The sequence below is a fragment of the Streptomyces omiyaensis genome, assembly GCF_014650895.1.
GTDB lineage: Bacteria > Actinomycetota > Actinomycetes > Streptomycetales > Streptomycetaceae > Streptomyces > Streptomyces omiyaensis.
In genome coordinates this window covers 1-55945 of record NZ_BMVV01000032.1, presented here as the reverse complement: position 1 = coordinate 55945, position 55945 = coordinate 1, and the positions used below count along the sequence as shown (strand labels likewise).

At 75.3% G+C, this 55945-nt stretch carries 55 protein-coding genes and 1 pseudogene (1 of these 56 cut by a window edge); 36 read left to right on the top strand and 20 right to left on the bottom strand.

Annotated elements, in window-relative coordinates; genetic code table 11:
• From IE287_RS33515 to IE287_RS33500, 4 genes are all read left to right on the top strand, one after another.
• A protein-coding gene (locus IE287_RS33515) for a HAMP domain-containing hybrid sensor histidine kinase/response regulator (RefSeq protein WP_189853033.1) crosses the window boundary here: on the top strand, window positions 1-452 show its 3' end. Its footprint begins 3571 nt before the window's first position; only the last 452 of its 4023 coding nucleotides appear in the window; its start codon lies off the left edge, out of view; it ends in the stop codon at window positions 450-452.
• Between the two features lie 111 nt (window positions 453-563).
• Window positions 564-3020: a SpoIIE family protein phosphatase gene (locus IE287_RS33510; protein WP_189853032.1), complete on the top strand. Its 2457-nt coding sequence runs from the start codon at window positions 564-566 to the stop codon at window positions 3018-3020.
• Window positions 3021-3070: 50 nt separating this feature from the next.
• Complete coding sequence (locus IE287_RS33505; RefSeq protein ID WP_189853031.1) at window positions 3071-3439, top strand: STAS domain-containing protein; 369 nt, start codon at window positions 3071-3073, stop codon at window positions 3437-3439.
• A gap of 55 nt (window positions 3440-3494) precedes the next feature.
• On the top strand, window positions 3495-4670 hold the full coding sequence (locus tag IE287_RS33500; protein WP_189853030.1) for a PP2C family protein-serine/threonine phosphatase: 1176 nt from the start codon (window positions 3495-3497) through the stop codon (window positions 4668-4670).
• A 139-nt stretch (window positions 4671-4809) separates the two neighbouring features.
• Here the strand turns inward: IE287_RS33500 and IE287_RS33495 are convergent, their stop codons facing one another.
• A complete protein-coding gene (locus IE287_RS33495; RefSeq protein ID WP_189853029.1) occupies window positions 4810-5319 on the bottom strand; it encodes a MarR family winged helix-turn-helix transcriptional regulator in 510 nt (169 codons plus the stop codon).
• A 107-nt stretch (window positions 5320-5426) separates the two neighbouring features.
• On the opposite strand from IE287_RS33495, the gene IE287_RS33490 reads away from it, so the two are divergent.
• Together IE287_RS33490 and IE287_RS33485 are read left to right on the top strand one after the other, a co-directional pair.
• Window positions 5427-6635, top strand: a complete 1209-nt coding sequence (locus IE287_RS33490; RefSeq protein ID WP_229883902.1) for a PP2C family protein-serine/threonine phosphatase — start codon at window positions 5427-5429, stop codon at window positions 6633-6635.
• A gap of 119 nt (window positions 6636-6754) precedes the next feature.
• Window positions 6755-7201 (top strand): ATP-binding protein, encoded by a 447-nt coding sequence (locus tag IE287_RS33485; RefSeq protein ID WP_189853027.1) that lies wholly within the window; start codon window positions 6755-6757, stop codon window positions 7199-7201.
• A 196-nt stretch (window positions 7202-7397) separates the two neighbouring features.
• On the opposite strand, the gene IE287_RS33480 is transcribed toward IE287_RS33485, so the two are convergent.
• Window positions 7398-7655, bottom strand: a complete 258-nt coding sequence (locus IE287_RS33480; protein WP_189853026.1) for a WhiB family transcriptional regulator — start codon at window positions 7653-7655, stop codon at window positions 7398-7400.
• A 485-nt stretch (window positions 7656-8140) separates the two neighbouring features.
• Here IE287_RS33480 and IE287_RS33475 point away from each other — a divergent pair, with 485 nt between their 5' ends.
• The 4 genes from IE287_RS33475 to IE287_RS33460 all read left to right on the top strand — a co-directional run bounded on the left by IE287_RS33475 (window position 8141) and on the right by IE287_RS33460 (window position 11908).
• The gene (locus IE287_RS33475) at window positions 8141-9829 is read left to right on the top strand and encodes a PP2C family protein-serine/threonine phosphatase (protein ID WP_189853025.1); all 1689 of its coding nucleotides are present in this window, start codon (window positions 8141-8143) and stop codon (window positions 9827-9829) included.
• Window positions 9826-10944 carry a cobalamin B12-binding domain-containing protein gene (locus tag IE287_RS33470; RefSeq protein WP_189853024.1) on the top strand — a complete coding sequence of 373 codons (1119 nt, stop codon included), beginning with the start codon at window positions 9826-9828 and terminating at the stop codon, window positions 10942-10944. Before IE287_RS33475 ends, IE287_RS33470 begins: the two co-directional genes overlap by 4 nt.
• The gene (locus IE287_RS33465) at window positions 10941-11354 is read left to right on the top strand and encodes an STAS domain-containing protein (protein WP_189853023.1); all 414 of its coding nucleotides are present in this window, start codon (window positions 10941-10943) and stop codon (window positions 11352-11354) included. The genes IE287_RS33470 and IE287_RS33465 overlap by 4 nt, the downstream gene beginning before the upstream one ends.
• Window positions 11355-11482: 128 nt before the next feature.
• The gene (locus IE287_RS33460; RefSeq protein WP_189853022.1) at window positions 11483-11908 is read left to right on the top strand and encodes an SsgA family sporulation/cell division regulator; all 426 of its coding nucleotides are present in this window, start codon (window positions 11483-11485) and stop codon (window positions 11906-11908) included.
• A gap of 23 nt (window positions 11909-11931) precedes the next feature.
• Here IE287_RS33460 and IE287_RS33455 read toward each other — a convergent pair whose 3' ends face one another.
• Window positions 11932-12354, bottom strand: a complete 423-nt coding sequence (locus IE287_RS33455) for an ATP-binding protein (protein ID WP_189853021.1) — start codon at window positions 12352-12354, stop codon at window positions 11932-11934.
• A gap of 284 nt (window positions 12355-12638) precedes the next feature.
• On the opposite strand from IE287_RS33455, the gene IE287_RS33450 reads away from it, so the two are divergent.
• A complete protein-coding gene (locus IE287_RS33450) occupies window positions 12639-13490 on the top strand; it encodes an RNA polymerase sigma factor SigF (protein ID WP_189853020.1) in 852 nt (283 codons plus the stop codon).
• A 45-nt stretch (window positions 13491-13535) separates the two neighbouring features.
• Here the strand turns inward: IE287_RS33450 and IE287_RS33445 are convergent, their stop codons facing one another.
• Entirely contained in the window at window positions 13536-14417 is an 882-nt protein-coding gene (locus tag IE287_RS33445; protein ID WP_189853019.1) for an oxygenase MpaB family protein, read from the bottom strand.
• Window positions 14418-14543: 126 nt separating this feature from the next.
• Between IE287_RS33445 and IE287_RS33440 the strand changes: the two genes are divergently transcribed.
• The gene (locus IE287_RS33440; protein WP_189853018.1) at window positions 14544-16667 is read left to right on the top strand and encodes a SpoIIE family protein phosphatase; all 2124 of its coding nucleotides are present in this window, start codon (window positions 14544-14546) and stop codon (window positions 16665-16667) included.
• A 75-nt stretch (window positions 16668-16742) separates the two neighbouring features.
• On the opposite strand, the gene IE287_RS33435 is transcribed toward IE287_RS33440, so the two are convergent.
• Window positions 16743-17312, bottom strand: coding sequence for a DUF4230 domain-containing protein (locus IE287_RS33435; protein WP_229883904.1), 570 nt, complete (start codon window positions 17310-17312; stop codon window positions 16743-16745).
• Window positions 17313-17604: 292 nt separating this feature from the next.
• Between IE287_RS33435 and IE287_RS33430 the strand changes: the two genes are divergently transcribed.
• From IE287_RS33430 to IE287_RS33400, 7 genes are all read left to right on the top strand, one after another.
• Window positions 17605-18387, top strand: coding sequence for a VanZ family protein (locus IE287_RS33430; RefSeq protein ID WP_229883901.1), 783 nt, complete (start codon window positions 17605-17607; stop codon window positions 18385-18387).
• Window positions 18388-18440: 53 nt separating this feature from the next.
• Window positions 18441-19538 carry a YihY/virulence factor BrkB family protein gene (locus IE287_RS33425; protein WP_189853016.1) on the top strand — a complete coding sequence of 366 codons (1098 nt, stop codon included), beginning with the start codon at window positions 18441-18443 and terminating at the stop codon, window positions 19536-19538.
• Between the two features lie 163 nt (window positions 19539-19701).
• Window positions 19702-20535 (top strand): class II glutamine amidotransferase, encoded by an 834-nt coding sequence (locus IE287_RS33420; RefSeq protein ID WP_189853015.1) that lies wholly within the window; start codon window positions 19702-19704, stop codon window positions 20533-20535.
• A gap of 129 nt (window positions 20536-20664) precedes the next feature.
• Entirely contained in the window at window positions 20665-20937 is a 273-nt protein-coding gene (locus IE287_RS33415; RefSeq protein WP_189853014.1) for a GlsB/YeaQ/YmgE family stress response membrane protein, read from the top strand.
• A gap of 356 nt (window positions 20938-21293) precedes the next feature.
• Window positions 21294-21578, top strand: a complete 285-nt coding sequence (locus IE287_RS33410) for a hypothetical protein (protein ID WP_189853013.1) — start codon at window positions 21294-21296, stop codon at window positions 21576-21578.
• On the top strand, window positions 21575-21877 hold the full coding sequence (locus IE287_RS33405) for a hypothetical protein (protein ID WP_189853012.1): 303 nt from the start codon (window positions 21575-21577) through the stop codon (window positions 21875-21877). The genes IE287_RS33410 and IE287_RS33405 overlap by 4 nt, the downstream gene beginning before the upstream one ends.
• A gap of 75 nt (window positions 21878-21952) precedes the next feature.
• Window positions 21953-23068 carry a glutamate--cysteine ligase gene (locus IE287_RS33400; RefSeq protein ID WP_189853011.1) on the top strand — a complete coding sequence of 372 codons (1116 nt, stop codon included), beginning with the start codon at window positions 21953-21955 and terminating at the stop codon, window positions 23066-23068.
• 12 nt (window positions 23069-23080) lie between these two features.
• On the opposite strand, the gene IE287_RS33395 is transcribed toward IE287_RS33400, so the two are convergent.
• Window positions 23081-24670: a phytoene desaturase family protein gene (locus tag IE287_RS33395; RefSeq protein ID WP_189853010.1), complete on the bottom strand. Its 1590-nt coding sequence runs from the start codon at window positions 24668-24670 to the stop codon at window positions 23081-23083.
• Window positions 24663-25115, bottom strand: coding sequence for an SRPBCC family protein (locus tag IE287_RS33390; RefSeq protein ID WP_189853009.1), 453 nt, complete (start codon window positions 25113-25115; stop codon window positions 24663-24665). The genes IE287_RS33395 and IE287_RS33390 overlap by 8 nt, the downstream gene beginning before the upstream one ends.
• Before the next feature lie 273 nt (window positions 25116-25388).
• Here IE287_RS33390 and IE287_RS33385 point away from each other — a divergent pair, with 273 nt between their 5' ends.
• The 3 genes from IE287_RS33385 (at window position 25389) to IE287_RS33375 (ending at window position 27603) form a co-directional block, all read left to right on the top strand.
• Window positions 25389-25784, top strand: coding sequence for a hypothetical protein (locus tag IE287_RS33385; RefSeq protein WP_189853008.1), 396 nt, complete (start codon window positions 25389-25391; stop codon window positions 25782-25784).
• A gap of 100 nt (window positions 25785-25884) precedes the next feature.
• Complete coding sequence (locus IE287_RS33380) at window positions 25885-26298, top strand: STAS domain-containing protein (protein ID WP_189853007.1); 414 nt, start codon at window positions 25885-25887, stop codon at window positions 26296-26298.
• A 399-nt stretch (window positions 26299-26697) separates the two neighbouring features.
• Complete coding sequence (locus IE287_RS33375) at window positions 26698-27603, top strand: SigB/SigF/SigG family RNA polymerase sigma factor (protein WP_189853006.1); 906 nt, start codon at window positions 26698-26700, stop codon at window positions 27601-27603.
• A gap of 67 nt (window positions 27604-27670) precedes the next feature.
• Here IE287_RS33375 and IE287_RS33370 read toward each other — a convergent pair whose 3' ends face one another.
• The 3 genes from IE287_RS33370 to IE287_RS33360 form a co-directional block, all read right to left on the bottom strand.
• Window positions 27671-28735: a sugar ABC transporter substrate-binding protein gene (locus tag IE287_RS33370; protein ID WP_189853005.1), complete on the bottom strand. Its 1065-nt coding sequence runs from the start codon at window positions 28733-28735 to the stop codon at window positions 27671-27673.
• Between the two features lie 221 nt (window positions 28736-28956).
• On the bottom strand, window positions 28957-29181 hold the full coding sequence (locus IE287_RS33365; protein ID WP_189853004.1) for a ferredoxin: 225 nt from the start codon (window positions 29179-29181) through the stop codon (window positions 28957-28959).
• Window positions 29178-30371 (bottom strand): cytochrome P450, encoded by a 1194-nt coding sequence (locus IE287_RS33360; RefSeq protein WP_189853003.1) that lies wholly within the window; start codon window positions 30369-30371, stop codon window positions 29178-29180. Before IE287_RS33360 ends, IE287_RS33365 begins: the two co-directional genes overlap by 4 nt.
• Before the next feature lie 381 nt (window positions 30372-30752).
• On the opposite strand from IE287_RS33360, the gene IE287_RS33355 reads away from it, so the two are divergent.
• Window positions 30753-31346, top strand: a complete 594-nt coding sequence (locus tag IE287_RS33355) for a dihydrofolate reductase family protein (protein WP_189853002.1) — start codon at window positions 30753-30755, stop codon at window positions 31344-31346.
• A gap of 26 nt (window positions 31347-31372) precedes the next feature.
• On the opposite strand, the gene IE287_RS33350 is transcribed toward IE287_RS33355, so the two are convergent.
• From IE287_RS33350 to IE287_RS33335, 4 genes are all read right to left on the bottom strand, one after another.
• Window positions 31373-31948 (bottom strand): hypothetical protein, encoded by a 576-nt coding sequence (locus IE287_RS33350; protein WP_189853001.1) that lies wholly within the window; start codon window positions 31946-31948, stop codon window positions 31373-31375.
• A gap of 228 nt (window positions 31949-32176) precedes the next feature.
• Window positions 32177-33091, bottom strand: coding sequence for a phosphatase domain-containing protein (locus tag IE287_RS33345; RefSeq protein WP_229883900.1), 915 nt, complete (start codon window positions 33089-33091; stop codon window positions 32177-32179).
• Between the two features lie 2 nt (window positions 33092-33093).
• Window positions 33094-34311, bottom strand: coding sequence for a T4 RnlA family RNA ligase (locus IE287_RS33340; RefSeq protein ID WP_189853000.1), 1218 nt, complete (start codon window positions 34309-34311; stop codon window positions 33094-33096).
• Between the two features lie 158 nt (window positions 34312-34469).
• Entirely contained in the window at window positions 34470-36206 is a 1737-nt protein-coding gene (locus tag IE287_RS33335) for an amidase (protein WP_189852999.1), read from the bottom strand.
• A 174-nt stretch (window positions 36207-36380) separates the two neighbouring features.
• Between IE287_RS33335 and IE287_RS33330 the strand changes: the two genes are divergently transcribed.
• Both IE287_RS33330 and IE287_RS33325 read left to right on the top strand, forming a co-directional pair.
• The gene (locus IE287_RS33330; protein WP_189852998.1) at window positions 36381-37100 is read left to right on the top strand and encodes a TetR/AcrR family transcriptional regulator; all 720 of its coding nucleotides are present in this window, start codon (window positions 36381-36383) and stop codon (window positions 37098-37100) included.
• A gap of 224 nt (window positions 37101-37324) precedes the next feature.
• Window positions 37325-38161 carry a TauD/TfdA family dioxygenase gene (locus IE287_RS33325; protein WP_189852997.1) on the top strand — a complete coding sequence of 279 codons (837 nt, stop codon included), beginning with the start codon at window positions 37325-37327 and terminating at the stop codon, window positions 38159-38161.
• Between the two features lie 29 nt (window positions 38162-38190).
• On the opposite strand, the gene IE287_RS38895 is transcribed toward IE287_RS33325, so the two are convergent.
• The 3 genes and pseudogenes from IE287_RS38895 to IE287_RS33315 form a co-directional block, all read right to left on the bottom strand.
• On the bottom strand, window positions 38191-38451 hold the full coding sequence (locus IE287_RS38895) for a hypothetical protein (RefSeq protein ID WP_229883905.1): 261 nt from the start codon (window positions 38449-38451) through the stop codon (window positions 38191-38193).
• A 119-nt stretch (window positions 38452-38570) separates the two neighbouring features.
• Window positions 38571-38732 (bottom strand): annotated as a pseudogene (locus tag IE287_RS38890) (YrhB domain-containing protein); the annotation flags it as partial.
• 191 nt (window positions 38733-38923) lie between these two features.
• Window positions 38924-39154, bottom strand: coding sequence for a hypothetical protein (locus tag IE287_RS33315; protein WP_189852996.1), 231 nt, complete (start codon window positions 39152-39154; stop codon window positions 38924-38926).
• A 248-nt stretch (window positions 39155-39402) separates the two neighbouring features.
• Between IE287_RS33315 and IE287_RS33310 the strand changes: the two genes are divergently transcribed.
• The 10 genes from IE287_RS33310 to IE287_RS33265 all read left to right on the top strand — a co-directional run bounded on the left by IE287_RS33310 (window position 39403) and on the right by IE287_RS33265 (window position 51625).
• A complete protein-coding gene (locus tag IE287_RS33310; RefSeq protein WP_229883899.1) occupies window positions 39403-40800 on the top strand; it encodes an alanine racemase in 1398 nt (465 codons plus the stop codon).
• Window positions 40801-40930: 130 nt separating this feature from the next.
• Complete coding sequence (locus tag IE287_RS33305) at window positions 40931-41911, top strand: ornithine cyclodeaminase (RefSeq protein WP_189852995.1); 981 nt, start codon at window positions 40931-40933, stop codon at window positions 41909-41911.
• Window positions 41908-43341, top strand: a complete 1434-nt coding sequence (locus IE287_RS33300; protein ID WP_229883898.1) for an MATE family efflux transporter — start codon at window positions 41908-41910, stop codon at window positions 43339-43341. The genes IE287_RS33305 and IE287_RS33300 overlap by 4 nt, the downstream gene beginning before the upstream one ends.
• A 17-nt stretch (window positions 43342-43358) precedes the next feature.
• A complete protein-coding gene (gene hisC, locus IE287_RS33295) occupies window positions 43359-44480 on the top strand; it encodes a histidinol-phosphate transaminase (RefSeq protein ID WP_229883897.1) in 1122 nt (373 codons plus the stop codon).
• Complete coding sequence (locus tag IE287_RS33290; RefSeq protein WP_189852993.1) at window positions 44477-45460, top strand: PLP-dependent cysteine synthase family protein; 984 nt, start codon at window positions 44477-44479, stop codon at window positions 45458-45460. The genes hisC and IE287_RS33290 overlap by 4 nt, the downstream gene beginning before the upstream one ends.
• Before the next feature lie 83 nt (window positions 45461-45543).
• Entirely contained in the window at window positions 45544-46548 is a 1005-nt protein-coding gene (locus IE287_RS33285; RefSeq protein WP_229883896.1) for an ABC transporter substrate-binding protein, read from the top strand.
• 13 nt (window positions 46549-46561) lie between these two features.
• Entirely contained in the window at window positions 46562-47656 is a 1095-nt protein-coding gene (locus IE287_RS33280; protein WP_373307955.1) for a FecCD family ABC transporter permease, read from the top strand.
• A complete protein-coding gene (locus IE287_RS33275; protein ID WP_189852990.1) occupies window positions 47656-48468 on the top strand; it encodes an ABC transporter ATP-binding protein in 813 nt (270 codons plus the stop codon). The genes IE287_RS33280 and IE287_RS33275 overlap by 1 nt, the downstream gene beginning before the upstream one ends.
• A 110-nt stretch (window positions 48469-48578) precedes the next feature.
• Entirely contained in the window at window positions 48579-49187 is a 609-nt protein-coding gene (locus tag IE287_RS33270; protein WP_189852989.1) for a DUF2165 domain-containing protein, read from the top strand.
• Window positions 49188-49228: 41 nt separating this feature from the next.
• Entirely contained in the window at window positions 49229-51625 is a 2397-nt protein-coding gene (locus tag IE287_RS33265) for a SpoIIE family protein phosphatase (RefSeq protein ID WP_189852988.1), read from the top strand.
• A gap of 25 nt (window positions 51626-51650) precedes the next feature.
• On the opposite strand, the gene IE287_RS33260 is transcribed toward IE287_RS33265, so the two are convergent.
• The 3 genes from IE287_RS33260 to IE287_RS33250 all read right to left on the bottom strand — a co-directional run bounded on the left by IE287_RS33260 (window position 51651) and on the right by IE287_RS33250 (window position 55005).
• Window positions 51651-52742, bottom strand: a complete 1092-nt coding sequence (locus IE287_RS33260) for a PP2C family protein-serine/threonine phosphatase (protein WP_189852987.1) — start codon at window positions 52740-52742, stop codon at window positions 51651-51653.
• A gap of 120 nt (window positions 52743-52862) precedes the next feature.
• The gene (locus tag IE287_RS33255; protein ID WP_189852986.1) at window positions 52863-53759 is read right to left on the bottom strand and encodes a sucrase ferredoxin; all 897 of its coding nucleotides are present in this window, start codon (window positions 53757-53759) and stop codon (window positions 52863-52865) included.
• Between the two features lie 10 nt (window positions 53760-53769).
• Window positions 53770-55005 carry a cupin domain-containing protein gene (locus IE287_RS33250; protein WP_189852985.1) on the bottom strand — a complete coding sequence of 412 codons (1236 nt, stop codon included), beginning with the start codon at window positions 55003-55005 and terminating at the stop codon, window positions 53770-53772.
• On the opposite strand from IE287_RS33250, the gene IE287_RS33245 reads away from it, so the two are divergent.
• Window positions 54984-55538, top strand: coding sequence for a hypothetical protein (locus tag IE287_RS33245; RefSeq protein ID WP_189852984.1), 555 nt, complete (start codon window positions 54984-54986; stop codon window positions 55536-55538). The genes IE287_RS33250 and IE287_RS33245 overlap by 22 nt on opposite strands.
• The last annotated feature ends 407 nt before the right edge of the window (window positions 55539-55945 follow it).

Sequence of the window (55945 nt, the reverse complement as noted above, 5' to 3'; positions counted from 1 at the left end):
AGCAGCCCGGCGACGTCGTGCCGCTGGTGCGCGGGGACCACCGGGCCCCGGCGCCCCAGGCCATCGACACCACGCTGCACGGCCGGACCGTGCTCGTCGTCGACGACGACGCCCGCAACCTCTACGCCCTCAGCGGCATCCTGGAGCTGCACGGCATCACGGTCCTGCACGCCGAGAACGGCCGGAAGGGGATCGAGACGCTCCTGGCGAACCGGTCCGTCGCCCTCGTCCTGATGGACGTGATGATGCCGGAGATGGACGGCTACACGGCGACGGCACGGATCAGGGAGCTGCCGCAGTACGCCGACCTGCCCGTCATCGCGGTCACCGCCAAGGCCATGCCCGGCGACCGCGAGAAGAGCCTCGCGTCGGGGGCCAGCGACTACGTGACCAAGCCCGTCGACGCCGACGAGCTCATCGCCTGCGTCGGGCGCTGGCTGAACGATGGCTAGCCCCGCGCGCGTCCACGCCGTCCCGCGCCGCGTCGCGGGGCGCCGGTCCGGCGCGTCCCGCCCCCGCCCGCACGGCGGCCCCCGGGCCGCCCTGACCGAGGAGTCGCCGACGTGAGTGGCCCCCGCCACCAGGACGGAGCTCCGTCCACCGGCCTCCCCGGCCGGGCCGCCCCGTCCCCCGGAACACCCGACGCGACGGCCCCGCCCACCGCCGGCGGCGGGCCGGCCCCGGCCGTCGACGAGCTCGTCGACGGCCGGCTGGCCGCCACGGTCGAGCGGCTGCGCGGCGAGGTGCGCGCCGCGCACGCCGCGTCCGAGGGGCGCGCCCTGGTCGAACTCGCCAAGGGAGTCCTCGTCGAGCGCCTGGGCTGCGGTCCCGCCCAGGCGGCCCGGCACCTCGCGGAGCTCGCCGACCGGGCCGGGCTGTCCCGGCTGGAGCTGGCCGCGGACATCATCAACCAGGCGGCCCGCGACCGGGTCGCGGAGGCCGCGGACGCGTTCGTGCGGACGAACGTCGCCGAGCCCGGCACCGCCGCCTCGGTCGCGGTGCGGCTGCGGACGGCGGAGAGCGCGGCGCTCGGCGCGGGCGACACCCAGGCCGTCGCCGAGTCGCTGCTCACGCACGCCCTCGAACCGCTGGGCGCCGTCGCCGTGGCGATCTGGACCACCGGTCCGGACGCCTCGCTGAGCCTGCGCGGACACGCCGGCTTCGGCGCCGACGAGGCGGCCCGCTGGCACTACGTCCCCCCGGGGGTGACCACGGCGGCCCGTCAGGCGCTGACCGGCCGCCGCACCGTCTGGTACCCCTCCCTGTCGGCCGCGGGCATCCCCTCGATCGGACGCGCGCGCCACCCCGACGGCGGCCGGGTCGTGGTCCCCGCCGGGACCGGCGGCCGCATCCACGGCGTCCTGGAGATCTGCTGGGCCCGGCCGCTCGACCCCCAGCCGCAGGCGGTGGAGCGCCAGGTCGAGGCGCTCGCCGAGCTCTGCGCCCACACCCTGGAGGCGCTGCCCGGGGACGCCCCGCGGGCGGTCCCGGACCTCGCCGCCGGCGACGGGGCGCCGGAGCTGGCCGCGCTCTCCGACGGCCTCTACGACCCCGCGCTCGTCCTGACCCCTCACCTGGACGAGGCGGGGCGGCTCGTCGACTTCCGCATCCGGCACGTCAACGCGCACTTCCAGGACCCGGCCGGCCGGCCCCGCGGCTCCGTCGACGGGGCGCTGCTCCTGGAGGCGTACCCCGCGACGGCCGGCGGGGGCGACCTCTTCGACCGGATCGAGCGGGTCCACGCCACGGGCGAGCCGTTCCGCGCCCGGCGCACCCGGCTCACCTCCCTGGTGGACCAGGTGCCGCTCACCTCGCTCGCCGACATCAGCATCAGCCGGCACGGGGGGAGCGTCCTGCTCATCTGGCGCGTCGAGGACGAGTCGGCGCGCCTCGCGAGCCTGCTCCAGCACGCCCAGCGGCTCGGCCGGGTCGGCGCCTTCGAGGAGGACGTCGTCACCGGGGACATCACCTGGCACGGGCAGCTCTTCGAGCTCTTCGGCCGCCGGACGACCGAGCCGCCGGTCGCCCTGCGGGACCTGGCCGCGCACGCCCACCCCGACGACGCGGACACCATCCGGCGCTTCCTCCAGACGGTGCTGTACCAGCGGCGGGTGAGCTCCACGGCCTTCCGCATGCTCCGCCACGACGGGGTCACGCGGCACCTGAGGGTGACGGCCGAACCGGCGCTGGGAACCGACGGCGGCCTCCAGGCGGTCCGCGGCGCCTACCAGGACATCTCGGCGCAGCACTGGACCGAGGTCGCCCTCACGGCCACCCGCGACCGGCTGGTCGCCACGGAGGAGGCGGCCGAGGAGCGCAACCGGCTCACCCTCCAGCTCCAGCACGCCATCATGCCGCCGGCCAAGCCGCCGCTCGACGCGCCGGGGCTCGACGTCGCCGTGCGCTACCGTCCGGCCGAGTCGGAGTCGCTGGTCGGCGGCGACTGGTACGACGCCGTCGTGCTGCCGTCCAAGAAGGTGCTGCTGTGCGTCGGGGACGTGGCGGGGCACGGCGTGGAGGCGGCCACCGGGATGGTGGTGCTGCGCAACGCCCTGCGGGGCCTGGCCGTCACGGGCGCGGGGCCGGGACAGCTGCTGTCCTGGCTGAACAGCGTCGCCCACCACCTCACCGCCCACGTCACGGCCACCGCCGTCTGCGGCGTCTACGACCCCGAGCGCCGCACCCTGCGCTGGGCCCGGGCGGGACACCTCCCGCCGGTGCTGGTGCGCGGGGACGACGCGGCCGACCTGCCGCTCCTGCGGGGGCTGCTGCTGGGGGCGCTCGCGGAGGCCGAGTACGAGGAGTCGGAGCTCCGGCTCGAACCCGGCGACACGGTGCTGATGTACACCGACGGGCTCGTGGAGCGCCGGGACACCGCCGTCCACGACTCCGTCGCCCAGCTGCTCGCCGTCGCCCGGCTGCCCTCCGACGGCCTCGAACGACGGCTGGACCAGCTCCTCGCCCGCAGCAAGTCGGACACCGACGACGACACGTGCGTCATCGGTGTCCAGGTGTCGTGACGCCCCCCGCGTCCGCCCATCGACCGCCCCCCATCCGGAAAGCAGGGACCATGGCCGAGCAGGAACCGAACCTGGACGTCGACGTCGAGATCCGCGCCGCCCGCACGGCGGTGCTGTCCGTGGGGGGTGAGCTGGACATGGAGACGGCCGGAGGGTTCGAGGAGCACCTGACGGAACAGCTCCGTCACGGGCGGTGCCACCTCGTCCTCGACCTGTCGGACCTCGCCTTCATGGACTCCTCGGGGCTGAACGTCCTGATCAGGTCGGTGCACCGGGCGCGCGACGCCGGCGGCGACCTGCGCCTCGCCGCGCCGACCCCGGCGGTGCGGCGCATCCTGGAGATCACCGGGGTGACGACGACGATGCCGCCGCACGAGGGCGTGGCGGAGGCGCTGGCCGCGTTCGGCGGAGCGAGATAGAGGAAGGGCCGCGGGGTCCCCGCCGGGGGACCGGGCCACGAGGAAGAGGGAGAGCGTGCAGGAGATCGCCGACATCGAGCAGGCGCTCCGCCGGGCTGCTCCGCACCGGCTGGTGGGCGTCGTCGAGGACGCCCTGCGGGAGCACTGCGGAGCGCTGGGGGTGGAACTCCGCCTGGCCGACTACGCCTTGCGGTCGCTCCAGCTCGTCGGGGGCACCGCCGGGGCGGACCCGTCGGTCCCGGTCCACGACAGCCCGCAGGGGCGTGCCTTCGGCGCCCAGGAGCCGTACGTCCTGCGGGAGGCGGAGTCGCTCCGGCTCCATCTGCCGGTCACCGTCCGCGGGGACCGGCTGGGCGTCCTGACGGCCGTGCTGCCCCCGGACACGGACCTCCGGCCGCTGCTCCCCGCGCTCGCCCAGCTCTGCGAGGCGCTCGGCCACGAGGTCCTGGTGGCCGAGCGCGACACGGACCTGTACGTCCTCGCCCGGCGCGCGACGCGGCTCACGCTCGCGGCGGAGATGCAGTGGCAGCTCCTGCCCGGCCGTTCGTGCGCGCGCCCCGAGTTCGCCCTCGCGGCCCATCTGGAGCCCGCCTACGCCATCTTCGGCGACAACTACGACTGGTCGGTCTCGGACGGCCGGCTGACCCTGACCGTCACCAACGGCATGGGGGAGGGCATCGAGGCCGCCCTGCTGACCAACCTCGCGATCAACGCCCTCCGCAACGCCCGCCGGGCCGGCCTCGGCCTCGCGGACCAGGCCGCGCTGGCCGACCAGGCCGTGTACGCGCAGTACCGGGGCGCCGCCTTCGTCTCGGTGCTCCTGCTCCGCTTCGACCTGGCCACGGGCGAGGTCGAGGCGGTGGACGCCGGCTCGCCCCGTCTGTGGCGGCTGCGGGGCCACGCGGTGGAGCCCGTCCGCTTCGACGAGCAGCTGCCCCTGGGCATGTTCGAGGACACGGCCTACGCCACGGAGCGGTTCTCCGTGCGGCCGGGGGACCGGCTGCTGTTCGGCAGCGACGGCGTGTACGGCGCCGTCTCGCCCGCCGGGGAGAGCTACGGGGACCGTGCCCTGGCCCGGGCGCTGCGCGGGACGCGGCTGCTGCCGCCCACCCACGTGCCGCAGGCGGTGCTCCGGGAGCTCGCCGCCCACCACGGCGGCGGTCCGCTGGACGACGACGCGCTCGTGGTCTGCCTCGACTGGTACGGCACCGCGTCAACAGTTGCCGTGTGACAACTGTATCCTTGGGGCAACACCTGGCGGGTGCCCGGTGGAACGCTTCGAGGACGACCATGAGGTGGCGATGAGCACGTGCGGTGTGCGCCCGGCCGGAGCCGGCGCCGCGGGGGGACGGGGCGGAGCCGCGGGCGGCTCAGGCCGAACTGACGCCCTTCAGCGTGCGGGGGCGTGACGAGGCGGTCGGTCCGCTCCCCTCCACGGCCTCCTGGAACCCGGCGAGCCCCCGCAGCAGGGCCTTGCGGCTCGTCGGGGACATGCCCGCGATGACCGCGAGCAGGGCCTCCTCGCGCTGGGCCCTGAGCCCCCGCAGGTACGCCTTGCCGTGGACGGTCAGGTGCAGCTCCAGCTGCCGGCGGCTCACCGGACTGGGCAGGCGCCGGACGAAGCCCAGCGCCTCCAGCCGGTCGCACATGCGGCTCACCGAGGGCGGCGCGGAGCCGAGCAGCTCGCCCAGCGTGCGCAGGCTGATGCCCTCCTCGCGGTCCAGGCTGTACAGCACGCGCAGCTGACTCGCCGAGACCGGTGTCGCCGACACCATGTCGCGGCCGCGCTCCCACAGCACCTCCAGCAGCTCGATGAGCTCCCGGGCGGCCTCGGCCGTCTGCTGCGGTTCCCGCGAGGACGGGTCGGGATCGCTGTTCATGCCTGCCGACACTCCTCGGGCGTCCGGGGCCGAGGACCACGGCCTTGCGACGGACCGGTCATCTCCACATCTCTCCAGAAGGCGGTACGGATCCGGTGGATCGACACGTGACAGTGGAAGGCGCACTGCGCGGGGCGGCACCACACCTCCTCCTGGACTCCCTCCGTACCAGTCTCGCGCACCTGTACGCGGCGGCCTGCGTCGACCTGCTTCTCATCGACTACGGACGCACGACCCTGCGCCCCGTGGAGCCCGTGCAGGCCCCAGCAGGGATGCCGCACTCGCCCGTGGACGCGGGCCCCGCCGGCCGCGTCTTCCACACCCAGCAACCATATCTTTTCCGTGATGTCGGGCCCACGGCGACCGTTTGCCTGCCCGTCACGGTACGCGGCGACCGGCTCGGCGTCCTCGTCGTCGGCCTCCCGGCCGACCGGGCCACCCCGGAGACCACCGCGAGCCTCGCCCGGGTCGCCGAGACGCTCGGGCACGCCCTGCGCGTCGCCGACCGCCACACCGACCTGTACCGCCGCACCCGCAGGACGCGCCCCCTCAGCGTCGCCGGGGAGATGCAGTGGGACGCCCTGCCGGGACGCGCCTGCGCCGGACCGGCGTTCGACCTGCACGCCCACTGGGAGCCCGCCTACACCTCCGGGGGCCACCTCCTCGACTGGAGCGTGACCGAGGGCGAACTCCAGCTCGTCGTCGCCGACGGCGCCGGCCCCGGCACCCCCGCCGCCCTGGTGAGCGCCCTCGCCCTGACGGCGGTCCGCAACGCCCGACGGGCCGGGCTCGACCTGGTGGCCCAGGCCAGCCTCACCGACCAGGCGCTCTACGGGCAGTACCGCGGGAGGCACGCACTCGCCGCCCTGCTGCTCCGCCTCGACCCGGCCGACGGCCGGGCCGAGGCGGTCGACGCGGGATCGCCCACGCTCTGGCGGATCCGCGGCGCCGGCACCGAGCGCATCGAGCTGGACCGCCAACTGCCCCTGGGCATGTTCGAGGACACCGTCTACACCACCCAGCGCCTGGACCTGCTCCCCGGCGACCGGCTGGTCTTCGTGGCCGACGGCACGGGCGACCCTCCCTCCGGCGGGCGGCACGAGGCCCCGGACGGTCCGGTCGCCCGCGCCGTCGCGGCGACCGGCCGCCTGAGCGGGGCGGACGCCCCCGCGGCCGTGGTGCGGGCGCTGCGCGAGACGTCCCCGGGCGCTCCGGAGGGCGTCCTCGTGCTCTGCCTCGACTGGCACGGCCACCGGCCCGGGCCGCCGGGCGCGGGGCGGGACGGGGAGCCCGCGGCGTCCCCGCCGTCCCCCTGACGGACCATCGGCGGGTGTGATACCCGTGGCGGGCGGTGTGGGAACCGCGATGCGGGGAAAGGCGGAGTACGAGGTGCCCAGCCGCGCCGACCCATCCGGACGAGGGGAGTACCAGCGCCATGACGGACGCGATCACCGCCGAGTGTGCCGCGACGGAGCCCTCGCTGTCCGCGAGCGCCGTCTACGACGACTCCGCCCACGGCGGCGCGATCGCCTCCGCCCGCGCCTTCACGGCCGACTTCCTCGCGGCCGCGCCGGCCGCGTGGTCCGGTCCGGTGGCGGGCGAGCGGGTCGAGCTGGCGCAGCTGGTGGTCAGCGAGCTGGTGACCAACGCCATCCGGCACACGACCGGCCCCTGCCGCCTGCTGCTGGAGCTGAGGCGGGACGCCCTGGAGATCTCGGTCTTCGACAGCGAGGCCGCCGCCCCGGTGCCCCGCGGACACGACCCCCGCCGCATCGGACAGCACGGCGTCGAGATCGTCGTGGCCGTCTGCGAGAGCCTGACGGTGGAGCCCGCCCCGGAGGGGAAGCGGGTCCGTGCCCGCCTCTCCCTCCTGCCGGAGTAGCCCGCCCCGGCGACCGGCCGCCGGTGCCACCGGGCGACGGGGCGCGCCGCAGCGGGCGCACGGAACCGGCGCACGGAACCAGGGGTGCGGAACCGGTGGTACGGAGACGGCGCGCGGCGCCGTGGGTACGGAACCGCGTGCGACACCGGGCGCGCCGGACGGCGCGCGGTGCCGGGGTGCGCGGCGGGGCGGGTCCTCAGTGCCGGGCTTCCGCCCCGCGGCGCGACCGCCGCCGGAGCGAGCGCCGCTCGGCCTCGGTGAGACCGCCCCACACGCCCGCGGGCGGATGGGGATCGGTCATCGCCGCGCGCAGGCACTGCTGCCGCACCGGGCAGCGCCTGCACACCTTCTTCGCCTCGTCGGCCTGGGCGAGGGCGGGGGAGCCCATTCCCACCGGGAAGAACAGATCGGGGTCGACCTCCTGGCAGGCCGCGGCCGCACGCCAGCTGTCCATGTGAGCCTCCTGGCACATGAGTCGGGATTCGCGTCCCCGTCCGCCTGACCGCTCGTCCGGGGTCGAAACCCGGGCGCGCGGCCACGGCCGTCAGCGGGCTCCCCTCCGCGGACCGCCGGGGACGGGCGTGACGCTCCACCACGCCATCGCCACACCGACACCGAACAGCAGGACCAGGAAGACCGGCACGGGGGAGTCCTTCCGCACGGGGACACGTCGGAGGATCCGTCTGACCGCGCCCACGGGACCGAAACCCCTTCCGCGACGACGTCCTCCCGCCCGGACCCGGCCGCCGCGCCCCACCCTTCGCGCACGGACCGGAGGTGAAGCTCCTGTGTCGGGACGGTGGGGATATGGCGGGGGAACGGCGGGTGCGTACCGGAAGGGGGACGTTCGCTTGATGTGCCGCCCGCCCTGGGCGAGGGTGGGAGGACGAGCCGTCGTCGAGTGGGAAGGTGGCGGGCCACTGCGCGCGGGCCCCGCATATGACTGTTTTCGAAGACGAGTCCGGTCGCTCCCGGGCCGCCCCGGCGGCCCGAGGCACCTCCTGGCTCCGCTCGCCCCACCCGGCGGTGGTCGCCGACCGCGAGGGCGGCGTCGTGGAGTTCAACGCCGCCGCGGCCGACCTCTTCCCCCGCATGGGCGTCGGCACCTGGCTGGACGAGGTCGTCCCGGGCTGGCTGGCCGACGCCCACCGGCGCCTCTCCGGCCCGGCGCGCACACCGCGCGTCCCGGCCCCGGCCACCGCCCCGGCGGGCTCGGCCCCGCTGCGGGGCCGCCACGACGGCCGCCTGCTGCGTGCCCATCCGACCGAGTCCGGCCACGGCGACGTGGCCTGGTGGCTGGTCGACGACTCCGACCTGACCGCCGCGCGGGACGCCCTGCGGACCGAGCAGGAGCGCACCGCGCTGCTGGCCGAGGCGTCCACGCAACTGCTGGCCTCGCTCAATCCGGACCGGTGCCTGGAGACGGCGGCCCTGCTCGCCGCGGCCCACCTCGGCGACGCGGCGCTCGTGATCTCCCCGCCCGTGCGGAACCGGTACGCCGTGGTGACCGCGGTGGGGGAGAGCTTCGGCCGGAGCCAGGTCGCCATGGACCCCGCCTCCGTCCCCGGCCTGGCCGAGGCCCTCCAGGGCTTCCCCCCGGTGCCCGCCCGGTGGATCGACCCGGCCGAACTCCCGCCGTGGGCCGTGCCCGAGGGCTTCGGGGGCACCCCCGGATCCGTCGTCATCACCCCGCTGCCCGGCCACGGCGTGCCCGCGGGCGTGCTGGTCCTGCTGCGCCGCGGCGGACGGCGTGCCTTCGACGCGTCGGAGGAGCTCTTCGCCCGGCTGTTCGCCGCCCGCGCCGGCGCCGCCCTGTCGGCCGCGCGGCTCTACGCGGAACAGGCCCGCATCACCCGCGCGCTGATCGCCGAGCTCCTCCCGCCGCAGCTCCACCACGTGCGGGGCGTCGACTTCGCCGGCGGCTACCGGACCTCCCAGGACACGGAGCGCATCGGCGGCGACTTCTACGACGTGCACGCCGGCGCCGACGACGACCGGGAGACCCTCGCCGTCCTCGGGGACGTCTGCGGCAAGGGGCTGGACGCCGCCGTGCTGACGGGCCGCATCCGCAGCACCGTCCAGGCACTCATGCCCCTCGCCGGCGACCACCGCACCGTCCTGGAGCTGCTCAACGGAGCCCTCCTGACCTCCCGCCACACCCGTTTCGCCACCCTGGTCCTGGCCTCGGTGCGGCGCTCGGGCGGGCACGTGCGGCTGCGGCTGACCAGCGCCGGCCACCCGCCCCCGCTGATCCTGCGCGGCACCGGCCACGTGGAGGAGGTGGACACCGGCGGCACCCTGGTGGGCGCGCTCCCCGAGGTCACCAGCCGGTCCGCGACCGTGAGCCTGTCGCCCGGGGAGACGTGCCTGCTCTACACGGACGGCATCACGGAGGCCCGGGGCGGCCCGCTCGGCTCGTCCATGTTCGGCGAGGACCGGCTCAGGTCCGCCCTCGCCGAGTGCGCGGGCCTCCCGGCCGAGGCCGTCGTCGAGCGGCTGCAGATGGTCGCCGGCGACTGGGTCGGCCGCGGCCCGCACGACGACATGGCGGTCGTCGCCATCACCGCGCCGCACACCACCCATCTGTCCGCGGTGAACGGCCACACCCGGGGCAGGTACACCGCATGAGCACGCACACCACGACCTCCGCACCGGACCTCGCCACGACCCGCGGCCGCCTGTGGGAGGCGCTCGCGGCGCGGGACGAGGCGGCCGCCACCGCCGCGGTCCTCGACGCCCACGACGCGGGGGCGCCGGCGGAGGACCTCCTGCTCGACGTCATCGGCGCCGTCCAGGCCAGGGTCGGCGCCGAATGGGCCGCCGGCCGCATCGGGGTCGCCCAGGAGCACGCCGCCACGGCCATCCAGGACCGTGTCGTCGGAGCCCTCGCCCACCGTTCGCCCGACCGCGGCACCGCCGCCGGACCGGACGTCCGCGGGGCCGGGCAGCCGCCCCGGCGGGTCACCGTCGCCTGCGTCGACGGCGAGTGGCACGCCCTGCCCGCCCGGCTCCTCGCCGAGGTCCTGCGCGGCCGGGGCTTCCTCGTCGACTACCTCGGGGCGCACGTCCCCACCCCGCACCTCATCGCCCACCTGCACCAGAGCGGCACGGACGTCGTCGCGCTCTCCTCCTCGCTGCCGGTCCGCCTCCCGGTCGCCCACGCCGCCGTCAGCGCCGTCCAGGCCCTCGGCCTCCCCGTCCTCGTCGGCGGCGCCGCCTTCGGCCCCGGCGGCCGGTACGCCCGCCTGATCGGCGCCGACGGATGGGCGCCCGACGCCCGCGCCGCCGCCGCCCTCCTCGCCGACGGCCCGTGCCCACCGGGGGACGCCCGGCCCGAGGCCGCCGGCGACCTGCCCCACCTCTCCGACCAGGAGTACACCCTGGTCACGCGGGCCCGGCCCCGGCTCGTCCGGCACGTCCTCGAAGGCCTCCCGGGCGCCGTCCCGGCCACCGCCGCGTACGACGACCGGCAGCGGGAACGGACCGCCGAGGACATCGCCCACATCGTCGACTTCCTCGCCGCGTCCCTCTACGCCGACGACGCCGGGCTCTTCACCGACTTCGTCACCTGGACCGCCGGAGTCCTCCGGGCGCGCGGCGTCGGGCAGGACGCCCTGGTCGCCGCGCTCGATCTGCTCGCCGACGCGCAGCACGACTTCCCCCGCGCACGCTCCCACCTCGCCGCCGGCCGCCGCGCCCTCGTCCGCGTCCCGGCGCCGTCGACCCCGGGACCCCGCTCATGACCGCCCCCGGCGACGGCACCGACCACCCCTTCGCCCTCACCGCCGTCCCCGCGCCCGACGGCGTCCTGCACGTCGAGCTCGCCGGCGACCTCGCCTGGGACAGCGCCGACGAACTCCTCGACGCGGCCCGCGGCCACCTCGACCCGACGGCGGCCCCCGCCGACATCCGCCTCGACTGCGCGCGCCTGACCCTCTGCGACTCGATGGGCCTCTCCGCCCTGCTGGCCCTCCACCGGCTCGCGACGGCGGCGGAGGTGCGGCTCCACCTCGACCGCAGACCGCCCCACCTCGACCGGCTCCTCCGGCTCACCGGCACCCACGCCCACCTGACGGGCCTGCCCGAGGCGGCGGGATCCGACGGCGACGCCTCGGACGGCACGTCGGACGGCCCCCGGCTCCCCGGTCCCTGACGGGCCTTCACGGCCTTCACGGAACCGTGACAGCACCGGCACACCCGGCCGGGCGACACGAGGTGTAGCGGGGGCGGGACGGGTCAGGCGGACACCGCAGCCGCTCGCCCCCACAGCCGGAGGACCCCATGTCCCAGCCCCGCGTCGCGCCGCTCCCCGCACCGCGTGTCCTCACCCGCCCCGTGCCCATGGAACTGCTCGGCCCGGACGTGGCCGTCCGGATCGACACCACCGTCGGCTACACCTCCCGCGACCCCCACGCCCTGAGCATCGCCTTCCACCTCCTGGGCGACGACTCCGTGGTGTGGCGCCTCGACCGCGAGACGGTCGTCACCGGATCGCTGGCGCCCGTCGGCGAGGGCGAGGTCCACCTGTGGCCCGACGCCGACGGCGGGCTGCTCCTGCGGCTCGGCCCGGCGGGGCACCGCGTGGTGATCCGGTGCGACGTGGAGACGCTCACCCGCGTCGTGCGCGACACCTTCGTCCTGGTCCCGCCCGGCACGGAGGAACGCCACATCGACTGGGGCCCGTTCTTCGCCTCCCTCGGACTCTGAGGCGCGGGCGGGGCCCGCCCGCGTCACTCCGGCCGGCCCGGTACGGCCGGCCGGAAGCAGGCGGTGACGTCCTTGCCCCGCGGGCAGGGACGGGTCCGCACGTCGTCGGCGAGGGCGTCGACCAGGAGCAGGCCGCGCCCGCCCAGGGCGTCGTCGTCGGGCCCGCGCGGCTCGGGAACCCGGGGGGAGGCGTCGTGCACGGTGACGTGCAGGCACTCCTCGTCCCAGGTGAGGATGAGCTGCGCGTCGCTGCGGGCGTGGACGTGGGCGTTGGTGACCAGCTCGGAGACGGCCAGCACCACCGCGTCCGCCGCGTCGGGCGCGGACCGGTCCCAGCCGAGGGTCGCCAGGTGCCCGCGGGTCCAGTCGCGGGCCGTCTTCACGCTGCTGCCGACGGGCAGCGACCGTGCCCATCCGACCGCTCTCATCGAGGGATCCTGTGTCATGACGCTCCTTCCGGCGACCACATCGACAGGATCCGTCTGCCCGCGCCGCCGGGGGAGGAATCCGGCTCCCGGACCTCCGCCACCCCCGACGGGCCCTCCGCGGAAGGCCGCTGACGGCCCCTCGGCCCGGCCGTCCCGCTCCGCCGCGGCCGCCCGCGGAACCGCGTCGCGGTACTCCCCGGAGAAATCGTGAAGTTCACCGGTGTGGACGGGAGAACTCCGGGTAGGCGACCCGCCACAGGGCCACGCATCCCGTCTCGGGAGCCACGTGAAAGGGGAAAGGTGTGACGGTCACCACGATGTCGGCCACGGGAGTCGCGACCGGAACGGGGACGCTGCCGGTGATCCCGGACACGATGGCGGTCGCGCCGAAGGACGCGCGGACCCTCTCGAAGGTCTTCTTCCAGGAGCTCGCGGTGCTGGAGGAGGGGACGCACGAGTACCAGTACGCGCGCAACACCCTCATCGAGATGAACATGAGCCTGGTCCGCTACGCCGCGGGCCGCTTCCGTCACCGCGCCGACGAGATGGAGGACATCGTCCAGGTCGGCATGATCGGCCTGATCAAGGCGATCGACCGCTTCGAGCTCGCCCGGGAGGTCGAGTTCACCACCTTCGCCGTCCCCTACATCGTGGGCGAGATCAAGCGGTTCTTCCGGGACACCTCGTGGGCGGTGCACGTGCCCCGCCGGCTCCAGGAGGCCCGGGTCGAGCTGGCCAAGGCGACCGAGGAGCTCAGCACGCGCCTCGGCCGGACGCCGACCGTCAAGGAGCTCGCCGAGCTGATGAGCCTCACCGAGGAGGAGGTCACCGAGGCGCGGCTGGCCTCCAACGGCTACAACTCCGCCTCCCTCGACGCCGCCCTCGGCGGCGAGGACGAGGACGGCGACGCCTCGCTGGCCGACTTCATCGGCAGCGAGGACCCCGCGATGGCCCTGGTCGACGACTTCCAGTCGCTGGCCCCGCTCATCGCCGACCTCGACGAGCGCGACCGGCAGATCATCCACCTCCGGTTCGTCGAGGAACTCACCCAGGCCCAGATCGGGGAGCACCTCGGCTGCTCCCAGATGCACGTCTCGCGCCTGCTCTCCCGCACCATGAAGCGGCTGCGCGCCGGCCTGCTGGAAACGGGCTGAACCGGCCCGGCCGACCGGACCGGCACCGCGCGGCACCCCGGACCGTCACCCGCCGGACGGCCCGGGGCGGACGGGCGGCGGGGGCGTCACCCAGCGGATCGCCGCGATGACGAGCCGCCCGCCCGGCCGTGCCACCGGCAGGAGCAGCCGGACGTGCGCCGGCAGCACGACGAGCCGCCTCGCCCACGGCGGCAGGAGGTCGACCGCCGCGGCCGCCAGGAGGGCGTACGGAAGCCGTGCGGGCCACGGCAGCGGCGGGGCGGCCAGCAGATAGCGCGCGGTCCCCGCCGACTCGGCGGTGACCGCCGCCTCGCCGCGCCTGCGCTCCAGCGCCCCGGCCAGGCCCGCCTCGGTCACGGGAGGGTCGGGGATCCCCAGCCGCCGGGCGACCGACGCCATGTCCGCGACGTAGCCGTCCCGGCGGTCGTCCGGCAGCGGAGTCCGTCCGTACCGCCGGTGCGCCTCCAGGAAGCAGGCGGTCTCGGCCAGGTGCACCCAGGAGAGCAGCGCCGGGTCCGAGGCCCGGTAGGCCACCCCGTCCGACGTCGTCCCGCTCACCCGCGCGTGGGCGGCGCGCACCCGCTCCACCGCCCGCTCGGCGTCGTCGGCCGTCCCGAACGTCGTCTCCGCGAGGAAGGTGCTGGTCCGCTGGAGCCGGCCCCAGGGATCGCCCCGGAAGCCGGAGTGCGCCCAGACGGCGCTCATCGCCACCGGGTGGAGCGACTGCAGGAGGAGCGCGGCCAGCCCCCCGACGTACATCGAGGCGTCCCCGTGCACCACCCGCACCGGCCGGTCCGGGGCGAACCAGCGCGGGCCGGGGGAGCCGTGGATCCGGGCGCGCTTGCGGTCCGCCGAGGGGCCGGCCACCCGCCGCAGCAGCGCTTCGCCGGCCCGCTCGCGCACCGTGCCGATCAGTGTCGGACGCACAGGAACCGCCTCCTCCGTTCGGCTACCCGTCCGTCCGGGGGCGAAACCGCCGGACGGACGCGCGGACGATGACCGCTTCACCCGCTTTTCCTCCCCTTCGGGGGAAAGGGGCCTAAGGTCGATCGTATGAGTGAGGACGGCGTCGCGACCGGCGGAGAGGCGTCCCTGGAGCAGGCGCTCGGTGCGACGGTGCACCGCACGGGCGCCCTGGCCGCAGGGGTCTACCTGCTCGCCCCGGACGAGCCCGTGCTGTGTCTGGCCGCGGTGTGCGGGATGCCGGCCAGGGCGGTGGCGCCGTGGTGGCGGGTGGCGGTGCCGGCCGCCGGGCCGCTGTCCGAGGCGGTGCGCGAGGACCGCCTCGTGTGGGTCGGACGGCAGGAGGACATGGCCCGGCTGTACCCGAACGCCGCGGCCGGGCTCCCCTACCAGTTCGCGCTGGCGTTCGCCCCCCTGCACGGGGCGCGCCGGTGGGGCGCGCTGGCGCTCGTCTGGCCCCAGAGCCACCCGCCCTCGCTGACCCGGCGGGAACGCGGCGCCGTCCTGGCGAGCGCGAGCGGCGTCGCCCGGCTCCTGGACGAGGACTCCGCCTCCCGGCGGATCCCCGCCGAGCCGCGCGCGGTCCCCCTGCTCCGCCCGGCCCCGGACCCGGCGCAGACCGGCCTCGCCGCCGACGACCTGCTGAGGCGGCTGCCCGTCGGCGCGCTCGGCCTCGACCTCCAGGGCCGCGTCACCTACGTCAACGACGCGGCCGTCCGGCTCCTCGGCCGCAGCGCCGAGAGCCTCCTGGGCAGCCTGCCCTGGCAGGCCGTGCCCTGGCTCGACTCCCCGGTGCACGAGGACCGCTACCGCACCGCCGTCCTCAGCCGGGAGCCGGTCGCCTACACGGCGACGGGGCCGCCCGGCCGCTGGTACGACATCCGGCTCTACCCCGGTGACAGCGGCATGAGCGCCCTCATCTCCCCGAGCCCGCGCGAGGGCTCCGCCGACGGCCCGCCGCCCCGCGTCACCGCCGCCCCGCGGGACGGGGCGGACGCGGTCGGCGCGGGCCGGATCCACCAGCTGATGCACCTCTCCGCCGCGCTCAGCCAGACCGTCACCGTCTCCGACGTGATCGGCACCGTGGCCGACCAGATCCTCCCCGCCTTCGGGGCCCAGGGCATGGTCGTCTCCGCCGCGGACGCCGGCCGCCTGCGGATCCTGGGCCACCGCGGCTACGACCCGCGCACCGTGAACCGCCTGGACGGCCTGCCGGTCGACACGGAGGTCACCCCCGTGGGCCGCGTCCTGCGCAGCGGCGTGCCCGCCTTCTACACCGACCCCGCCGAGATGAGCCGCGCCCACCCGAAGGCCCCCCTGCTCAGCGGCAAACGGGCCTGGGCGTTCCTGCCCCTGGTGGTCGCCGAGCGGCGGGTGGGCTGCTGCGTCCTGTCGTACGACGAGGAGCACTCCTTCGGCCCGGGCGACCGCGCCGTCCTGGTCTCCCTGGCCGGGCTCATCGCCCAGGCCATGGACCGGGCGCTGCTGTACGACGCCAAGCACGACCTGGCCCACGGCCTCCAGCAGGCGCTCCTGCCGGTGGCCCTCCCCCGCGTCCACCGGCTGGCCGTCACCGCCCGCTACCTGCCGGCCGCCCACGGCATCGACGTCGGCGGCGACTTCTACGACCTGATCCGCCTCGGCGGCACCGCCGCCGCCGCGGTCATCGGCGACGTGCAGGGCCACAACATCAAGGCCGCCGCCCTCATGGGCCAGGTCCGCACCGCCGTCCACGCCACCGCGGGCTCCCGCCCCGGCGACGTGCTGGCCCGCACCAACCGCGTGCTGCTGGACCTGGAAACCGACCTCTTCGTGTCCTGCCTGTACCTCCACCTCGACCTCGCGGGCAGGACCCTCCAGCTGGCCAGCGCGGGGCACCTGCCCCCGCTGCTGCGCGGCCCCGGCCCCGCGCCGCGCACGGCCCCGCTCGCCGTGGACCCCGGCCCGCTGCTCGGCATCGGGCCGTGCGCCGAGGCCGACTACCCCGTCACCACGGTCCCGCTGCCCGCCGGCTCCCTGCTCGCGCTCTACACGGACGGCCTCGTCGAGAGCCCCGGCACGGACCTCACCGACGCCCTGGACGACCTCGCCCACCTCCTCGACAGGGTGGGCGACCGGCCCCTCGACGCGGTCGCCGACACCGTCCTGCGGCACGCCGTCCCCCGGCACCACCACACGGACGACACCGCCCTGTTCCTGCTGCGCGCCCGATAGCCGACGGCGGTCGGCCGTCGGCTGTCGGGCGAGGGCGGGGAGGGAGCGAGGGCCGGGACGGGCGGGTCCGCTCCCTCATCCGTAGACGACCGTCACCCGCTCGAAGCCCAGGCCGCCCAGCAGCCTCTCCAGCATCGCGGTCGTGTTCCGCTCCGCCCGGGACGTCAGGTCCGACTCGCGGGCCGCCTCGCCGATGCGCTGGGCGGCGAGGACGTGGACGGCCTGCTCGCCGGCGGGGTTGTCCGAGAAGAGGTCGCCCAGCCGGTCGAGCAGACCGCGCTGCTTGGACACGGCGTACGAGCGCTCCGGATCCAGCGCCGTGGTGCCCAGCCGGGCGTGCGGCAGGCGGAGCGTGGCCCCGGTCCGGTCGGCGTCGACGGTCACGGCGTCGTCCCCGAGCCCGCCCAGGTCGACGTACGCGCTGACGCTGCCGCTGGCCACGTACAGGGTGCGGGTGCCGCGGATCGCGTCCGGCAGGAACCGCGCGTCGTGCTCCAGGTCGACCACCACCTGGTAGGTGCCCGCCGCGCCCTCGTACCGGCTCAGGTCCTGGACGGACTTCAGGACGGCGGGTCCCGAGCGGTCCTTCACGTCGGTCCCGAAGACGTCCAGGCCGGGCAGCCGGAAGAACTGGCCGATCACCATGAGGGCGACCGCGAGCACGAGCAGGACGACGGTCACGAGGCGCCACTTCCGGCTGGGACGGCTCCGCGTCCGCAGGGGCGGCGAGGGTCTGTTCTCGGTGTCTTCTCCCATGCTCGCCGGGTGCCCGTCACCGCGGCCGTCAATCCCAACTCCGCTCGATGCGAGGCGGGTTGATGCTTCTGGGGAAGGTGGGTCGGAGGAGAGGGCCCCGCCGGACCGCCCGGCATGCGGCCGCCCCGGCGCGGGTACGCGGGGTCCGTTCGCAGAAGGAGTCCAGGGGAGGAGCAGGCACATGGCCGGGTGGAGAGCATGGGGGAGACGGACCGCGGCGGCGGGCGGCCGGGCGGCGGCCGGCGAGCCCCGTGACGGGCGGGGCGCGGAGGAGCCGGCGGGCGCCGCCGGGCCGATCGCCGGAAAGGGACCGATCGCCGGGAGGAAGGCGTCCGCGCGCAGGAAAGCGGGCGGAGAGGTGCCGGGCGCGGAGGGAGCGGGCGGGGGCGGACCGGAGCGGGAGGAGCCGGGCGCCGGGGCCCCGCCGGCGGAGGCGGACCCGCGCGCGAAGGCGGCGGCTCCGGCCCGCAGGGGTCCGGGGCGGTTCGTGCGGGTGCTGGTCGCCCTGGTCGCGCTCGCCGGCATGGTGGCGTTCGCCGTGGTCCTGGCCCGGCTCACCCTGGCGGCCTCGCCCGCCTCCGTACCCCTCACCCACAGCAACCTGACTCCGGGCCGGTCGATCGGGAACTACCTCGACCAGCCCGGATTCGTCGACACCGTCCGGCAGCTCGGCGGCAACATCCTCCTCGGCGTCCCCTTCGGGATCCTGCTGCCGCTGCTGTCCCGCAAGGCGCGCGGCTTCGTCCGGGTCGCACTGATCACCGGGGGCACCATGTTGCTGGTGGAGCTGGTGCAGGGCGCGCTCGTCACGGGCCGCGCCTTCGACGTCGACGACGTCCTCCTCAACACGACGGGCGCGCTCCTCGGGTACGTGCTCGTCGGCCGGCGGCTCGGCCGCTACGTCCATCCCCGCACCCGGCCCCGCTGGTGGCAGCGCGGGCGGGTCGGCGACCCGACCGTGTGACGCCGGGAGCGCCGGCCCGCGTACCGCGGGCCGGCGGGGGTACGCGCGCGGACATGGCAGAACGGAGCATTCCCGAACGGCGGGCACCGGAGCGACGCACCCCGCCACCCGAGACGACCCCCGCCCCCGCCCCCACCGGAACCGCCGGGCCGGGGCCCGCCGTCGAGGCGCGGGCCCCGGACTCCCCGGCCGACCTCCCCGCCGCCTCCTGGTCCGCCGTCCTCAAGGGGGCGGCGCGCGAGTTCACGCGGGACGAGCTCATGGACCGGGCGGCCGCACTGACCTACTACGGCGTGCTGTCGCTCTTCCCCGGGCTGCTCGCCCTCGTCTCGCTGCTCGGGATCAGCGGGCGGCGGACGACCGACCGGCTGATGGAGAGCCTGGGCGAGCTCGCCCCGGGACCGGCCCGCGAGGTCCTCGAACAGGCTGTGGCGTCCCTGCGGGACAGCGCCGCCACCAGCGCCACGATGGCCGTGGTCGGCCTCGCGGTGGCGCTGTGGTCGGCCTCCGGCTACGTCGGCGCGTTCATGCGCGCCGCCAACCGCGTCCACGACGTGCCCGAGGGCCGCCCCGTCTGGAAGCTGCTGCCGATCCGGCTCGGCATGACGGCGGCGCTGATGGTGATGGCCGCCGCCGGCGCCCTGCTGCTCGTGCTCAGCGGGGACGTGGCCCGCCGGGCCGGGGACGCGCTGGGCGTCGGCGACACCGCCCTGACGGTCTGGGCGGTGGCGAAGTGGCCCGCCCTCCTCCTGCTCGCCGTGGTGATGATCGCCCTCCTGTACTGGGCGAGCCCGAACGCGAAGGGCCGGGGGTGGCGATGGGTCACCCCCGGCAGCGTGCTCGCCCTGCTGATCTGGATGGCCGCCTCCGCGGGCTTCGCCGTGTACGTCTCCGAGTTCGCGTCGTACAACCGGGTCTACGGCACCATGGCCGGCGTCGTCGTGTTCCTCGTGTGGCTGTGGATCAGCAACCTGGCCGTGCTGCTCGGCCTGGAGTTCGACGCCGAGCTGCTGCGCCGGCGCGCGGTGGCCGGCGGCATGCCGCCGGACCGGGAACCGTACGTCGAACCCCGCGACACGCGCGCGTGGAGCGAGGAGGAGCGGCGCGAGGCCGGCCTGCCGGCCGGGGAGGAGCGCCGTGAGGACGGATGAGAGGGGCGGCTGGACGGACCGCCCCGCGACCGCGCGCCGGGGGAGCGACGGAGGCCGTCCGCCGCACCGGCACCGGTGCGGCGGCCCGGCGGGACGCTGCGGGGAAGGGAAGGGCCGCGGGGCGCGGAGGGCGGGGACCGGACGAGGAGGCAGGTGATCGCGCATGTGCCGATGGCTCGCGTACCGGGGGACACCGGTCCTGCTGGAGACGATCCTGTACCGCCCGGCCCACTCCCTCATCGACCAGAGCCTCCACTCCAAGCTCGGGGTGGAGACCACCAACGGGGACGGCTTCGGCGTCGGCTGGTACTCGGAGCACACCGACACCCCGGCCCTCCTCAGGGAGGTCGGGCCGGCCTGGAGCAACCGCAACCTGCGCGAACTCGCGGAGCACGTCAAGTCCCCGCTGTTCTTCGCGCACATCAGGGCGTCGACCGGGACGGCCGTCCAGCAGTCGAACTGCCACCCGTTCCGGCACGGCCGCTGGATGTTCATGCACAACGGCGCCATCGCGGACTTCCCGCTCCTGCGCCGCGAGCTGACCCTGCTGGTCGACCCGGTGCTCTACCCGGACATCGAGGGCACGACGGACTCCGAGGTGATGTTCCACCTGGCCCTCACCTACGGCCTCGACCAGGACCCGCCCGGGGCCGTCGCCAGGATGGCGGGCGTCGTGGAGCGGGTCGGCCGCGCGCACGGGGTGGAGCACCCCCTCCAGATGACGCTCGCCCTCACGGACGGCGAGCGCGTCTGGGCCTTCCGCTACTCCAGCGCGCGGGCCTCCCGCTCGCTGTTCTACAGCAACAGGGTGGAGGCCCTCCGCCGGCTCCACCCGGACGTCGCGTTCCTGCGGGGCGTCTCCGGGGAGACCCGGCTCATCGTCTCCGAACCCCTCGGCGACCTGCCCGGCGCCTGGAAGGAGGTGCCGGAGAACAGCTACGGCGTCGTGCAGCCCGGCGTCGACGAACTCCACCGCTTCGCCCCGGCGGCGGTCTGACCGTCCCACCGCCTCCTCCGGCGGTGGACGGCCCGCCGGAAGGACGACCTGCGAAAAGGGGGGTTTGAGGGCGCCGGATCGGTGCAGGCGGAGTGCAGAGACATTCGGGCGACGAACTGGAGGCGCATCATGGGCATCATCGCGTGGATCCTCATCGGCCTGATCGCCGGAGCGATCGCGAAGGCCCTCATGCCCGGCAGGGACCCGGGCGGCATCATCATCACCATGCTCATCGGCATCGCCGGCGGTCTGCTCGGCGGCTGGCTCGGCAAGGTGATCTTCGGAGTCGACTCCATCGACGGCTTCTTCGACCTCTCCACCTGGATCGCGGCCATCGTCGGCTCGATGATCCTCCTCGGCCTCTACCGCCTCGTGGCGGGCGGCCGGCACCGCCACGCCTGACGCCGGCCCGCCGGCGTCGGGCGGAAGGCTCCCCACCCCACGGGTGGGGAGCCTTCCGGTTTTCCGGGACCCGGACACCGCGCCCCCCGGCGGGCAGAGGCGTAGCGTAGGAGATGCCAGAAGGCCGGGGGACCGTACGGGTCCGTACTCCACCGCCAACCGGAGGATTGGTCCTTCCACCGGCCCCACGGCCGGGTTCACCCCGGCCCAGGTCGTCGATTCGCCGATGGCGGCCCCGCCCGCCCCGCATGTCACCGACGTCCGGCCTTCCTGGTCCCGAGCGACCGGAACCCGCGGCGCGCCCGCGCCGCCTCCGCGACCTCCGGCCCGGTCGAACCGGTGGAGAGCAGCCCGCCGTGCCCACCGTCGCCTTCACGGACGGCGCCCCCGCCCCGGCCCCGCCGGCGGCTCCCGCCGCCACCGACCCGACGCCCGCCGTCCGGGGCGCGCAGGTCCCCGTCCCCGCCCCTCGCCCCGACCGGGCGGGCCTCCCCGTCCCGCACGGCCCGCCGGCCCCCGCCCGCCCCGGCGTCCCGGCAGCGCCGCGCCGCCCGCGCGAGACGCCCGCCGTCCCCCTCGGCCGCGCCGCCGGCCCGTCGCCGGTCACGCCGCCCCGCGCCCTCCGGGCGGTCGCGCCATGACCGGCGGACTGGTCCGCGAGGTCGAGCTCGTCCTCGCGGACGGCGGCTTCGGTCCGGGAAGCGGCCTCGTCGTCCAGGACCGCGAGGACGGCGTCCTCGTGACCTGGAGCGCCGACGCCCTCATCCGGCCGACGATCCTCGCGCACGCCTCCGACCCCGCCGTCCGCGCCCGCGTCACCCTCACCGGCATCCGCAGCGCGCTGGACCACGCCCTGGCCGCCCTCTTCCTGGACGCCGGCCTCGTCACGACCGTCCCCGCCGACGGGGCCGTCCTCGTCACCCGCCCCGCCCTCCTCTGAACAGGGCGGACGCATGGGCGCGGGGAAGCGGGGCAGACGTGCGTCCGACGGGACGACCGACAGGCGGGCGGCGACATGCGCAGTGTGGGAGTGGAAGAGGAACTGCTGCTCGTGGGGGCGCGCAGCGGCGCCCCACTGGCGGTCTCGGGGGCGGTGCTGGCGGCCGCCGACCGCTCCGCCTGGCAGCGCCCCGGAGCGAGCGGCCCGGGGGACCACGAATTCGAGAAGGAGCTCCAGAAGGAGCAGGTGGAGTTCGCCACCAAGCCGGTCACGGAGATGGGCGAGCTCCAGGAGGAGATCGTCCGCATCCGCGGCGAGGCCGCCCGCCACGCGGCGAGCGCCGGGGCCGTCGTGGCCGCGGTCGCGACGGCCCCGCTGAGCGTCCAGCCCTCGCTGAACGTCGGACCGCGCTACCGCTGGATGGCCGAGCAGTTCGGGCTGACCGCGCAGGAGCAGCTGACCTGCGGGTGCCACGTCCACGTGTCGGTCGCGTCGGACGAGGAGGGCGTCGCCGTCCTGGACCGCATCAGGCCCTGGCTGGCCGTCCTGACGGCCATGAGCGCGAACTCGCCCTTCTGGCAGGGCGAGGACAGCGGGTACGCCAGCTACCGCAGCCGGGTGTGGAACCGCTGGCCCTCCGCGGGACCCGTCGAGCTCTTCGGCTCCGCCGACCGCTACCACGAGCGGGTGCGCGCCATGATCGACACGGGGGTGCTGCGCGACGAGGGCATGGTCTACTTCGACGCCCGCCTGTCGGCCACCTATCCCACCGTGGAGGTCCGGGTCGCCGACGTCTGTCTGGACGCCTCCACGCCCGTCCTGCTGGCCGCCCTCGTCCGCGGCCTGGCCGAGACGGCCTCCCGCGACTGGCGGGACGGCCGCCCCCCGGCCCGGGTCGGCACGGGGCTGCTGCGGCTGGCCTCCTGGCGGGCCGGCCGCTCCGGGCTGGACGGGCCCCTGCTGCACCCCGAGACCATGCGGGAGACGTCCGCCGAGGAGGCCGTCGAGGCCCTCTACCGGCACGTGCGCGAGGCGCTGAAGGACCACGGCGACGACGAGCGCGTCCGGGAGGGCATCGCCCGCCTGCACGAACGGGGCAACGGAGCCCGAACGCAGCGCCGCCTGCACGCGGAGGGACGGGGCCTCGCGTCCGTCGTCACCCGCTGCGCGGAGCTCACGGTCGAAGCGTGAGCTCCGCGCCCCTCAGGCGCGCTGGGCGCGGTGCAGGAGGGCGTGGAGGCCGTGCGGGCGCAGCGCGGCGCGGGCCGCGTTCGCGCCCGGGGCGCCGTGGACGCCGCCGCCGGGATGGGCGGCGGCGGAGGCCAGGTACAGGTGCTTCACCGGGGTCTCGGGACGGCCGGTGCCGGGCGTGGGGCGGAAGACCAGCTGCTGGTGCAGGGCGGTGGTGCCGTTGTTGATGGCGCCGTTGCGGAGGTTCTCGTCCATGGCCTGGAGGGTGGTCGGGGCCAGGACGCGGCGGGCGCCGATCAGGGCGCGGAAGCCGGGCGCGAAGCGTTCCACCTGCGCCTCGACGCGGTCGGCCATGGCCTCCTGCTCGCGCGCGTCCCAGACCCCGGTGATGCGGTCGGGGCCGGCGTCGGCGGCGATGCGCTGCGGGAGGTGGGTGTAGGCCCAGGCGGACTCGGTGCCGGCCGGCGAGCGGCCGGGGTCCGCCGTGGTCATCTGGCCGAGGAGGACGAAGGGTTCGTCGGGGACCAGCCCCCGGGCGATCTGCGCCGCGAACCGGGTCAGGCCGTCGACGCCGTCGGCGACGTGGACCGTCCCCGCCCCGCCCGCCCCCGGCGCCGTCCACGGCACCGGGCCGGTCAGGGCCCAGTCGATCTTGAAGGTCGCGAAGTCCCACTGGAAGCGCTCCAGGTCCCGCAGCAGGCGGGACGGCAGGTGCTCCTCGCCGACGAGGTCCCGGTACAGGGCCGGTGCCGAGGTGTCGGCCAGCACGGCCCGCCGCGCGCCGACGGTCTCCCCGTCCGCGGTCCGGACCCCGACCGCCGTGCCGCCGCGCACGACGACGGACGTCACGCGCCGGCCGCAGCGCAGGACGCCCCCGCCGCGCCGCAGCCGGCTCACCAGGGCCGAGGTCAGGGCCCCGGCGCCGCCCACGGGCACCGGGAAGCCGTGGCTCTGGCCGAGCATCGACATCAGCCAGCCGAAGCCGCCGCTGCCCGCCGCCTCCGGGGCCAGGTCGGCATGGAGGGCGTTGCCGGCCAGCAGCAGCCGGCCGCCCTCCCCGGCGAACTCCTCCTCGCCCAGGCGGCGCACCGGCAGCGCCAGCCGCCGGGCCAGCCGCACCCCCTCGGAGGTGCGGAGCTCCGCCGCCAGCCGGAGCCCGGAGCGGACCGGCGGGAAGGGCGTGAACAGGGCCCGCACCAGCTCCGGCCCCACCCGCTCCCACGTCCGGTACAGGTCCTGCCAGGCGTCGGCGTCGGCGGCCGCGAAGGCCGCCAGACCGGCGGCGGTGTCCCGCGCGCGGCGTTCCAGCACCGCGCACCGGCCGTCCGGCAGGGGATGGGCCAGGACGGAGGGCGCGTGGCTCCAGCGCAGGCCCTCGGCGGCCAGGTCGAGGCGGGCGAGGACCGGGGAGGCGGCGGCGAGCGGATAGAAGGCGCTGAAGACGTCCGTGACGAAGTCCGGATGGACCCCGCGGTCACTGCGCACCGCCCCGCCCGGTTCCGGCTGCGCCTCCAGGACCTCCACGCTCCACCCGGCGTCCACCAGCAGGTTCGCGGCCACCAGCCCGTTGGGGCCCGCGCCGATCACCACCGCGTCAGGCACGGCGCACCCCGCCCGACGACCGCTCCACGACCCGTGCCAGGCGGGCCAGCATGCCCCGGTGCCGGAGCTGGAGGGCCGCCTCGCTCAGGGGGTTGTGCAGGACCCCGCCCAGTCCGCGCAGCGGGTGCTCGTCGCAGACGACGAGGGTCTCCTCGCCCCAGGGCCTGAGCTGGAGGAAGATCCGCGCGGTGCCCAGGGGCGGGAACGCCGCCTCCAGCTCCAGCTCCTCTCCGGGCTCCTGGTGGCGCACGGTCGTCACCCCCTCGGTCGACCAGGGGCCCAGGCGCAGCGTGTAGCGCAGCCGGGAGCCGACCCGGGGCCACGCGTCGTCGAGCGGGGTGGAGGCGCAGGGCCCCACCACCCAGCGTCCGTACAGGTCCGGATCGGCGAGCACCGCCCACACGCGGTGCGGGGGGTGCCGGACGAGCTGATGGCGGACGGCCATGGGTCTCCTCCTGGGGGTGTGCGTCGGGTCGTGGTGCGTCTACCCCGATCGCGCCGCGCGTCCCGTCGTCCGGCCCGCCGGCTTCGGCGGCGGGCCGGACCGTCGCCGGACGGCGGGTGCGCGGTGCCGGAGCGCCGCGCGGCTCGCAGCGGTACGCGGACGCCCGCCCGGTCGACGAGTGCCCGGGGTGCCGTGGAGCGGTGCGCGTCCGGGCGTCTGGGGGCACGGGGGCGGGGCAGTCGCAGGGGGAGCGCGGTCGAGGAGGTGCACCCGGTGGACGTGTGGGTACGGCGGCGGTGCCGGCCGGCGGGCGGGCCCGGAGCCGCGGCGCGGGCCCGGCGCGAGGTGCACCGGCTGGCCGACCAGGCCCTGGCCGTCGGCCACGTCGTCAGCCGGGCGTCGGAGGACGACGCGGCCCTGATCGTCAGCGAACTGGTCGCGCACGCCGGCGGCGGCTGCGTGCTGGAACTGACGCTCGCCCCCGAAGGGCTCGCCATCCTGGTCAGCGGCGTCCCGCCGCCGGTCGCGGTCCGGACCGGGCGCCGGCAGTTCGTGTTCTGGTGGGACCTGGTGACGCTGCTCGCGCGGGACGTGACCGTCCGCCGCTCCACCGCCGCCTCGGGCGCTGTCGTCCGGGTGCGCGTCGACGCCGAGCGCCCCTCGGGCTGACGCCGCGGCCCGGGCCCTCGCCCGTCACCCGGCAGGCGCATACTGGGAGGACAGGGCGTGTCCACGCCCCCGCCCACCGGCCGAACCAGGCGATGCGCGGATGACGAAGAGCCGGGGCTTCTCCGAGGACGGGATCCCGCAGGGCTTCGTGGCGTCGGGCCCCCACACGTACCGGTCCCGGGGCGTCGCGGTGGTGAGCCGCGACCTCTCCGCGCCCGAGGGCACGTGGCTGCTGAGCGTACGGGGCGAGTTCGACCGGGACACGCTGCCCTGCCTCCGTACGGCGCTCGCGGACGCCTACGCGGCGGAGGCAGGGCGGATCGCCCTCGACCTCTCCGGCGTGACGTTCGGCGACTCCTCCTTCCTCAACGAGCTGCTGGAGACGCACCGCCGCCGTGAGGACCTGGTGCTCGTCGGTCCCTTCACCGGACAGATCCGCCGGCTCTTCGAGGTGACCGGCACCGACCGGGTCCTCCCCCTCGCGCCGGACCGGGAGAGCGCGGGTCTCGCCTGAGGCCCTGAGAATGCGGAGGCCGGGAGGCCCGGAGGTCTGGAGGCCGGGAGGCGCGGAGGTCTGGAGGCCCGGAGACCTGGGGGCCGGGAGGTCCGCAGGCCCGCAGGCCGGCGGCGCGGATCTGCGGGCTCCGTACCGGGCGTCTACAGTCGTGAACGGGGCAGCTCCGCCGGACCGCACCACACCTGGCGGCCCCTCCGCCCCGGCACTCCTCTCCGGCCGGGTCGGCGCCGCCGCCGGTGGCACGGCGGGTGGCGCGCCGAGCACGGAACGTCGCCGCACACGTCGACGGCCGCGCACGGGGTAGAGGCACCGGACAGGGCGTTCCACCGCTGGACCGCAGAAGGCCTCCCTCCCCGGACACGGCCGCAGGCCCACCGGAACCGCCGAAGGAGCCCCATGACCACCGGACGCACCACCGAAGCCCCCGTCCGACCGCGCCGGGGACCCCCCGACGCCGCCACCCGGCGGCGGGCGCTCGACGGGCTGCCCGAACACGACCGCCCCACCGACGTCCCCACCGGCGACGCCACGACGCTGTCCGTGTCGCTCTTCGCGCGGCTCTGCGAGCTGGACGAGGGCACGCCCGAGCACGCGTACGTCCGCAACACCCTGATCGAGCTCAACCTGAGCCTGGTGAAGTTCGCCGCCCGCAGGTTCCGCGGGCGCCCGGAGCCCCGCGAGGACATCGTCCAGGTCGGCACCATCGGCCTCATCAAGGCGATCGACCGCTTCGATCCGGACCGCGGCGTCGACTTCTCCACCTTCGCCCTGCCGACCATCGTCGGCGAGATGAAACGTTTCTTCCGTGACACGGGCTGGGCCGTCCACGTCCCCCGCCGCCTCCAGGAGCTCCGCATCGGCCTCGCCAAGGCCGCGGAGGCCCTCGAACAGGACGGCGGCCACCGCCCCCGCCGGAGCGAGCTGGCCGAGCGGCTCCACCTCACCGAGGGGGAGGTCGCGGAAGCGCAGCTCGCCGCCAACGCCTACGCCGTCCGCTCCCTCGACGCGCCCGTCGACGGCGAGGACGACGAGGTCAGGGCCCTGCGGGGCACCACCGGCCGGCGCACCGCCCGCACCGAACCCGCCTACGAGCTCATCGACAACCTGCAGGCCCTCGCACCCCTCGTCGCCCGCCTCGACGAACGCGACCGGAAGATCCTGTCCCTGCGCTTCGGCGACGAGCTGACCCAGGCCCAGATCGGCGAGCGCCTCGGCCTGTCCCAGATGCACGTCTCGCGCCTCCTCACCCGCCTCCTCGGCGAGCTGAGGGATGGGCTGCTGCCCGAGGAGGAGGCGGAATGACCCCGACGGGTCCGGCGCCGCTCCTGCGGCGCCGGACCCGTCCGCGCGCATCGCGTCCCGTACGGGACTACTTGATGCCGAGCTCGGCGCACTTGGCGGCGAGGTCCTCGGTGCAGATGTCGGCGGCCTTGTAGATGCCGTCCTGGATCACCGTGGACTGGATGTTGTTCCGGTCGACGACGATCGGGTCGAGCAGGTTGGACGGCACCCCGTCCGTCTGCGTCTGGGCGCGGATCGGCACCTCCAGCAGCAGGTCGACCGCGAACTCGGCGGCCTTGGGGGCGAGTTCGAGGGGCGACTTGTAGATGGTGAAGGTCTGGGTGCCGGCGACGATGCGCTGGATGCCCGCGATCTCGGCGTCCTGGCCGCCGACCGGGATGCCCTTGATGCCGGCGTTCTCCAGGGAGGTGACGATGCCGCCCGCCATGCCGTCGTTGGCGGAGTAGACGGCGCCGATCCTGTCCTTGCCGACGGAGGAGACGGCGGCGGCCATCTTCTCGCCCGCGACCTTCGGGTCCCACTCGCCGGAGGCCTCGTAGGCGATCTTGCCGACCTTGCCGTCGAGCGCGGTGTGGGCGCCCTTCTTGAAGAGGCCCGCGTTCGGGTCCTTCTCGTCGCCGTTGATCATGACGATCTGGGCGGAGGCGGCCTTGGCGCCGAGGGCGGCGAGGAGCGCCTCGCCCTGGAGCTCGCCGACCTTGTAGTTGTCGTGGCTGACGTAGACGTCGGCGCCCGCGATGGCGCGGTCGTACGCGACGACCTTGACGCCCTTGGCGTGGGCTTCCTTCACCCAGCCGGCGGACTTGGCGGCGTCGACCGAGCCGAGCGCGATGACCCTCACGCCGTCGGCGATGAGCTGGTCGAACTGCTGCTTCTGCTTCACGACGTCGGAGACGGCGTTGTTGTAGACGACCTCGCAGTCCAGACAGGCTCTCTTGACGGCCTTCTCGAACTGTGGCTTGTCCAGCGCCTCGTACCGCGCGGTCTTGTTCTCCGGCAGGAGCAGGCCGATCTTGGTCCGGCTGCCCTTGTCCCCGCCGTCGCCGCCACCGGCCTGACCACAGGCGGAGAGCGCGAGCACCATCGAGACCGCGGCCGAGCCCAAGACGACACGGCGAGTCATTGCGTTCATGCGGGGTTGCCTCCCTGACGAGGCCGCGACGGTGCGGCCGAGGTGCCCGCAGTCAACTCGACCGGAATTTTTCCGTCAAGAAGTGAAGATCTAACGAGAAGGCAACGATGGCGTGACATAAAGAGGTGAACGCGCTCTGTCGGACGGTCCGGAACCCCCATCGCGCCGCGACGGGGGCCCGGTTGGGGTCCGGCCGCCCGGGCCGGGTGCGACCGCAGGGTTCAGGCGAGGTCGCCCGGTTGCGGCTCGTGGAGGGCGATCGCGCCGGAGGGGCAGACGCCGACCGCCATCCGCGCGGCCGTGCGGTGGGCGGCGGGGGGCTCGGCGTGGAGCAGGAGGACGAGGCCCTCGTCGGGGTCCTGGTCGAAGACGTCGGGCGCGGTCATGGCGCACATGCCGGCGCCGATGCAGCGCGCGCGGTCGGCGCTCAGGCGCGGCGCGCTCACGGCGCGTCCCAGGTGACCGGGAGGCTCTTCACCCCGAAGATGTCCGCGGCCTCCGGGCGCAGGACGACCTCCTCGGGCGGAACGGCCAGGCGCAGCGTGGGGAAGCGGTCGATCAGCGCGCGGAAGGCGACCCGCATCTCGACGCGGGCCAGCTGCTGGCCGAGGCACTGGTGGATGCCGTGGCCGAAGGCGAGGTGCCCGGCGGCCTGCCGCCGGACGTCGAGCGCGTGGGGGTCGGCGAAGCGCCCGGGGTCGCGGTTGGCGGTGTGGTACGAGAGGACGAGCGTCGTGCCGGCCTCGATCGTCCGGCCGTCCAGCTCGACGTCTTCAAGTGCCGTACGGTGGAAGGTCTTGGCGACGCTGAGGTACCGCAGGAGCTCCTCCACGGCCCCGTCGGTGAGCGAGGGGTCGGCGCGCAGCGCCGCGAGCTGCTCCGGGTTCCGCAGCAGGGCGTAGGTGCCGAGGGAGAGCATGTTCGCGGTGGTGTCGAAGCCGGCGGCCAGGAGGATGAGGCTGATCCCCCTCAGCTCCTCGTCGGTCAGGTCGCTGTCGGTGAGTTCGCTGAGGACGTCGTCGGTGGGGCGGGCGCGCTTGGCGGCCACCAGCCGGGCGAGGTACTCCTGGGTCGCCGTGTAGGCGGCGATCAGCTCCTCGTCGCTCACCTCCCCGCCCATGAACGCGTCGATCTGCTCCTGGAAGGACGCCCGGTCCTCGTAGGGGACGCCCAGGATCTCGCAGATGACGATGGTGGGGATGGGCTTGGCGAAGGCGGTGACCAGGTCGGTCGGCGGTCCGGCCGCCTCCATGGCGTCCAGGCGCTCGGCGGTGATCCGCTCGATCCGCTCGGTGAGCATCCGCATCCGCCGCACGGTGAACTTCCCCACCAGGGGCTTGCGGTAGCGGCTGTGCTCGGGCTCGTCCATGAGGAGGAACTCGCCCGGCGGCGCGGGCGGGAGCTCGAAGTCGACGACGTTCATGAGGTCCTTGCGCGAGCTGAACCGCGGGTCGGCCAGGACCGCTCGCGCCGTGTCGTACCCGGTGACCAGCCAGCCGGGCTTCCCTCCGGGATGGGTGCAGCGGCTGAGGGGGCCGTGCCGGCGGGCGTCGAGCAGTTCCGCCGGGGGGTCGAAGGGGCAGCCGGGCCGGCGCTCCGCCGGCAGCGTGGTGACGGTGTGCGGGGTCTCGTTCACGGCTCTTCCTCTTCTCGCGATATGACGTGTTTTGCCGTTCCTGAAAGCTACGTTGCGTTTAAGATCACGTCAATCAAGAAGGAGAATAACTCCAGCTAGATACCGGTAAACTGATGCAATGGTGCGAGGTTGAACGCAACATTGCGTTGCAATGGGCTGTGGCGAAGGCAATGCCGGCGACGGCGGACCGGGAGTCGGCCGGGCCGGCCGGGCCGACCGGTGGCGGACCGCCGCGGGGCCCGGGCCGCAGTGCCGGCGCCGCGTGGTCGGCACACCCCGCCGCCGGTTGTTCGCCCTGGGTCACCGCGGATACGCTGGCGCCCCTCCCGCCGGCCGCGCCGTGACCCGGCCGCGGGCCTCCGAGATCCGTGGAGAGAGCGCATGAGCGATGCGGGCTCCGGCACCGGTGCCGTGGTCGTGAACCGGGCGATGTCGCTGGACGGCTTCATCGCCGGCCCCGGCCACGCGATGGACTGGATCGCCGAACACCTGACCGCGGCCGACGTCCCGGAGGTCATGGCGGCCACGGGCGCCATGCTCATCGGCCGGCGCACGTACGAGGTCGCCCGGCGCATGGCCGGCCGGGGCACCCCCTACGACGGGGGAGCGCAGTTCGTCCTCACGCACCGGCCCCCCGACGATCCCGACCCCGCCGTCACCTTCCTCACCTGCGGACTCGAGGAAGCCGTCGCCACGGCACGCGCCGCCGCGGGCGGCAGGAACCTGGAGGTCCTCGGCGCCGACGTGGCCGCCCAGTGCCTCCGGCACGGGCTCGTCGACGAGATCCTGGTGTACGTCCTTCCGGTGCTCCTGGGCGACGGCGTCCGCTTCTCGCCCCCGGGCCTCGGCAGGATCGAACTGGAGCCTTTCGCCACCACCCGGTCGGGCGCCGTCACGACGCTCCGCTTCCGCGTGCGCAAGCCGGAGCCGCCCGCCGCCGCGGCGGCACCTCCACGGCAGACCCCGTCACCGTGACGGCGGTGCCTCCGGGACCGGCCCCGTCACCCTGACGGCGGCACCGGGCGGCCGGGCCGTTCCCGCACCGGATCGAGGCCGGAGACCCTGAGGACCGCGCGGGCCGTCTCGGCCTCGACGTGCAGCGCGAGGCGCGCGAGGTCGGCCGAGCCGTGGTCCAGGACGCCGCGGGCGCGGGAGGCGCGGGCGTCGGTCTCGATGCGCAGCCACAGGGCGGGGTTGGCGAGGAGGACCCGGAGGTCGACCTCGGCCCCGGCCCCGCTCTCGTCCCGCAGGGCGAGCCGCCCGGCCGTGTCCGCCGGCCAGACGACCGCCGCGAGCCGGTCGGTGCGCACGGTCCTGGTCACCCACAGCCCCCGGACCGTCAGCAGTCCCGCGCCCGCGCTCACCCGCGCGGGCAGCAGGACCACCAGCAGCAGGGCGGCCAGGGCGATGCAGCCCAGCGCCCCGGGCAGGGTCAGGCCGTGCGCGCCGGCGTCGACGAGCAGCGAGACGCCGAGCAGGAGGCCCGCGCAGAGCAGGGCGCCCCGGGCCTCCCCGGGCCACCCGGAGTCCTGCAGCACGTCGGAGGCGGGACGGGGAGCGGGGAGAGGCGGCGGCATGCCCCTGACGCTAGGGCCGCGGACCGCCGCGGTCGCGCGGTGTTACGCGCTGTTGACGCGGCGGCCCGGGAATGTGACGTACCGCTGACGGCCGCGTCCGGGTCCCGCACGCCGCGTCCCGCACACCGCACGCCGCGCGCCGGCACCCAGGGGCGCCGGCGAGGCGCCCCGCGGACCGGCGCGCCGCCCGGTGCCGGCGCGCGGTGCGGCCCGCGCGCCGGGCCCGGATCAGAAGGCGCCGTAGTTGACCTGCCAGGTGGGCAGCCCCATCCGGCGCCACACCGCGACCACCCGGTCCCGGTCGTCGAGCGAGACGCGCACCGCGTGGCGGTGGCGGACGTGGGCGTCGAAGAGCTCGGCCTTGACGAGGTCGTCGGAGCGGCCGTCGCCGGACGCCCGCATCCACAGCTCGTCGTACGGCACCTCGTACCGCTCCAGCCACGCCTCGGTCAGGGCGCGGTGGTCCTCGCTGCGGCCCGAGAGGAGCACGACGCGGTCCCCGTGCGCGCCGCGGAAGGCGCGCAGGGCGTCGCGGACCGCGACGTTGAGCAGGTCGAGGTCGCAGCGGGTGAAGTCGTACGGGCCCCGGTCGCCGCGCAGGGCGAGGGTGCCGTCGATGTCGCACAGCACGGCCGACGGCAGCGAGGGGTCGGGGACGTACGGGGTGACGGCCGGCCGGTCGCCGAGCCAGTCGGCGGTGAGCCGCCAGCCGCCCCGGGTGGCCTTGGCGTGCTTCTCGGCGAGGACGCGGATGATCTCCTCGCCGACCGGCCGCTCGCGGGCCGCGTCGCGGCGGACGCACTCGTCGGCGGGCACGTCCGTGAAGTCGTGCACCACGAAGGCGGCCTCGCGGCCGGCCAGCGCCGCCTTCAGCCGCCGCGGGATGTGCGGGGTGAGGTGGGTGTTGTCGACGACGACGTCGAAGCCGTCGTCGACGGCGGCGCGCACGGCGGCGTCCTGGATGTCGAGCACCGTCTGCTCGTGCGCGCGCGAACGGCCCGGGCCGCCCGGCAGGTCGAGCATGGTGCGCAGGTCGTCGAGGTTGACGCGGCGCATCCGGCCCTCGGAACGCTCCTGGAGGGCGCGGGCGGCGGTCGTCTTGCCGGAGGCCGGCAGTCCGGTCATCACGTGGACCACGGGCACGGTCAGTTCTCCTCGTCGGTGGTGAAGGGGTCGGCGGTCTCCGGGCGCAGGCTACGCCACACGAACAGGTCGGTGGCCCGCCCGTCGAGGCGCAGGAACACGGCCGACCGCAGCCCCGGGTCGGCCAGCCGCCCCGCCGCGCGGGCGAACGCGCCCCGGTCGGCGGCGAGCGGCTCCAGCCGGGCGTACGCCTCGTCGATGGCGCGCTGCCGGGCGGCGTACGCCTCCTCGAGTCCCGCGATGACGGACCGCACCCAGGCGTCGAACTCGTCCGGCACCTGCTCCAGGAGGGCGTCCAGGGGCCGCCCGCCCCGCGAACGGATGCCGCCGAGCTCCGCGACGGACAGGCCGAGGCCCTGGGCGAGGCGCTTGGCCGAGGTGCCGGCGAAACGCTGGATGCCGTGCCCGCGCCAGATGTCGCGCGCGGTGACCCCGGTGAGGACCTTGTGGAGGCGCACGTACTCGGCCAGCTTGGCCTTGGCGCGCACCCCGGACGCGAAACGCAGCACGAAGCCCTCGGCGTCGGTGCCCGTCGCGGCGGCGCCGTCGGGCAGCGTGTTCGTCTCGGCCAGCTTGACGAGCGCGTCGAGCGGCATCGGCGGGTGGACGGTGACGACCGACCCGACGCCGCGCCACGCCTCCGCCGCCTCGGCGAGGCCGACCTCGACGCCGTCGGGGCCGAACGCGGCGAGCAGCACGAGGTCCCGCCGGTCGCCGTAGTCCACGACGATCCGGTTCTGCGGGTAGACGATCTCCATCAGGTACGTCACCCCCGGCACCAGCCGCGCGGTGTCGGCTCCGTCGAGCCGGCGCTGCGCCCAGGTCGCCTGGGTGCTGGTGAAGGAGCCCTTGGACGCGACCCGCCAGCGCCCCTCGTAGTGGAAGACGAGGCCGAGGCTGCCGTCGACCTTCTCGTACACCTCGAACGGCTCGTCGGGCAGCGCGGGCGCGTAGGGGCGGCCGGACTCGTGCTCGGAGACGTTGAAGAACTTCGGCAGCGGCAGGGCGACGATCCGCCCGGTCCGGTCGTCGGCGACGAGACCCCGGCAGCGGAGGGTGACCCCGTTCCAGACGCCCTCGTACTGACAGCTGCGCGTGTACGTGTAGATCGACAGCGGCAGCTCGGGGTGCGCCTTGCGGGTCACATGCCCTGCCTCGACCGCCGCCGCCAGCTCCTGGGGCGGCATCAGCGCGTCGAGAGTCAGGTACGCCTGGCTCATGGGTTCCCTCCCGTTTTCGAGGAGCCCCATTCTTCCGGCCGGCCGACCCCTCCGACCAGCGATTTAGCACGGCCCGGTGACGTGACCCGGCCGGTCGCGCCACCGGACCGGCCGTCCGCCCCCGCCGCCTTCGCGGTCCGTCCGGCGGGGCCGTCGGGTCACCGTGCCGGCAGGCGCGGCGTGCGCGGCGGGGTCGTGCGCCGGTCGCCGGTCCTCTCGAAGGCCGCCGCGAGGGTGAGCAGGGCGTTGTCGTCGTAGGCGCGGCCCGCGAAGGTCAGCCCGACGGGCATGCCGGTGTCCGTCATGGTGCCCATGGGCACCGTCACGGTCGGGATGCCGAGGTGGCGGGGGACCAGGTTGCCGTTGGCGACCCAGACGCCGTTGCGCCAGCCGAGGTCGGCGGAGGCCACGTTCACGTCCATGTCCGCGGGGCCCACGTCGGCCACCGCGGGGAAGACCACCGCGTCCAGGCCCAGCCCGTCCATCCACAGCTCCAGGTCGACGCGGCGCGTCTCCTCCAGGCCGCGCAGTCCCTGTTCGAGGAGCGGCATGTCGGCGAGGGAGGCGTACGGGCGCTCGCGCACGAAGCGGGGGTACTCGCCGATCGTGTCGTCGAAGCCCTCGTACCGGTCGGGCAGTTCGCCCTCCTGCTTGGGCCAGATGCGCTCGCCGTCGACGTCGGCCAGGGTGGAGAGCGCCGGGTCGCCGTTGGCGCGCAGGAAGTCGTCCCAGGCCCAGGCGGACAGGTCCTCGATCTCGAAGGCGAGGTACTCGCGGCCGACGAGTCCGCGGGTGAGCAGCGAGGGCGCTCCGGGACGGTCGGACTCGTAGTTCGACACCACGGGGAAGTCGACCTCGACCACCTCGGCGCCGGCTGCCTCCAGGTCGCGGCGGGCGGCCTCCCACAGGGCGATCACCGAGGGGCGGGTGTCGATGCGCTGCCCGGTCTGGCCGCCGATGCCCCCGTCGGGGTTCGTCCCGGCGTCGGGGTCGGCGTTGATGTACATCCGGGGCACGCCGACGCGCCTGCCGGCCAGCGCGGCGGCGGCGGCCCCGGCGTCGGCGGGGGCGAGGGCCGGGTAGGAGGCGGGGCGCACCTGCGACGGCGAGGGCAGCTCCAGCCAGGGCTGGGCGCGCCACAGGTCGCCGCGCGGGTCCGGGTCGTCGGCGACGACGACGTCGAGCAGTTCGAGCAGGTCGGCCATGGTGCGGGTGTGCGGGACCACGACGTCCATGGTCGGGACGAGCGGCCAGTTGCCGCGGACCGAGATCACGCCGCGGCTGGGGGTGTAGGCGCACAGCGCGTTGTTCGAGGCGGGGGCGCGGCCCGAGGACCAGGTCTCCTCGCCGAGGCCGAACGCGCCGAAGGAGGCGGCCGTCGCCGTGCCGGAGCCGTTGGACGAGCCGGAGCCGTAGGCGCTGGTGAGCCAGTCGGCGCTGTAGGGGCTCTCCGCGCGGCCGTACACGCCGCGCTGCATGCCGCCGTTCGCCATCGGCGGCATGTTGGTCAGGCCGATGAGGACCGCGCCGCCGGCGCGCAGCCGCTCGATGGCGAAGGCGTCGCGCTGGGCGACGAGGTGCTCGAAGGCGGGGGAGCCGGACGCGGCCGTGAGCCCTTCGGCGAGGTAGCTGTCCTTGGCGGTGTACGGGATGCCGTCCAGCGGGCCCAGCGTCTCGCCGCGGGCGCGGCGGGCGTCGGAGGCCTCCGCCTCGGCCCGGGCGCGCGGGTTCATCACGACCATCGCGTTCAGGGCGGTGGCCGTTCCGGGCCGGTCGTACGCCTCGATCCGCGCGAGGTAGGAGTCGAGCAGCCCGACCGCGGTGGTCTCGCCCTTCTCCAGCGCCGCGCGCAGGTCGGCGATACAGGTCTCCACGACATCGAATCCGCGCGTCATGCGGGTGTCTCCCGGGGGTGAGTAGGGCAGGCGGGCCGCTGGCCGTCGGGGCGACCGCACACGGCAGGCCGTCACACACCCCATCGCTCTGACTTGATTTTCAGTCTAGACTAGGAGTCTAGACGTTCGGAACCTAGACTCGGGACCTGGATCTCCGGAACCGAAAGTGAGCTCATGCCGACGTCAGAGACCGGGCCCGCGCTCCCCGACCGTCTCCCTCCCCGACCGGGCGTGACGGGACCGGCGGGTGCCGGCACCGCCTCGCGGCCCGCGGCGCGGGTCCCGATCGACAGGAAGCGTCAGCCCAGCGGGGACGAGGCGCGGGAGCGGGCCATGCGGGCCGCCGTCAGCGTCATCGCCGAGAAGGGCACGGCGGGCCTGCGGATGTCGGACATCGCCGCGCGGGCCGGCATGAGCACCGGGCACATCCTCTACCACTTCGGGAAGAAGGACCGGCTCCTGCTCGAAGTCCTGGCCTGGAGCCAGGCGGACCTCTGGGTCCGGTTCCAGCGGGCCGCCGACGAGGCGGCGTCCCCCGCCGAGAAGCTGGACCTGTTCGTCCGCTTCTACCTCCCCACCCACCAGGGCGACGAACGCTACGCGCTGTGGACGCAGGTCCTGGCCCAGCACCACGACGAAGCGGGCCGGCAGGTCCTCACCGAGCTGCTGGACGGCTGGGACGAGCGCCTGGAGGCCATCCTCCGCGAGGGCCGGGAGCTCGGCCACTTCGCCGACGTGGACCTCCCCGAGTTCACCGTCCGGGCCGTGGCCATGCTGAGCGGCCTCTCCGAGGACGTGATGTTCGGCCGCTCCCGCTGGCGGCACGCCTCCCCCCACGCCTTCGCCCTGGCCGCCCTCGAACGCGAACTGCTCCCCGCCCGGAACACGGCCTGACCCCTGCCCGGCGGAACCGGCGACGGGGGAGCCGCCACGCCCGGAGGCCGCCCGCACCGCGCCCGCACGGCCCCGCGCGCGTGGCGCCGGCCGTGCGGCGGGAAACCGGCCCCTCCGCGCTCCGCCCGTGCGACCCGCCCGTTTGAACGGGCTCTCCGGGCGCCAGGATCCGTGGGGACGTCTACGGAGCCGGGCGCCCGTCGGCACGCGCGAGGAGGCACATCGTGAACGGACCGATCCCCGCCGCCGTACCGGGGGCGTGGACCCCGGCGACCCTGCGCACCGGGGACTGGCTGCTTCCCGCCCCGTCACCGGGGCCCGCCGCCGCGGCCGCCGTCGACGCCCTGCTCCACCGGGGCCCCGGCTTCGCCGTCCTGCGCGGCCTCGCCCTCGAAGGCCGCACCGACCGGGAGTGCGTCGACCTCTGCGCCGGCCTCGTCGCCCGCCTGCGCGCCCCCGCCGGCGGCCGGCTCCACCGTTCGGCCAACGAACTCCTCACCGCCGCCACCGCCCCCGCCGTCCACCCGGACGCCCCGGCCCCGGCGCGCCCGCCCGAGGGGGACGCCCTCACCCTCCCGCCGCACATGGACCGGGGCGAAGGCCCCACCCCGCCGCACGTCCTCGCGCTGCTCTGCATCCGGCCCGCCACCGAAGGCGGTGCGTCCCTGCTCGCCTCGGGCGCCGCCCTCCACGACCGGCTCCTCGCCGACGACCCGGCGGCGCTGCGCGAACTGTACGGCGACTTCCGCTTCGGCCGCGGCCCCGGCTTCGACCGCGTCCGGCCGGTCTTCCGCCGCGACGACGCCACCCTCGGCGTCCACTACAACCGCTACTGGATCGACCGGGGCCAGGGCGAGACCGGCACCCCGCACCCGCCCGCCCGGCGCCACGCCCTCGACGCCGCGGACCGCCTGCTCGCCGACCCGGCCATCGTCCTGCGCCTCCCGCTGCGCCGCGGCGACCTGCTCCTCGTCAACAACGACGCCGTCCTGCACGGCAGGACCCCCTTCCGCGACACCGGCACCCTCCGCCGCGGCTACGCACGCGTCTGGTCCGACTGACCGCGCCCCGCACGCCCCGCGACCGCGGCTCAGCGGCCGCCGTCCACGCCGTGGGCGTGCACGGCCGGTGCGGGCTCGAAGGGATCCACCAGCTCCTGCCGGGCGACGGCCAGGAGCGGCGCCGGCACCTCGCCCGCGAGCAGCCCGGTCACGTGCGCGAGGGCGTGCGCCGGGGACAGCCCGGGCACCTTCCGGCGAAGGGCGCGGGCAGCGGCCGTGCGCCCGCCCGCCGCCTCGGCCACCGTCCTCGGCCCGTCGTGGAGTTCCTCCACGGGAGTGCGGACCGGCACCCCGCGGATCCGGCGGCGGTAGTCGTCCTCCCCCTCCCCCGAGCGGAGAGGGGCCCGACCGGGTGGAGCCCGCCGTCGACGCGGTCGACCAGGTACGGGCCGTGTCCCACCAGCATCGCGGACACGTCGCCCGTGCGCGCGTACTCCTCGGACTGGACGAAGACCATCCAGGCCGGTTCGTGCTCGACCACGTGGACGATCACGTCGCGCGCAGGGCGCGCGACGCCGAGGGCGACGTGCGCCCGATGGTCCCGCTCCAGCTCGTCCTCGACGATGCGCACCGCGTCGGCCCGTTCGGTCACCGCCGCGGCATCGCCCGGTGTGCCGGTCCGGAGCCAGTGGATTTCTCCTCGGCGGGTTCGCGCGCCTGCGGCGGCGGGGCGTTCCGGGGGCACCTGTGCGCCGGCCCCGTGCCCGCGGCGTCGAGCGCCGCGGGCACGGGGCCGGAGGTCGGGGCCCGGGAGGGCTTCGGTCAGGGGAGGGTGACGTTGTTGAGGGCGTTCTGGGTGGGCAGGGTGTCGGCGGCCTTGCCCTGCTTGTCCTGGTGGTCGCCGTTTCCGAAGGTCTGGGACAGGAGGCCGACTCCGGGGAGCTTGTTCCCGACGCTGTCGGCCGAGGCCGCTCCGGCGGAGGCGAGGACGGCGGTCGCGGCGACGGCGGCGGAGGCGGCGACGGCGAGGGCGCGGCGGTTGAAGAGCGTCATGCCGGACTCAACGACGCGGGCCGTGACAGGGCACGGGGGCGCGCTCCGGCCGCCACTCCCGCCGGCCACCCCCGCCGCGCCGGCCTCGCCGCGCGCTCGGCTCCGGCACGGCGACCGGCCCGGAGGCCGTGCCGGAACACCATGGGGGAGGGGGCATTTCGGATGGGGTGGACCATATCGATCCTTGGTGGCAAGGCCGTCACTCTCCCTTGTTGAAAATGAGTGTCATAGTCGTATAGAAGTACGGGGTGCTCATTCCACGACAGGTGCGGGAGCGCCCGACGTCCGCCGTCAGGCCCTTCGCGCTCACCGCACTCCGGCATCCCCTCGTCTCCGGACTCCTGGCGGACCACCGCGCCCTGCTGGCCGACCTCCTGGACGGCCTGGGGTCCCCGCTGCACCTCGTGCTGCCCGAGGTCTTCGAGGAGAACGTCGCCGGGCTCCGCCGGGCGCTCGCCGACGCGGGGGCCGACGCCGACATCCTCTTCGCCAAGAAGGCGAACAAGGCCGACTGCTACGTCCGTTCGGCCGCCGCCCTGGGGGTGGGGGTCGACGTCGCCAGCGTCCCCGAGCTGGTCGGGGCCCTGGCCGGCGGCGTGCCCGGGCACCGGATCGGAGTCTCCGGACCCGAGAAGGACGACGCGCTGCACGCCCTCGCCGTCCAGCACGGCTGCCTGGTCGCCGCCGACTCGATCGGCGAGCTCCGCCGGCTCGCCGCGACCGCCCGGCGCGCGGGACGACGGGCCGCGGTGCTGCTGCGCTCCCGGACCGCCGGTCAACCGGGAAGCCGCTTCGGGATGTCCGCCGCCGAGCGCGGGGCCGCCGTCGGCCTGTGCGCGGAACTCGCCGACCACATCGAGCTCCGGGGCTTCTCCTTCCACCTCGCCGGCTACTCCGCCGCGGAGCGCGCGAAGGCGGCGGACGAGATGATCGAGCACTGCCTCGACGCCCGGCGGCGCGGCTCGCCGGGCGCCGAACTGGTCGACATCGGCGGCGGGTTGCCGGTCCGCTACGTCGAGCCGCGGCTCTGGGACGAGTTCCTCGCCCAGGACGCGCCCTCCCACTACCACGCGGCCAGACGCTTCGAGGGCTTCTACCCGTACGGCGGCCGGACCGCGGACCAGGCGGTGCGCGCGGTCATGGCGCACCCGGTCGGCGGCGGCGAGAGCCTGGCGGCGAAGGCGGGGCGCCACGGCATCCGGTTCGTCGTCGAGCCCGGCCGCGCCCTCCTGGACCAGGCCGGGTTCACCCTGTTCCGCGTCCAACAGGTCGACGACCGGCGGGAGTCCGACGGGTACGCGATCGTCACCGTCGCCGGCAGCAGTTTCAGCCTCTCCGAGCAGTGGTTCGGCAGCGACTACCTCCCCGACCCGCTGCTCCTGTCCTCCCGGCCGGCCGCGGACGAGTCGTTCCCGGCCTGCGTCGCGGGGGCGACCTGCCTGGAGAACGACCTGGTCACCTGGCGGAAGATCGGCTTTCCGCGACCGGTGCGCCGAGGCGACCACCTGGTCTACCTCAACACCGCCGGCTACCAGATGGACTCCAACGAGTCGCCGTTCCACGACGCCCCCCTGCCGCCGAAGGTCGTCCTCCGGCTGGGCGACGACGGGAGCGCCCCGCGCTGGCGACTGGACGGCATCCGATGAGACCCCGGACCGGCCCGATGAGGCCCCCGACCGGCCCGATGAGACCCCGGACCGGTCCGATAGGACCCCGAACCGATCCGATGAGACCCCCAGCGGTCCGATCGGACCACCCGTGAAGGAGAAGACCCGTATGCCCCCGAACCCCGCGCCGCCCGGGCAGTTGTGGCTGTTGCCGCAGGCGCAGCAGGAAGGACTGGACCTCGACCACCGGCAGGTCATCGAGGTCGTCGAGCGGGCCTACCGCGCCCTGCGGGAAGACGGCTCCGACAATCCGGTCAAGACGATCATCGACGGCCCCGGCCACCGCTCGCTCAGCTACTCGATGGTGGCGAGGGACGCCGGCAGCGGCACCGTCTGCTTCAAGGCCGTCTACGAGTTCGACCCGCGCCGCAGCCGGGACCGTTACCGGTTCCACTCGTTCGTCTTCCTCGTCGACGACACCACCGGGGAGCCCGTCGCGCTGATGGACGTGGCGAGGCTCGGACCCCTGCGGTCCTCGGCCACCACCGCCCTGCTCGCCCGCGCGGCGTGCCCCGACGCGCGGACCGCCCTGGTCGTCGGCACCGGCGTCCAGGGCCAGGCGGCCCTGCCGATGCTCGTCGCGGCGATGCCGGAGCTGGAACGGCTGCAGGTGTTCGGCACGTACCCCGAGGGGCTGCGCGCCGTCCGGGACGGCGTCGACGGCCGCGAGGTCGAGATCGTCGAGGACCTGCGGCAGGCGGCGGGCGGGGCGGACATCGTGGTCGGCGCCGCCGGCCTGTCCGTCACGGAGGAGGTCCGGCGCGCGTGGATGAAGCCCGGCTCGGTCGCCGTGCTCCTCGGGTACGGCGTGCACGCCGACGTGTGCCACGGCGCGGACCACCGGATCGCCACGGACACCGCCCAGATGCACGCCACCTGCGACGACCTGCGGGGCGCGGACGGCAGCCTCCCGCCGGTGGACGCCCAGCTCCCCGACATCCTGCTCGGCCTGGCACCCGCCCGGCGCCGCCCGGACGACGTGGTCTTCGCCTACAACAGCGGCATGGCGGTCACCGACGCGGCACTCGGCCGGTACGTGGCCGACCTCGCGCGCGCGGCCGGGCGCGGGGAGAAGGTCGACTTCTGGTGAGCACCGAGACGACCGGCGCGAACCGTGCCGAGGCGGCCGGAGCCGCAGGGTGGGCGAAGAGGTCGCCGGCACTGCTCGGGCTCGCGTTCCCGCTGATCCTGACCAACTTCGCCCACGTCGCCCTGACCACGGTCGACATCGTCATGCTGGGCAGGCTCGGCGCGGCCGAGGTCGCCGCCGCCGGTCTCGCCCTCGCGCTGTTCAACCAGCTGCGCACCACCGGCACGGGGCTGGTGACCGGGGTCGGCAACCTGGTGGCCGAGGCGCGGGTGCGGGAGGACGGGGAGCGCGTCGGCGCCCTGCTGTTCGCGGGCTTCTTCTGGGCGACCGTCTGCGGCGCGGTGTTCTGCGCGGCGCTGCTGCTCGTCGGGCCGCTGCTCGTCCTCCTGGGCCAGGACCCGGTCGTCGTCGACAGGGCGGGCGACTTCCTGGCGGTCCTGGCGCCGGGCATGCTGCCCTGCCTGTGGTTCCAGAACCTGCGCCACTTCACCACCGGCCTCAAGCGGCCCGGCCCGCTGCTGGCCATCACCCTGGCCTCGGTCGTCCTGACCATCGGCCTCAACCACCTCCTGATGTACGGGGCGTTCGGCCTGCCCGCGTTCGGCCTCGTCGGCGTCGCGATCGCCACCGTCACCGTGTTCCTGCTGTCCTTCCTGGCGTTCGCCGCGGTGATCCTGCGCGACGGCGCCCTCCGCCCGTACCTCACCTCGCCCCACGCGCGGCGCTGGGACGGGGACGCGGTCCGGTCGGTCTGGCGCCTCGGCCTGCCGGTCTCCGGCACCTACGCCTCGGAGGCCGGGTTCTTCAGCGTGCTCACGCTGCTCGTCGGCTCCCTGGGCGTCGAGGCCCTGGCCGCGCAGACGGTGCTCAACCAGATCGTCTACATCGTCTTCATGGTCTCCGCCGGCATCTCGCACGCGGCGTCGATCCTCATCAGCGAGGCCGGCGGCCGCGGCGACCACCGGGGGGTCCGCAGGACGGGCCTCCTCGGCACCGCCTGGGGCGTCATCGCGACCCTGCCGGTCGCCGTCGTGTACCTGGCGGCACCGGAGGCGATCGTGTCCCTGTTCCTCCCGGCCGAGCACGCCGGCAACGCGGACGTCATCGCGCTGACCGCGACCGGACTGCTGATCGCCGCCCTCATGCAGGTCTTCGACGCCGCCCAGAACATCGGCAACGGCATCCTGCGCGGCACCGGGGACACCGCCGGTCCCTTCCGGATCTCCCTCGTCGGCTACTGGCTGATCGGCCTTCCCGCGGGCTACCTCCTCGGGGTCACCGCCGGCTGGGGCGTCGAAGGGGTCTGGACCGGCCAGACCGTCGGCCTCGCCGCCACCGCCGCCCTCCTGCTGACCGCCTTCCTGCGCCGCGTCGACCGCCTCCACCGGGAGACGCCCGGCGCACCCGTCACCGAACCGGAGCCGTCATGAAACCCGCCCTCGCGCCGATGCCCTCCACTTCCCTGATACGCGGGGAGGTCGCGGCCCTGCCCCCCTACGACCCCGGCGCGGACCCGGACGAGGTGGCCGCCCTCAGCGGCTCCCGCCGCGTCGTCAAACTCTCCAACAACGAGAGCCCGTTCGGCGCCTCCCCGGCGGTCGCCGAAGCCGTCCGCAAGGCCCTGGCCCACGGCGTCTCCCGCTACCCCGACCCCACCGGGCGACGGCTCGCCGAGGCCATCGGGACGAGCCTGGACGTGCCGGCCGACCGCGTCGTGCTCGGCAACGGCTCGGAGAACCTCCTGGAGCTGCTCTGCCGGGCCGTCCTCGACCCCGGCGACCTGGTGGTCACCCAGGCGCCCGGGTTCAGCCTGCACGAGACCTTCCCCCGCGTCATGGGCGCCCGGGTCCACAAGGTCCCGGTCACCGCGGGGTTCGGATGCGACGCGGACGCCTGGCGCGACGCGCTCGCACAGGGCCCCAAGCTCGTCTTCCTCGCCAACCCGTGCAACCCCACCGGCGCGATGCTCGACGCCGGCGAGCTGGCGCGGATCGTGACCGCCCTCCCCGCGTCCGCCCTGCTGGTGCTCGACGAGGCGTACGGGGAGTTCGCCCGGTACCGCCCGGACTACCCCGACGGTCTGGAGGCCCTGCGCGGGCTGGGGCGGCCGTGGATCGTGCTGCGCACCTTCTCCAAGGCGTACGGCCTGGCCGGGGTCCGCGTCGGGTACGGCATCGCCTCCGACCCGGCCCTGGCCCGGGCGCTGGACCGGGTCCGCACCCCGTACAACGTGAACCACCCCGCCCAGGAGGCCGCGATCGCCGCGCTGGGGGACCGCGCCCACCTGGCGGAGACGGTCCGCCGCACCGCCCTGGAGATCGCCAGGGTCGCCGACCGGCTGGGCGAAGCGGGACTGCGGGTGGTCCCCTCCTCGGCCAACTTCCTCTTCATCGACACCGGTCGTCCCGCCGACCGGGTCGCCCGGGAGCTCCACCGCGCCGGAATCATCGTCAAGGCGTGGAGGGAGCCCGGATACGAGACGTACATCCGAGCCTCACTGTCGACCTCCGGGGACAACGACGTCTTCGTCCGGTGTCTGACCGGGATCTGCGCGAAGGACAAGCCGTGATCACCACCAGGATCTCCGACCTGATCGGGCGGACGCCCCTGCTCGAACTGCCCGTCGCCGGAGGCGGGGCCACCGTCCTGCTGAAACTGGAGCAGTTCAACCCCACCGGAACCGCCAAGATCCGGATGGCCAGGAACATGGTCGACGAGGCGGAGGAGGCCGGGCTCCTCGCCCCCGGCGGATGGCTGGTCGAGTCCACCTCCGGCAACACCGGGCTCGGCCTCGCGCTCATCGCCGCCGAACGCGGCTACAAGTTCACCGCCGTGGTCGACAACCACTCCAGCGCGGACAAGCTGCGCGGCATGCGCGCCTACGGCGCCGACATCCTCAACGTCGCCGGCGACGAGGGGGGCCTCGCCACCGCCGAACGCGACACCACGGCCGAGCGCCTCGCCGCCGAACACGGCGCCTACTGGACCGCCCAGCACCGCAACCAGGGCAACCCCGACGGCTACCGGCCGCTCGCCCGCGAACTCCACGACGACCTGGGCGACTCCATCGACTTCCTGTACGGGGCCGTCGGCACCGGCGGTTCGCTCTGCGGCACCGGCCGGCTCCTGCGCGAACGCATCCCCGACCTGAAGATCATCGGCGTCGAACCGGTGGGATCCGTCGTCTTCGGCGGCGAGGGCGCGCCCTACCACCAGTCCGGCACCGGCACGCCGGAGGGTTCGGAGATCGGCGACGTCGTCGACTACGCGCTCTTCGACCAGGGGATCAAGGTCCGCGACGCGGAGGCCTTCGAGACCTGCCGCTACCTCGCCAGGAACTTCGGCCTGCTGATCGGCGGTTCGGCGGGCGGCGTGGTCTACAAGGCCCTGGAGCGGGCGCGGACCGCGCCGGCCGGCACCACCATCGTCGTGCTGGTCTGCGACGGCGGCGACAAGTACCTGGACACCGTGTTCGACGACGACTGGATGGCCGCCCACGGCCTGTTCGACGAGCAGGTCGTCCGCAGGCTGGCGACGATGCTGCGCTAGTTCCGCGGGCGCGCCCCGCACCCGCGTTCCCGACCCCCCTTCCCTCCTCGCGAAATGACGATCCGCAGACGATGAGAACGAAAATGATTTCCATGGTATCCGCGGTCCTGGCGGTGTCCGCGGTCGCGGGCTGCGCGGCCGAACCCCCCTCCCGCACCGGCGGAAAGGCGGCGACGAGCGCCACGGCCTATCCGCTCACCCTCGAGAACTGCGGCACCGACGTGACCTTCGAGGCCGGACCGGAGAAGGTCGTCACGCTCAACCAGACCGCCGCCGAGATCCTCATCCGCCTCGGCGTGGGCGACCGGATCGCCGGCACGGGCTACGAGATCGAGAAGACGCCGCCCGCGATCGCCGCGGCGTACGAGAGGATCCCGGTCCTGTCCGCCCCCGGGGCGGAGATCAAGCACGAGAAGCTGCTGGAAGCCCAACCGGACTTCGTCTACGGCTCCTTCGCGAGCATGTTCACCAAGGAACAGTCCGGCACGCGCGAGCAGCTCCACGACCTGGGCGTGCCGACCTACCTGACCGAGTTCGACTGCGACTACCACGCGAGCGTGGCCGACGCGGACTTCGCGATGCTGTTCGAGGAGTACCGGCGGCTCGGCAGGATCATGGGCGTCCCCGAGGCCGGCGAGAAGCTGGCCGCCGAGCAGAAGGCCGTGGTCGACAAGGCGGTGAGCGCCGTCGAGAAGCGGGACGAGCCGCTGAAGGTGATGTGGTTCTACTCCACCTACGAGGGCATTCCGTGGGCCGCCGGCCCCGGCGGCCTGCCCCAGCACATCTCCGGGATCGTCGGCGCCGAGAACATCTTCGCCGACGCCAGGACGAAGTGGGCGGAGGTCAGCTGGGACGAGGTCGCCGCCCGCGACCCCGACGTCATCATCCTGGCCGACCTGACCCGCGGCGAACCCAACGACACCGCCCGGGAGAAGATCGAGCTCCTCAAGAAGGACCCGCTCACCAGCAGGCTCGCCGCCGTCGAGGGCGACCGGTTCATCACCGTCCCCGGCAGCCACATGGATCCCGGCTACGGCAGCGCGTCCGTCGTTCCCGCGCTGGTCGACGGCCTGAACAGGCTCGGGTGACCCGGCCCCCGCCATGACGACCCCACACGAGACCCCCGCGCGCACCGAAGCCCCGGCCCCCCGCCGGGAGGAGGCTCCGGTGCGCCGCGGGCGCGTCCCCGCGCCCGCGCTCCTGCTCCTGGCCGTGACCGCGCTGCTGGCGTCGGTCGTCGCCGCGACGCTGTTCGGGAGCGCCGACGTCCGGCCCCTCGACGTCGTCTCGACGATCCTGCGGCACACCGGCCTGGGCGCCTTCGCCCCCACCGAGCCCCTGCCGAAACTCCTCGACGCCCTGGTCTGGGAGTCCCGCTTCCCGCGCGTCCTGCTGGCCGCCGCCGTCGGCACGGCCCTGGCGGTCTCCGGCGCGGTCCTGCAGGCGGTCACGAGGAACCCCTTGGCCGACCCCTACCTGCTGGGGGTCTCCTCCGGCGCCTCCACCGGCGCGGTCGCCGTGCTCCTGCTGGGCATCGGCGGAAGCGTCTCCCTCTCCACCGGAGCGTTCGCCGGCGGACTGGTCTCCTTCGGCCTGCTGCTGCTCCTGCTCGGCGGGGGGCGCGTCGCCAGTCCCTCCCGGGTGGTGCTGACCGGCGTCCTGGTCTCCCAGTTCTTCGCCGCGGTCACGTCGGTGATCCTCATGGTCGGCGGCGACGCCAACTCCACCCGCGGCTTCACCTACTGGCTGCTCGGCACCCTCGGCGGCGCCCGCTGGGAGGGAGTGACCGTCACCGTCGTCGTCATCCTGGCCGGAGTGGCCGCCATCCAGTTCTCCGCGCCCGCCCTCGACGCCTTCACCTTCGGGTGGGACGCGGCGGCGGCCCTGGGGATCGACGTCACCGCCGCCCGCGTCCGGCTCATGGTGCTGACCTCCGTCATCACCGCGGCGGCCGTCGCCGCCTCCGGCGCGATCGGCTTCATCGGCCTCCTCGTCCCGCACGCCGTCCGCGTCCTGGCCGGCCCGACCCACCGCTCCCTCCTGCCCCTGTCCGCGATCACCGGCGCCGTCTTCCTCATCTGGGTGGACGTGTGCGCCCGCACGGCCTTCTCCCCCCACGAACTGCCCGCGGGCGTCATCACCGCCCTCCTCGGCGCGCCCGCCTTCGCCCTGGTCCTGAAGCGTCTGGAGTCCTGATGGGCCGCATCACCACCACCCGCCTCTCCTGGTCCGTCGAGGGCCGCCGGCTCCTCGACGCCATCGACATGGCGGCGCCCGACGGAAAGGTCACCGGACTCCTCGGCCCCAACGGCTCCGGCAAGTCGACCCTGCTGCGCCTGCTCGCCGGACTGCGCCGCCCCGGCACCGGAACCGTCCGCTACGACGACGTCGACCTGTCCGCTCTCGGCCGCCGGGCGCTGGCCCGGCGGCTCGCCGTCGTCGAACAGGACGTCACCGCCCACCACCGCGTCACCGTCCGCCAGGTCGTCGAACTCGGCCGCACCCCCTTCCGCGGCCGCTTCGACGCCCCCGCCGCGCACGACCGGCGGACCGTCGACGCCGCGCTGGAGCGGACCGACCTCACCGGCCGGCAGCACCGTGACTGGCACACGCTCTCGGGAGGCGAGAAGCAGCGGGCCCAGCTCGCCCGCGCCCTCGCACAGGAACCCCGCGAGATCCTGCTCGACGAACCCACCAACCACCTCGACATCCGCCACCAGCTCGAACTCCTGGACCTCCTGACCTCGCTGGACGTCAGCTGCGTCGTCGCCCTGCACGACCTGAACCTCGCCGCGCGGTACTGCGACCACCTCGTCCTCCTCCGGCACGGGCGGGTGGTCGCGGCCGGTGCCCCGGACGCCGTGCTGACCCCGGACCTGATCGCGGACGTCTACGGCGTCGAGGTGCTCGTCGACCGCGAACCCGCCACCGGAACCCTCCGCGTCACCTACCTGTCCACCACCACCCGCACGGCCGCCGTGCCGGCGCCGCGGCCCGGCCCCGGATAGACGGCGCGGGCCCGCTGCCCGGGAGGAGGCTGGAAGGCCGCGCGAGGGGGAAGGGACGGTACGACCCGCGGGCGGCGAGCGTCCGCGGGACGACGAGGGAGGACGTCCCCATGGCACAGGCCGACCCGCCGGCCGGCACCGGCTCCGGCACCGATCCCGCCGCCCACCCGCCGGGAAAGGGCCCGGCCACCCGGCGGAGCCGACTGCTCCGCCTGGGCGCGCCGGCCGTCGCGGCGACCGCGCTGACGGCGACCGTCGCGCTGTACATGACCCTGGTCGCCTTCGGGAACATCACGGACTTCGGGACCAACCAGCAGTTCGTCCGGCACGTCCTGAGCATGGACACCACCTTCCGGGACCCCGACCTGATGTGGCGCGCGGTCGAGTCCCCCGCCCTCCAGAACGCCGCCTACGTCGCCGTCATCGTCTGGGAGGCGCTGGCCGCGCTGGTCCTCCTCGCCGCCACCCGGCTCTGGTGCACGGGGCTGCGCCGGGGCGCGTACGACCGCGCCCGCGCGGCCAGCACGGTGGGGCTGGTGATGGTGCTGCTGCTCTTCGGGATGGGCTTCCTCGCGATCGGCGGCGAGTGGTTCGCCATGTGGCAGTCGTCCGACTGGAACGGTCTGGACGCCGCGGCCCGCAACGTCGCCCTGGCCGCCTTCGCGCTCCTCGTGGTGCACCTGCCCGGCCCGCGCGCGGCGGATGCCGGAAGGACCTGACGCGTCCTGCGCGCGCGACCGCCCGGAAGGATGATGGGACCATGGAAGGGCTGCCTTTCACTCCTCCCGCCGGAGCGGACGAAGCCGGACGGCCCGGTCCGCCCCCGGCCGCCTTCGCCCTGCTCGCCGCGGACGGAGCGCTCGTCGGATGGAGCCGCGAGGCCGAAACCCTCCTGGGGTACACCGCCGCACAGGTGCTGGGGCGCCGGGCGGCCGACCTGCTCGTCCCCCCGCACACCGGGCGCCACGGGCCGGACGGGGGCCGGTCCGACCGGTGGCTGCGGCTCGACGGGACGCGCAGCGCCGTCGTGGACGCGCGCCACCGCGGCGGACACACCGTGCGGGTGGCGGTGACGCTGCGTCCCCTGGCCCCCGGTCCCGGCGGGGACCCCGCGGGCCGGACCCCCACCGCCGTCCTCATGGCGGTCGAGCTGGAAGGACTGCGCTGGTGGGAGACCCGGCAGGCGATGCTCCAGGGGCTCGTGACCCAGTCGCCGGTGACCCTGACCATCTACGGTCCGGGCGCGCGCCTCCTGTGGGCCAACGCGTCCAGCGTCCGGGAGCTCGGCGGCGACCTCGCGGCGTCGCTGGGCCGCTCCATGACCGAACTCTTTCCCGGCGACGTCCTCACCACCCAGCACCTGGTGCCCGCCGAGGACTTCGTCCAGCAGATCCTCGACACCGGCGAACCGGTCATCGACGTGCGTTTCCGGGGCCGGGCCCCGGCCGACCCGCGCCGTGAGCGCGTCTGGTCCTCGTCCTACTTCCGGCTGCTGGACGGCAGGGGGGAGCCGGTGGGGGTGTGCGAACAGTCCATCGACGTCACCGACCACTACCGTGCGCAGCAGCGCCTCGCGCTCCTCGCGGAGGCCGGTGCGCGGATCGGCGCGTCGCTCGACCCGTCCGGGACGGCGGCGGAACTCGCCAAGACCGCCGTGCCGCGCTACGCCGACGCCGTGCTGGTCGACGTGGCGGCGGAGGTGCTCGCGGGGGAGGAACCGGGCCCCGCCACCGCAGGGGACCTGGTCCGCGTGGCCGATTCCGACGGAGAACCCTCCCGGGTGGGCGAGCGGGTCGCCTACGCCGCCGGAACGCCGCAGGCCGAGAGCCTGGCCGGGCGCCGCGCGACCGCGGACGCCGAGGCCGCGCCGACACGCCTGTACGTCCCGCTGATCGTGCGGGGGACGCCCTGGGGCCTCGTCACCTTCGTGCGGGGAGACGACGCGGAACCCTTCGACGACGGCGACCGGGCCGTGGCCGAGGAGCTGGCGTCACGGACCGCCGTGTGCGTCGACAACGCCCGGCGCTACCGCCGGGAGCACACCGCCGCGTTCATGCTCCAGCGCAGTCTGCTGCCCCGGTCGCTGCCCGAGCTGAGCGCCGTCGAGGCGGCCAGCCGCTACCTGCCCGCCGACAGCCACCTCGGCGCCGGCGGCGACTGGTTCGACGTCATCCCGCTGTCCGGCGCACGGGTCGGACTCGTCGTGGGGGACGTCGTCGGCCACGGCCTCGGCGCCGCCGCCGCCATGGGGCGCCTGCGCGCCATGGTGCGCACCCTGGCGGAGCTGGACCTCGCGCCCGACGAACTCCTGGCCCGGCTGAACGACCAGGTCGGCAAGGAGGCGTCCGACCAGAACGCGCGGGGACCGGACGGCGGCGGCGCCGTCGGCGCGACGTGCGTGTACGGCATCTACGATCCGGCCTCCCGGACGAGCACCTGGGCGGCGGCGGGACACCTGGCGCCGGCCGTGGTGCGGCCGGACGGCGGCGTCGGCTTCCTCCGCCTGCCGCCGGGCCCCCCGCTGGGCGTGGGACGGCTTCCGTACGAGGGCACGGAGGTGGAGCTCGCCGCGGGAAGCCTGGTCGTGCTGTTCACCGACGGCCTCGTGACGGCCCGGGGGCGGGGCGTCGACGAGGGATCGGCCCGCCTGGCGGCCGTCCTCGGGGAGCGGCGGGGATCCTCGCCGGACCTCTTGTGCGCCCAGGTCGTCGCGGAGCTGGTGCCGGACCGCGTGCGGGACGACGCGACGCTGCTCGTCGTGCGCACCCGGGCGCTGGACGCACGCCAGGTGGCGGCCTGGGAGCTGCCCCCGGACCCCGCGCTCGTCGCGCGCGCGCGTGCGATGGCCGCGGAGCAGCTCGGGCGGTGGGGACTGGACGACCTGGCCTTCACCACGGAACTGGTGGTCAGCGAGCTGGTCACCAACGCGATCCGGCACGCCTCGGGCCCGATCGGTCTGCGCCTGATCCGGGACCGCTCCCTCATCTGCGAGGTCTCCGACGCGCAGCACACCTCACCGCACGCCCGCTACGCCGGCAACGACGAGGAGGGCGGACGCGGACTGTTCATGGTCGCCCAGCTCACCGACCACTGGGGCACGCGGTACATGCCGGCGGGCAAGACGATCTGGGCCGAACAGGCCCTGCCCCCGCCGTGACGGCCGCGCGCCGCCGCCGCGGGGGTCAGGGGGCGTGCAGGCGTACCGCCAGGGCGGCGATGTCGTCGTCGAGGCTGCCCCTGCTGTGGCGGAGCAGGTCGTGGTGCAGGGCCGTGAGCAGGTCGCGGGGAGGCGTGGGGGGCTGCCGGCGCATCCACGCCGCCAGCGGGAAGAACTCGCCGTCCCGGGCGCGGGTCTCGGCGATCCCGTCCGTGTAGAGGAGGAGGAGCTCGCCGGGAGCGAAGTCGAAGGCGTCCGCACGGTAGTGGTCGCCGATCAGCTCCGCGAGGCCGATCAGGGGCGACGGGGCGGACGGTTCGAGGATCCGCACGCTCTTCGGGCCGTGGACCAGGGGCGGCGGGTGCCCGCAGTTGACGACGGTGATGCGGCCGCCCCGGTGCGGCACCTCGACGAGCAGCGCGGTGGCGAAGCGCTCCATCGGCGCCTCGGGGGGATGGTCGGCGTTGTGCCGGGCGCAGCTGGCGTCGAGCCTGCGGGCGACGTCGGCCAGGGACGCCTCGCCGTGCGCCGCCTCCCGGAAGGCGTTGACGATCGCCGCGGCGGTCCCCACCGCCGGCAGGCCCTTGCCCCGTACGTCGCCGATGAGCAGCCGCACCCCGTACGGCGTGTCGATCACCTCGTAGAAGTCCCCTCCGATGCGGGCCTCCGCGGCGGCCGCGAGGTACAGCGACTCGATCTCCACGTTCCGGAAACGGTGCGGCAGGGGCCGCAGCACCACCTGCTGGGCGGCGTCGGCGACGAGCCGCACCTGGATGAGCGTGCGCTCCCGTTGCAGCCGGACGTGGCTTCCGTACGCGGCGGCCACGGTGACCGCGACGATCCCGCCGCACGTCCACCACGTCCCGAGATCGGGGAAGACGAGGCCGAGGCCGATCATCAGGAGGAGGCAGACGGTCCCGAGGAGGACGGTCGGGAGGACCGGCCACATGGCGGCGGCCAGGGCCGGCGCCGAGGGCAGGAGGCGGCTGAAGGCCATCTCCGGCGGAGTGGCGTACGCCAGGCCGGCGATCACGACGGTCAGGATCACCGGCGACAGCCGCACGAGCCTGCTGTAGCCGTAGCCTCGACGGAGCCCCGGCTGTCCGGACTCGATCATGAATCCCAGAGTATCCGCGCGGAGCCCGCTCAGCGACGCGACGAACGGGGCCCGCACGTGACGGGAGGCCCGGGCGCCGCCGTGCGTGCCTCCCGCGCCTCCCGGGGGCCGGCGGGGCGGTCAGCCGACGCGCAGCGACGCGACCTCGTAGTACACCGCCGAGCCGGGGGACGTGCCGCGGCAGGTCAGCCGGTGCGCCGGCGCACGGCGGGCGTGGATCTCGACCTCGAAGGCCGACAGCCCGGCGAGACGGCCGGTGACGCGGACCCGCCAGCGGCCGGCGTCCCGCACCGTCTCCTCGACGACGTAGTCGTGGCGGCCCGAGGGACCCGCGTGGCGGAGCACGGCGGACACGGCGGCCTGCTGGGGCGGGGCGAGGTCGGTGTAGCCGCGCAGGTGGTCCGCGCGGATGCGGTCCGCCAGGTGCTCCTCCACCACCGTCACCGCCGAGGAGGCGTCGAGGCCGCCGTAGTAGACGCCGTCGGGCGCGACGGCGACGTTGGCGGCGAACCGGTCGCCCCCCACGTGGGTGCACTCCCACACCAGCCCGGGCCAGCCGTCGCTCAGCGCACGTGCCACCGGACGGCCTCGGACCGCGCAGCAGGTGTCGTGCGTGCCGTGGGCGCAGACGAGGACGACGGGCGGGTGCCCCCGCTCTCCGGGAGCGTCCAGGGCGGTGACGATGCCCGTCAGGTCCCCGTCGTCGTCCCAGGTTCCCCATTGCTGGCGGTGCGCGCCGTCCTTCTCGTGGCGGAGGACGGCCCACCGCGGCCGTCCGTCCGGACGGCCGCGGCCGTGGCGCCTGACCAGCAGCACGCGGGCGCGCGCCGCCCGCGCGGCCGAGTTCACCCGCGCCTTCACCCCGGGGTCGAGAGCGAGTCCGTCGAAGCCGTCGAACGGCCAGCCGGCCCGGTACTCGACGAGGATCCAGACCGAGCCGTACGGCGCCGTGCCCGCGATCGGGTCACCGCGCAGGCGGGCCGCGTCGGAGCAGAGGAACCGCGCCGGAGTCGTCATCGGGCCCGTCTCATGGCGCGGCGGGGACGAGCACGCCCGCGCGCAGCAGCCGTTCGACGAAGGGGAGGCCGAGCTCCCCGGCGGGGTGGGTGCCGCCGTCGAGGATCCGGAGCGCCGGAGGGAGCTCCGCCTCCGAGAGGTCGAGCCACCCCACGCGGGTGGTGAGCCGCCGCCCCACCAGCCTCGCCTCCGACGCCCCGCGGAGCCGCACCGGCGAGTCGGGGGCCAGGCCGTCGAGGGCCCGGAGCTGCGCCAGCGGCCCCAGGGGCGCGGCGCGCGCCCGGCCGCGGCGGGCCCGGTGGAACAGGGGAGCGGGGTCTGCCTCGGCGAGCGCGGCGGCGAGACGCCGGCGCACGAGGGCGAGCTCGTCGCCCGGTCCCTCCACGCCCAGGGCGAGGGACCCGCGCATCTCCACGTCCTCCCGCAGCAGCGCCAGGGCGGACTCGGCGAGTTGTTCGGCCAGCGCGTGCCGCGTCCAGGGGTGGACGCCGAGCGTCAGGTGGATGGACACCGCGCCCAGCGCTTCGGCCGCGTGCAGCCAGCCGCGCGGCAGGTAGAGGACGTCGCCGGGTGCGAGCACGGTGTCGAGGTGCGCCCCTCCCCGCGCGGCGCCGGCGACCGCGGCGCGGTGGGCGGTCCAGGGCTGGTCGCGCAGCGGCGCCGGGTGCACGGGCTCGTGGACGATCCAGCGCTTGGCGCCGGCGACCTGCAGGACGAAGACGTCGTGGACGTCGTAGTGGGCGTCGAAGCCGCGGTTCTGCGGCGGGGTGACGTACGCGTTCGCCTGGACGGGGTGGCCGAGTTCCGTGCCGAGCCGCGTCACGAAGTCCGCGACCGGCTGCCAGGTGCGGTGCAGCGCCTGCAGCACCAGGGTGCCGCCGTCGGCGAAGCTCCGCCACAACGCGGTGTCGTCCAGCTGGTCCGCGACCGACGCGCCCACTCCCGCCGGTGAGGTGAACGAGGAGTCGGGGACGGTGGAGCCGTCCTTGGCGACGCGGAGGAACGGCGTGCGCAGTCCGCGCCGGGAGACCAGTTCGTCCACGGCGGACGCCGAGAACAGGTCGGAGAAGTCGCCGGCTCCACGGGTGAGGAGCGGGGCGCGCCCCCAGACGTCCCGGGCGAACTCCTCGCGGCCGAGGCCGATCAGACGCGCCTCCAGGACGCCGTCCGCGAGGCCCGTGTCCGTGTCCGTTCCCGTACGCGTGCCCGTACCCGTGTCCCGCAGTGTTCTCGGAGCGGTGCTCAAACGCCGCCGCCCTCTGCGGCTCCGCCGTCGGCTCCGCCGTCCGCGCCTCCGTCGGCTCCGCCGTCCGCACCTCCGTCGGCTCCGCCGTCCGCGCCTCCGTCGGCTCCGCCGTCGTGCACGCCGGGCGTACCGGCCGCGCCACCGTCCGCCGGACCTTCGGCTCCGCTGTCGGCACCGCCGTCCGCGCCCCCGTCGGCTCCGCTGTCCGCACCTCCGTCGGCTCCTCCGTCGGCTCCTCCGTCGGCACCGCCGTCCGCGCCCCCGTCGGCTCCGCTGTCCGCGCCCCCGTCGGCTCCGCTGTCCGCACCTCCGTCGGCTCCGCCATCGGCTCCGCCGTCGGCTCCTCCGTCGGCTCCGCCGTCGTGCACGCCGGGCGTACCGGCCGCGCCACCGTCCGCCGGACCTTCGGCTCCGCTGTCCGCGCCCCCGTCGGCTCCGCCGTCGTGGACGTCGGGGGTGCCGGCGGCACCGCCGTCCATGGGACCTTCCTGCTGGTTCGGGTCCTGCTCGGCGTGCGCCATGGCTCCTCCTGAGGACGAGGGCGGATCGGTGAGGGAGTCGGTCCCGTGCGGACCTTCTTCCCACGCTCGCCCACGTGGGTGGGCGCGGCAACCGGAGCGGCCGCCGGCCGGGATGCGCCGGGCGGTCCCCGGCCCTCCGGAAAGACGCATGGGGGTTCCTGTCCGGGGCAATCGCCGGTTGTGGGCCTGGACTTCCGCGGCCCGCGCAGGCGGGGCGCACACGAGCGGGGCGCGCGTCCGGAGACGAGGTGACCGATGTCCGGCACGGTTTCGGTCGCGGGGGCGCTCCCGGGACGCCTGGTCGCCCTTCCGAGCGTCTACCGGCCGCAGGCGGACACGCGGCTGCTGGCGGCGGCCCTCGCGCGGGAGGAGGTCGGTTGCCTCACGGAGGTCCTGGAGATCGGTACCGGTACCGGTGC

Excerpts from the sequence above, each read along its gene's own strand:
- IE287_RS33505 (WP_189853031.1), top strand. The coding sequence starts at position 3,071 with ATGGCCGAGCAGGAACCGAACCTGGACGTCGACGTCGAGATCCGCGCC.
- IE287_RS33495 (WP_189853029.1), bottom strand. The coding sequence starts at position 5,319 with ATGAACAGCGATCCCGACCCGTCCTCGCGGGAACCGCAGCAGACGGCC.
- IE287_RS33485 (WP_189853027.1), top strand. The coding sequence starts at position 6,755 with ATGACGGACGCGATCACCGCCGAGTGTGCCGCGACGGAGCCCTCGCTG.
- IE287_RS33480 (WP_189853026.1), bottom strand. The coding sequence starts at position 7,655 with ATGGACAGCTGGCGTGCGGCCGCGGCCTGCCAGGAGGTCGACCCCGAT.
- IE287_RS33475 (WP_189853025.1), top strand. The coding sequence starts at position 8,141 with ATGACTGTTTTCGAAGACGAGTCCGGTCGCTCCCGGGCCGCCCCGGCG.
- IE287_RS33470 (WP_189853024.1), top strand. The coding sequence starts at position 9,826 with ATGAGCACGCACACCACGACCTCCGCACCGGACCTCGCCACGACCCGC.
- IE287_RS33465 (WP_189853023.1), top strand. The coding sequence starts at position 10,941 with ATGACCGCCCCCGGCGACGGCACCGACCACCCCTTCGCCCTCACCGCC.
- IE287_RS33460 (WP_189853022.1), top strand. The coding sequence starts at position 11,483 with ATGTCCCAGCCCCGCGTCGCGCCGCTCCCCGCACCGCGTGTCCTCACC.
- IE287_RS33455 (WP_189853021.1), bottom strand. The coding sequence starts at position 12,354 with ATGACACAGGATCCCTCGATGAGAGCGGTCGGATGGGCACGGTCGCTG.
- IE287_RS33440 (WP_189853018.1), top strand. The coding sequence starts at position 14,544 with ATGAGTGAGGACGGCGTCGCGACCGGCGGAGAGGCGTCCCTGGAGCAG.
- IE287_RS33435 (WP_229883904.1), bottom strand. The coding sequence starts at position 17,312 with ATGGTGATCGGCCAGTTCTTCCGGCTGCCCGGCCTGGACGTCTTCGGG.
- IE287_RS33430 (WP_229883901.1), top strand. The coding sequence starts at position 17,605 with ATGGCCGGGTGGAGAGCATGGGGGAGACGGACCGCGGCGGCGGGCGGC.
- IE287_RS33425 (WP_189853016.1), top strand. The coding sequence starts at position 18,441 with ATGGCAGAACGGAGCATTCCCGAACGGCGGGCACCGGAGCGACGCACC.
- IE287_RS33420 (WP_189853015.1), top strand. The coding sequence starts at position 19,702 with ATGTGCCGATGGCTCGCGTACCGGGGGACACCGGTCCTGCTGGAGACG.
- IE287_RS33415 (WP_189853014.1), top strand. The coding sequence starts at position 20,665 with ATGGGCATCATCGCGTGGATCCTCATCGGCCTGATCGCCGGAGCGATC.
- IE287_RS33405 (WP_189853012.1), top strand. The coding sequence starts at position 21,575 with ATGACCGGCGGACTGGTCCGCGAGGTCGAGCTCGTCCTCGCGGACGGC.
- IE287_RS33400 (WP_189853011.1), top strand. The coding sequence starts at position 21,953 with ATGCGCAGTGTGGGAGTGGAAGAGGAACTGCTGCTCGTGGGGGCGCGC.
- IE287_RS33390 (WP_189853009.1), bottom strand. The coding sequence starts at position 25,115 with ATGGCCGTCCGCCATCAGCTCGTCCGGCACCCCCCGCACCGCGTGTGG.
- IE287_RS33380 (WP_189853007.1), top strand. The coding sequence starts at position 25,885 with ATGACGAAGAGCCGGGGCTTCTCCGAGGACGGGATCCCGCAGGGCTTC.
- IE287_RS33375 (WP_189853006.1), top strand. The coding sequence starts at position 26,698 with ATGACCACCGGACGCACCACCGAAGCCCCCGTCCGACCGCGCCGGGGA.
- IE287_RS33370 (WP_189853005.1), bottom strand. The coding sequence starts at position 28,735 with ATGAACGCAATGACTCGCCGTGTCGTCTTGGGCTCGGCCGCGGTCTCG.
- IE287_RS33355 (WP_189853002.1), top strand. The coding sequence starts at position 30,753 with ATGAGCGATGCGGGCTCCGGCACCGGTGCCGTGGTCGTGAACCGGGCG.
- IE287_RS33350 (WP_189853001.1), bottom strand. The coding sequence starts at position 31,948 with ATGCCGCCGCCTCTCCCCGCTCCCCGTCCCGCCTCCGACGTGCTGCAG.
- IE287_RS33340 (WP_189853000.1), bottom strand. The coding sequence starts at position 34,311 with ATGAGCCAGGCGTACCTGACTCTCGACGCGCTGATGCCGCCCCAGGAG.
- IE287_RS33335 (WP_189852999.1), bottom strand. The coding sequence starts at position 36,206 with ATGACGCGCGGATTCGATGTCGTGGAGACCTGTATCGCCGACCTGCGC.
- IE287_RS33330 (WP_189852998.1), top strand. The coding sequence starts at position 36,381 with ATGCCGACGTCAGAGACCGGGCCCGCGCTCCCCGACCGTCTCCCTCCC.
- IE287_RS33315 (WP_189852996.1), bottom strand. The coding sequence starts at position 39,154 with ATGACGCTCTTCAACCGCCGCGCCCTCGCCGTCGCCGCCTCCGCCGCC.
- IE287_RS33305 (WP_189852995.1), top strand. The coding sequence starts at position 40,931 with ATGCCCCCGAACCCCGCGCCGCCCGGGCAGTTGTGGCTGTTGCCGCAG.
- hisC (WP_229883897.1), top strand. The coding sequence starts at position 43,359 with ATGCCCTCCACTTCCCTGATACGCGGGGAGGTCGCGGCCCTGCCCCCC.
- IE287_RS33285 (WP_229883896.1), top strand. The coding sequence starts at position 45,544 with ATGATTTCCATGGTATCCGCGGTCCTGGCGGTGTCCGCGGTCGCGGGC.
- IE287_RS33280 (WP_373307955.1), top strand. The coding sequence starts at position 46,562 with ATGACGACCCCACACGAGACCCCCGCGCGCACCGAAGCCCCGGCCCCC.
- IE287_RS33275 (WP_189852990.1), top strand. The coding sequence starts at position 47,656 with ATGGGCCGCATCACCACCACCCGCCTCTCCTGGTCCGTCGAGGGCCGC.
- IE287_RS33270 (WP_189852989.1), top strand. The coding sequence starts at position 48,579 with ATGGCACAGGCCGACCCGCCGGCCGGCACCGGCTCCGGCACCGATCCC.
- IE287_RS33265 (WP_189852988.1), top strand. The coding sequence starts at position 49,229 with ATGGAAGGGCTGCCTTTCACTCCTCCCGCCGGAGCGGACGAAGCCGGA.
- IE287_RS33260 (WP_189852987.1), bottom strand. The coding sequence starts at position 52,742 with ATGATCGAGTCCGGACAGCCGGGGCTCCGTCGAGGCTACGGCTACAGC.
- IE287_RS33255 (WP_189852986.1), bottom strand. The coding sequence starts at position 53,759 with ATGACGACTCCGGCGCGGTTCCTCTGCTCCGACGCGGCCCGCCTGCGC.